Annotated in this window: 60 protein-coding genes and 1 pseudogene (1 of these 61 only partly in view); 36 read left to right on the top strand and 25 right to left on the bottom strand. The window is 58.3% G+C overall.

Features of this window, described 5'->3' with window-relative positions:
* Positions 1 to 129 carry the 5' portion of a zinc-binding alcohol dehydrogenase family protein gene (locus tag EKM86_RS06180; RefSeq protein ID WP_125756131.1) on the bottom strand. 897 nt of this gene lie to the left of the window's left edge, so 129 of the gene's 1,026 nt are visible here — the first part of the coding sequence; its start codon is at positions 127 to 129; its stop codon lies beyond the left edge, outside the window.
* A gap of 83 nt (positions 130 to 212) precedes the next feature.
* Here EKM86_RS06180 and EKM86_RS06175 point away from each other — a divergent pair, with 83 nt between their 5' ends.
* Positions 213 to 653 carry a hypothetical protein gene (locus EKM86_RS06175; protein WP_125756129.1) on the top strand — a complete coding sequence of 147 codons (441 nt, stop codon included), beginning with the start codon at positions 213 to 215 and terminating at the stop codon, positions 651 to 653.
* 72 nt (positions 654 to 725) lie between these two features.
* Here EKM86_RS06175 and EKM86_RS06170 read toward each other — a convergent pair whose 3' ends face one another.
* Complete coding sequence (locus tag EKM86_RS06170; protein ID WP_125756127.1) at positions 726 to 1,196, bottom strand: hypothetical protein; 471 nt, start codon at positions 1,194 to 1,196, stop codon at positions 726 to 728.
* A complete protein-coding gene (locus tag EKM86_RS06165; protein ID WP_125756125.1) occupies positions 1,193 to 2,371 on the bottom strand; it encodes an AI-2E family transporter in 1,179 nt (392 codons plus the stop codon). The genes EKM86_RS06170 and EKM86_RS06165 overlap by 4 nt, the downstream gene beginning before the upstream one ends.
* Before the next feature lie 219 nt (positions 2,372 to 2,590).
* Here EKM86_RS06165 and EKM86_RS06160 point away from each other — a divergent pair, with 219 nt between their 5' ends.
* Together EKM86_RS06160 and lexA are read left to right on the top strand one after the other, a co-directional pair.
* A complete protein-coding gene (locus EKM86_RS06160) occupies positions 2,591 to 2,782 on the top strand; it encodes a hypothetical protein (RefSeq protein WP_125756123.1) in 192 nt (63 codons plus the stop codon).
* 123 nt (positions 2,783 to 2,905) lie between these two features.
* Positions 2,906 to 3,532 carry a transcriptional repressor LexA gene (lexA, locus tag EKM86_RS06155; RefSeq protein WP_125756121.1) on the top strand — a complete coding sequence of 209 codons (627 nt, stop codon included), beginning with the start codon at positions 2,906 to 2,908 and terminating at the stop codon, positions 3,530 to 3,532.
* 157 nt (positions 3,533 to 3,689) lie between these two features.
* Here lexA and EKM86_RS06150 read toward each other — a convergent pair whose 3' ends face one another.
* The 4 genes from EKM86_RS06150 to EKM86_RS06135 are packed head-to-tail and all read right to left on the bottom strand — an operon-like array spanning position 3,690 to position 6,071.
* Positions 3,690 to 4,163 (bottom strand): hypothetical protein, encoded by a 474-nt coding sequence (locus EKM86_RS06150; protein ID WP_125756119.1) that lies wholly within the window; start codon positions 4,161 to 4,163, stop codon positions 3,690 to 3,692.
* Positions 4,164 to 4,173: 10 nt separating this feature from the next.
* The gene (locus tag EKM86_RS06145) at positions 4,174 to 5,118 is read right to left on the bottom strand and encodes an AEC family transporter (RefSeq protein ID WP_125756117.1); all 945 of its coding nucleotides are present in this window, start codon (positions 5,116 to 5,118) and stop codon (positions 4,174 to 4,176) included.
* A gap of 54 nt (positions 5,119 to 5,172) precedes the next feature.
* Positions 5,173 to 5,715 carry a 5-formyltetrahydrofolate cyclo-ligase gene (locus EKM86_RS06140; protein WP_125756115.1) on the bottom strand — a complete coding sequence of 181 codons (543 nt, stop codon included), beginning with the start codon at positions 5,713 to 5,715 and terminating at the stop codon, positions 5,173 to 5,175.
* Positions 5,715 to 6,071: a DUF488 domain-containing protein gene (locus EKM86_RS06135; protein WP_125756113.1), complete on the bottom strand. Its 357-nt coding sequence runs from the start codon at positions 6,069 to 6,071 to the stop codon at positions 5,715 to 5,717. The genes EKM86_RS06140 and EKM86_RS06135 overlap by 1 nt, the downstream gene beginning before the upstream one ends.
* Before the next feature lie 123 nt (positions 6,072 to 6,194).
* Between EKM86_RS06135 and EKM86_RS06130 the strand changes: the two genes are divergently transcribed.
* Positions 6,195 to 7,121 (top strand): magnesium transporter CorA family protein, encoded by a 927-nt coding sequence (locus tag EKM86_RS06130; protein ID WP_125756111.1) that lies wholly within the window; start codon positions 6,195 to 6,197, stop codon positions 7,119 to 7,121.
* A gap of 58 nt (positions 7,122 to 7,179) precedes the next feature.
* Complete coding sequence (locus EKM86_RS06125; RefSeq protein WP_125756109.1) at positions 7,180 to 8,121, top strand: magnesium transporter CorA family protein; 942 nt, start codon at positions 7,180 to 7,182, stop codon at positions 8,119 to 8,121.
* Here EKM86_RS06125 and EKM86_RS06120 read toward each other — a convergent pair.
* Complete coding sequence (locus EKM86_RS06120) at positions 8,112 to 9,482, bottom strand: class II fumarate hydratase (protein ID WP_125756107.1); 1,371 nt, start codon at positions 9,480 to 9,482, stop codon at positions 8,112 to 8,114. The two genes, EKM86_RS06125 and EKM86_RS06120, sit on opposite strands and share 10 nt — an antisense overlap.
* Positions 9,482 to 10,366 carry a LysR family transcriptional regulator gene (locus EKM86_RS06115; RefSeq protein WP_125756105.1) on the bottom strand — a complete coding sequence of 295 codons (885 nt, stop codon included), beginning with the start codon at positions 10,364 to 10,366 and terminating at the stop codon, positions 9,482 to 9,484. The genes EKM86_RS06120 and EKM86_RS06115 overlap by 1 nt, the downstream gene beginning before the upstream one ends.
* A 274-nt stretch (positions 10,367 to 10,640) precedes the next feature.
* Between EKM86_RS06115 and EKM86_RS06110 the strand changes: the two are divergent.
* From EKM86_RS06110 to EKM86_RS06100, 3 genes and pseudogenes are all read left to right on the top strand, one after another.
* Positions 10,641 to 12,302, top strand: a pseudogene (locus EKM86_RS06110) (malolactic enzyme); the annotation flags it as partial.
* 2 nt (positions 12,303 to 12,304) lie between these two features.
* Positions 12,305 to 13,291, top strand: a complete 987-nt coding sequence (locus EKM86_RS06105; RefSeq protein ID WP_125756102.1) for an AEC family transporter — start codon at positions 12,305 to 12,307, stop codon at positions 13,289 to 13,291.
* A gap of 202 nt (positions 13,292 to 13,493) precedes the next feature.
* On the top strand, positions 13,494 to 14,987 hold the full coding sequence (locus EKM86_RS06100; RefSeq protein WP_125756100.1) for a metallophosphoesterase family protein: 1,494 nt from the start codon (positions 13,494 to 13,496) through the stop codon (positions 14,985 to 14,987).
* Positions 14,988 to 15,032: 45 nt separating this feature from the next.
* Here EKM86_RS06100 and EKM86_RS06095 read toward each other — a convergent pair whose 3' ends face one another.
* Positions 15,033 to 15,533 carry a thiol peroxidase gene (locus EKM86_RS06095; RefSeq protein WP_125756098.1) on the bottom strand — a complete coding sequence of 167 codons (501 nt, stop codon included), beginning with the start codon at positions 15,531 to 15,533 and terminating at the stop codon, positions 15,033 to 15,035.
* Between the two features lie 138 nt (positions 15,534 to 15,671).
* Between EKM86_RS06095 and EKM86_RS06090 the strand changes: the two genes are divergently transcribed.
* The 3 genes from EKM86_RS06090 to EKM86_RS06080 all read left to right on the top strand — a co-directional run bounded on the left by EKM86_RS06090 (position 15,672) and on the right by EKM86_RS06080 (position 17,184).
* The gene (locus tag EKM86_RS06090; protein WP_125756096.1) at positions 15,672 to 16,166 is read left to right on the top strand and encodes a flavodoxin domain-containing protein; all 495 of its coding nucleotides are present in this window, start codon (positions 15,672 to 15,674) and stop codon (positions 16,164 to 16,166) included.
* Between the two features lie 94 nt (positions 16,167 to 16,260).
* Positions 16,261 to 16,608 (top strand): hypothetical protein, encoded by a 348-nt coding sequence (locus EKM86_RS06085; RefSeq protein WP_125756094.1) that lies wholly within the window; start codon positions 16,261 to 16,263, stop codon positions 16,606 to 16,608.
* 126 nt (positions 16,609 to 16,734) lie between these two features.
* Positions 16,735 to 17,184, top strand: coding sequence for a universal stress protein (locus EKM86_RS06080; protein WP_125756092.1), 450 nt, complete (start codon positions 16,735 to 16,737; stop codon positions 17,182 to 17,184).
* Between the two features lie 43 nt (positions 17,185 to 17,227).
* Here EKM86_RS06080 and EKM86_RS06075 read toward each other — a convergent pair whose 3' ends face one another.
* Positions 17,228 to 19,573: a cation-translocating P-type ATPase gene (locus EKM86_RS06075; RefSeq protein ID WP_125756090.1), complete on the bottom strand. Its 2,346-nt coding sequence runs from the start codon at positions 19,571 to 19,573 to the stop codon at positions 17,228 to 17,230.
* Positions 19,574 to 19,701: 128 nt separating this feature from the next.
* Between EKM86_RS06075 and EKM86_RS06070 the strand changes: the two genes are divergently transcribed.
* The 6 genes from EKM86_RS06070 to apf all read left to right on the top strand — a co-directional run bounded on the left by EKM86_RS06070 (position 19,702) and on the right by apf (position 24,440).
* Complete coding sequence (locus EKM86_RS06070) at positions 19,702 to 20,601, top strand: proline iminopeptidase-family hydrolase (protein ID WP_125756088.1); 900 nt, start codon at positions 19,702 to 19,704, stop codon at positions 20,599 to 20,601.
* 80 nt (positions 20,602 to 20,681) lie between these two features.
* On the top strand, positions 20,682 to 21,005 hold the full coding sequence (locus tag EKM86_RS06065) for a hypothetical protein (protein WP_125756086.1): 324 nt from the start codon (positions 20,682 to 20,684) through the stop codon (positions 21,003 to 21,005).
* Between the two features lie 120 nt (positions 21,006 to 21,125).
* The gene (locus EKM86_RS06060) at positions 21,126 to 21,644 is read left to right on the top strand and encodes a GNAT family N-acetyltransferase (RefSeq protein WP_125756084.1); all 519 of its coding nucleotides are present in this window, start codon (positions 21,126 to 21,128) and stop codon (positions 21,642 to 21,644) included.
* Positions 21,645 to 21,653: 9 nt separating this feature from the next.
* A complete protein-coding gene (locus EKM86_RS06055) occupies positions 21,654 to 22,820 on the top strand; it encodes a cation:proton antiporter (RefSeq protein ID WP_125756082.1) in 1,167 nt (388 codons plus the stop codon).
* A complete protein-coding gene (locus tag EKM86_RS06050) occupies positions 22,817 to 23,470 on the top strand; it encodes an HAD hydrolase-like protein (RefSeq protein WP_125756080.1) in 654 nt (217 codons plus the stop codon). The genes EKM86_RS06055 and EKM86_RS06050 overlap by 4 nt, the downstream gene beginning before the upstream one ends.
* A 268-nt stretch (positions 23,471 to 23,738) precedes the next feature.
* Positions 23,739 to 24,440, top strand: a complete 702-nt coding sequence (gene apf, locus EKM86_RS06045) for an aggregation-promoting factor (protein ID WP_225419362.1) — start codon at positions 23,739 to 23,741, stop codon at positions 24,438 to 24,440.
* A gap of 109 nt (positions 24,441 to 24,549) precedes the next feature.
* On the opposite strand, the gene EKM86_RS06040 is transcribed toward apf, so the two are convergent.
* Positions 24,550 to 24,996 carry a MarR family winged helix-turn-helix transcriptional regulator gene (locus EKM86_RS06040; protein ID WP_164506187.1) on the bottom strand — a complete coding sequence of 149 codons (447 nt, stop codon included), beginning with the start codon at positions 24,994 to 24,996 and terminating at the stop codon, positions 24,550 to 24,552.
* Between the two features lie 98 nt (positions 24,997 to 25,094).
* Here EKM86_RS06040 and EKM86_RS06035 point away from each other — a divergent pair, with 98 nt between their 5' ends.
* Positions 25,095 to 26,018 (top strand): alpha/beta hydrolase, encoded by a 924-nt coding sequence (locus EKM86_RS06035; RefSeq protein WP_125756076.1) that lies wholly within the window; start codon positions 25,095 to 25,097, stop codon positions 26,016 to 26,018.
* Here EKM86_RS06035 and nrdI read toward each other — a convergent pair.
* Positions 26,015 to 26,467, bottom strand: coding sequence for a class Ib ribonucleoside-diphosphate reductase assembly flavoprotein NrdI (gene nrdI, locus EKM86_RS06030; protein ID WP_191988014.1), 453 nt, complete (start codon positions 26,465 to 26,467; stop codon positions 26,015 to 26,017). The two genes, EKM86_RS06035 and nrdI, sit on opposite strands and share 4 nt — an antisense overlap.
* Before the next feature lie 144 nt (positions 26,468 to 26,611).
* On the opposite strand from nrdI, the gene EKM86_RS06025 reads away from it, so the two are divergent.
* The 6 genes from EKM86_RS06025 to EKM86_RS06005 all read left to right on the top strand — a co-directional run bounded on the left by EKM86_RS06025 (position 26,612) and on the right by EKM86_RS06005 (position 31,782).
* Positions 26,612 to 27,562 (top strand): hypothetical protein, encoded by a 951-nt coding sequence (locus EKM86_RS06025; protein WP_125756072.1) that lies wholly within the window; start codon positions 26,612 to 26,614, stop codon positions 27,560 to 27,562.
* Between the two features lie 369 nt (positions 27,563 to 27,931).
* Positions 27,932 to 28,405: an S-ribosylhomocysteine lyase gene (locus EKM86_RS06020; RefSeq protein ID WP_125756070.1), complete on the top strand. Its 474-nt coding sequence runs from the start codon at positions 27,932 to 27,934 to the stop codon at positions 28,403 to 28,405.
* Between the two features lie 163 nt (positions 28,406 to 28,568).
* Positions 28,569 to 28,820, top strand: coding sequence for a hypothetical protein (locus EKM86_RS06015; RefSeq protein ID WP_125756068.1), 252 nt, complete (start codon positions 28,569 to 28,571; stop codon positions 28,818 to 28,820).
* Positions 28,817 to 29,941 (top strand): hypothetical protein, encoded by a 1,125-nt coding sequence (locus EKM86_RS06010; protein WP_125756066.1) that lies wholly within the window; start codon positions 28,817 to 28,819, stop codon positions 29,939 to 29,941. The genes EKM86_RS06015 and EKM86_RS06010 overlap by 4 nt, the downstream gene beginning before the upstream one ends.
* Positions 29,942 to 29,953: 12 nt before the next feature.
* Complete coding sequence (locus tag EKM86_RS12365) at positions 29,954 to 31,069, top strand: hypothetical protein (protein WP_164506186.1); 1,116 nt, start codon at positions 29,954 to 29,956, stop codon at positions 31,067 to 31,069.
* A gap of 23 nt (positions 31,070 to 31,092) precedes the next feature.
* Positions 31,093 to 31,782 carry an ABC transporter ATP-binding protein gene (locus tag EKM86_RS06005; RefSeq protein WP_225419363.1) on the top strand — a complete coding sequence of 230 codons (690 nt, stop codon included), beginning with the start codon at positions 31,093 to 31,095 and terminating at the stop codon, positions 31,780 to 31,782.
* Between the two features lie 47 nt (positions 31,783 to 31,829).
* Here EKM86_RS06005 and EKM86_RS06000 read toward each other — a convergent pair whose 3' ends face one another.
* Both EKM86_RS06000 and EKM86_RS05995 read right to left on the bottom strand, forming a co-directional pair.
* Positions 31,830 to 32,651 (bottom strand): Cof-type HAD-IIB family hydrolase, encoded by an 822-nt coding sequence (locus EKM86_RS06000; protein WP_164506184.1) that lies wholly within the window; start codon positions 32,649 to 32,651, stop codon positions 31,830 to 31,832.
* 153 nt (positions 32,652 to 32,804) lie between these two features.
* Entirely contained in the window at positions 32,805 to 34,226 is a 1,422-nt protein-coding gene (locus tag EKM86_RS05995) for a DHA2 family efflux MFS transporter permease subunit (RefSeq protein WP_125756060.1), read from the bottom strand.
* Between the two features lie 458 nt (positions 34,227 to 34,684).
* On the opposite strand from EKM86_RS05995, the gene EKM86_RS05990 reads away from it, so the two are divergent.
* The 5 genes from EKM86_RS05990 to EKM86_RS05970 are packed head-to-tail and all read left to right on the top strand — an operon-like array spanning position 34,685 to position 40,380.
* The gene (locus EKM86_RS05990) at positions 34,685 to 35,668 is read left to right on the top strand and encodes a LacI family DNA-binding transcriptional regulator (protein ID WP_125756058.1); all 984 of its coding nucleotides are present in this window, start codon (positions 34,685 to 34,687) and stop codon (positions 35,666 to 35,668) included.
* 31 nt (positions 35,669 to 35,699) lie between these two features.
* On the top strand, positions 35,700 to 36,866 hold the full coding sequence (locus EKM86_RS05985; RefSeq protein WP_125756056.1) for a galactokinase: 1,167 nt from the start codon (positions 35,700 to 35,702) through the stop codon (positions 36,864 to 36,866).
* Between the two features lie 45 nt (positions 36,867 to 36,911).
* Entirely contained in the window at positions 36,912 to 37,907 is a 996-nt protein-coding gene (gene galE, locus EKM86_RS05980; RefSeq protein WP_125756054.1) for a UDP-glucose 4-epimerase GalE, read from the top strand.
* Positions 37,904 to 39,367, top strand: a complete 1,464-nt coding sequence (locus EKM86_RS05975; RefSeq protein ID WP_125756052.1) for a UDP-glucose--hexose-1-phosphate uridylyltransferase — start codon at positions 37,904 to 37,906, stop codon at positions 39,365 to 39,367. The genes galE and EKM86_RS05975 overlap by 4 nt, the downstream gene beginning before the upstream one ends.
* Positions 39,368 to 39,378: 11 nt before the next feature.
* Positions 39,379 to 40,380, top strand: a complete 1,002-nt coding sequence (locus tag EKM86_RS05970) for an aldose epimerase family protein (RefSeq protein ID WP_125756050.1) — start codon at positions 39,379 to 39,381, stop codon at positions 40,378 to 40,380.
* A gap of 74 nt (positions 40,381 to 40,454) precedes the next feature.
* Here the strand turns inward: EKM86_RS05970 and EKM86_RS05965 are convergent, their stop codons facing one another.
* The 3 genes from EKM86_RS05965 to EKM86_RS05955 all read right to left on the bottom strand — a co-directional run bounded on the left by EKM86_RS05965 (position 40,455) and on the right by EKM86_RS05955 (position 43,969).
* On the bottom strand, positions 40,455 to 40,958 hold the full coding sequence (locus EKM86_RS05965; protein ID WP_125756048.1) for a DUF4811 domain-containing protein: 504 nt from the start codon (positions 40,956 to 40,958) through the stop codon (positions 40,455 to 40,457).
* On the bottom strand, positions 40,955 to 42,415 hold the full coding sequence (locus EKM86_RS05960) for an MDR family MFS transporter (protein ID WP_125756046.1): 1,461 nt from the start codon (positions 42,413 to 42,415) through the stop codon (positions 40,955 to 40,957). The genes EKM86_RS05965 and EKM86_RS05960 overlap by 4 nt, the downstream gene beginning before the upstream one ends.
* A gap of 168 nt (positions 42,416 to 42,583) precedes the next feature.
* On the bottom strand, positions 42,584 to 43,969 hold the full coding sequence (locus EKM86_RS05955; RefSeq protein ID WP_125756044.1) for a hemolysin family protein: 1,386 nt from the start codon (positions 43,967 to 43,969) through the stop codon (positions 42,584 to 42,586).
* 96 nt (positions 43,970 to 44,065) lie between these two features.
* On the opposite strand from EKM86_RS05955, the gene EKM86_RS05950 reads away from it, so the two are divergent.
* A complete protein-coding gene (locus EKM86_RS05950) occupies positions 44,066 to 44,812 on the top strand; it encodes a TIGR02452 family protein (RefSeq protein WP_125756042.1) in 747 nt (248 codons plus the stop codon).
* A gap of 43 nt (positions 44,813 to 44,855) precedes the next feature.
* Here EKM86_RS05950 and EKM86_RS05945 read toward each other — a convergent pair whose 3' ends face one another.
* Both EKM86_RS05945 and lysA read right to left on the bottom strand, forming a co-directional pair.
* Entirely contained in the window at positions 44,856 to 45,431 is a 576-nt protein-coding gene (locus tag EKM86_RS05945; RefSeq protein WP_125756040.1) for a class I SAM-dependent methyltransferase, read from the bottom strand.
* 60 nt (positions 45,432 to 45,491) lie between these two features.
* Positions 45,492 to 46,781: a diaminopimelate decarboxylase gene (lysA, locus tag EKM86_RS05940; RefSeq protein ID WP_125756038.1), complete on the bottom strand. Its 1,290-nt coding sequence runs from the start codon at positions 46,779 to 46,781 to the stop codon at positions 45,492 to 45,494.
* 124 nt (positions 46,782 to 46,905) lie between these two features.
* Here lysA and dapF point away from each other — a divergent pair, with 124 nt between their 5' ends.
* Positions 46,906 to 47,901 (top strand): diaminopimelate epimerase, encoded by a 996-nt coding sequence (dapF, locus tag EKM86_RS05935; protein ID WP_125756036.1) that lies wholly within the window; start codon positions 46,906 to 46,908, stop codon positions 47,899 to 47,901.
* Between the two features lie 63 nt (positions 47,902 to 47,964).
* Here the strand turns inward: dapF and EKM86_RS05930 are convergent, their stop codons facing one another.
* From EKM86_RS05930 to EKM86_RS05920, 3 genes are all read right to left on the bottom strand, one after another.
* Positions 47,965 to 48,330, bottom strand: a complete 366-nt coding sequence (locus EKM86_RS05930) for a hypothetical protein (RefSeq protein WP_125756034.1) — start codon at positions 48,328 to 48,330, stop codon at positions 47,965 to 47,967.
* Positions 48,331 to 48,394: 64 nt separating this feature from the next.
* Positions 48,395 to 49,183 (bottom strand): tyrosine-protein phosphatase, encoded by a 789-nt coding sequence (locus tag EKM86_RS05925; protein ID WP_125756032.1) that lies wholly within the window; start codon positions 49,181 to 49,183, stop codon positions 48,395 to 48,397.
* An 88-nt stretch (positions 49,184 to 49,271) separates the two neighbouring features.
* On the bottom strand, positions 49,272 to 49,664 hold the full coding sequence (locus tag EKM86_RS05920; protein WP_125756030.1) for a helix-turn-helix domain-containing protein: 393 nt from the start codon (positions 49,662 to 49,664) through the stop codon (positions 49,272 to 49,274).
* 290 nt (positions 49,665 to 49,954) lie between these two features.
* Here EKM86_RS05920 and EKM86_RS05915 point away from each other — a divergent pair, with 290 nt between their 5' ends.
* From EKM86_RS05915 to EKM86_RS05905, 3 genes are all read left to right on the top strand, one after another.
* A complete protein-coding gene (locus EKM86_RS05915) occupies positions 49,955 to 50,404 on the top strand; it encodes a universal stress protein (protein ID WP_125756028.1) in 450 nt (149 codons plus the stop codon).
* A gap of 266 nt (positions 50,405 to 50,670) precedes the next feature.
* Positions 50,671 to 51,204 carry a DNA-3-methyladenine glycosylase I gene (locus tag EKM86_RS05910; RefSeq protein ID WP_125756026.1) on the top strand — a complete coding sequence of 178 codons (534 nt, stop codon included), beginning with the start codon at positions 50,671 to 50,673 and terminating at the stop codon, positions 51,202 to 51,204.
* 30 nt (positions 51,205 to 51,234) lie between these two features.
* Entirely contained in the window at positions 51,235 to 52,161 is a 927-nt protein-coding gene (locus EKM86_RS05905; protein WP_125756024.1) for a DMT family transporter, read from the top strand.
* Between the two features lie 51 nt (positions 52,162 to 52,212).
* Here the strand turns inward: EKM86_RS05905 and EKM86_RS05900 are convergent, their stop codons facing one another.
* The gene (locus EKM86_RS05900) at positions 52,213 to 52,401 is read right to left on the bottom strand and encodes a hypothetical protein (protein WP_125756022.1); all 189 of its coding nucleotides are present in this window, start codon (positions 52,399 to 52,401) and stop codon (positions 52,213 to 52,215) included.
* Between the two features lie 135 nt (positions 52,402 to 52,536).
* Here EKM86_RS05900 and EKM86_RS05895 point away from each other — a divergent pair, with 135 nt between their 5' ends.
* Positions 52,537 to 53,031, top strand: a complete 495-nt coding sequence (locus EKM86_RS05895; RefSeq protein WP_125756020.1) for a hypothetical protein — start codon at positions 52,537 to 52,539, stop codon at positions 53,029 to 53,031.
* A 3-nt stretch (positions 53,032 to 53,034) separates the two neighbouring features.
* Here the strand turns inward: EKM86_RS05895 and EKM86_RS05890 are convergent, their stop codons facing one another.
* Entirely contained in the window at positions 53,035 to 53,274 is a 240-nt protein-coding gene (locus EKM86_RS05890; RefSeq protein WP_125756018.1) for a hypothetical protein, read from the bottom strand.
* 154 nt (positions 53,275 to 53,428) lie between these two features.
* Between EKM86_RS05890 and EKM86_RS05885 the strand changes: the two genes are divergently transcribed.
* Positions 53,429 to 54,595, top strand: a complete 1,167-nt coding sequence (locus EKM86_RS05885; RefSeq protein WP_125756016.1) for a GNAT family N-acetyltransferase — start codon at positions 53,429 to 53,431, stop codon at positions 54,593 to 54,595.
* The last annotated feature ends 143 nt before the right edge of the window (positions 54,596 to 54,738 follow it).

Raw genomic sequence — 54,738 nt, 5'->3', positions numbered from 1 at the left:
GATGGCTCGGACCTGGACGACCACATCATTTGCCCCGGCACTGGGCCGCTTCAGGTCGACCGGGACCAGGCTGGCAGGATCATCGAGGGCCAGGCCGTCATAGGCGGCAAAGCCAAGGTTTTCGAACATAGAATACGACTCCCTTCGAATGTGCTATATTAATTGTAGCCGTTTTTGACTCGTCTGATGAACTTACTGAAAGAAGGCCGCGTATGCGCAGCAATAAAAAGGGGTCGCGGACCCAACTTTGGATCAACCTGCTCTTATTTGTGTTTGGCTGCTTGTTCAGCTGGTTTGCGTGGTACGTGACGCAGCCGCAGACGCCAATCGCGATGACCGCCGCGCTCAGCTTCGGCTTCGGCACGGTGATTCTCCTGGGGCTGTTGGCCTACTTTGATTCTGCCGCCCACACGCGCGTGACCCGGTTCTTCATCGACTTCCTGTTCGGTCTGGCCATCGTGGCGCTGCTGTACGTGTACTTGATCGGGCTGCTGCTGATGTGGCAGGTGATCGGAGCGACCGTGCTGCTGGTGGCGGCACTAGCCGGGCTGTTTGCCTTTCGCCAGCCGAATCGCCCAATCGACCGCGGCCCGATGCCGCCGGACTACTTCGGGGAGCAGGCGCACGACCATGACCCGGATGCCGGCAAGTAAGCCGGCTGGGCAAATTAAAACCGCTTGACCTGTCTGTGACGGGCCAAGCGGTTTTGCATTTCAATGAAAAAATTACTGGACCTGCTGCACGCGGATCTCGACGTTTTGCGGCACCCGCGGGCGCAGCACTTGGATCAGCGACTGCAGATCGCTGCGGAAGGTCAGGCGCACGAAGCGGCGGGCGGACAGGCCAAACACAGCCACGACCATGGCCTGGCCATTGGGCAGCTGCAGTGGGGTCAAGGTGACACCGACCAGGCGCGTGTAAGGGATGACCCGTGAGAACAGGCCCACGTTGATCAGGCGCGTTGGCGTCAGGCCGGTGCTGCCTGTCATCACGGTCAGAGTCAGGAAGGCCGCCATGAAGACGACATAGTACATGTTGCCGACGCCGGTGCTGACGAACCAGAAGCCAAAGAAGACGGCCATGACCAACTGAAAGGTCGAATACGCGCCGCGCACGTCGATTTTACTCTGCCAGAACAGGTAATACGCGCCCAGTCCGATCAGTGCGGCATCTAAAAGTATCAGAAAAGTGTTCATTTTGAGTTATCTGCTTTCTCCTGCGAGGTGAGTTGCAGGGTCTTGTCGGGAACATCGCTGGGGTAGAGCCCGGAGACTTGCTGGTACCATCTGAACAGGCGCACCACCACGATCTTGATCACCGCAAAGCCGGGGATCCCCAAGATCACACCCACCAGTCCGAACATGGACCCTGCTGTCAGCAGGACCACGACAATGGTGATCGGGTGCATTTCTAGTTTACTCCCCATGACAAACGGGGAGATCAATTGCGTCTCGAGCAGCCACTCGATGAAGAAGACGACGATTACCGCGATGAACATCTTCGGCCCCTGAATGGCGCCCATGATCAGCGCTGGCACCATCGCGAGCGCGGAACCAAAGTAGGGGATCAGGTTCAACGGTGCTGCCAGCATCCCAAAGATCAGGCCGTAGCGCAGGCCGATGATCGAATAGCCGACCATGAAAATGATCCCGACGGCGATGGCGACGGTCAGCTGGCCTTGCACGTACGAGCCGACCTTGACGTTCATCTCGTGCAGCATGTCGCCAAAGCTCTTGCGCTGCTTGGTTGGGACCAGGTGCAGGATCATTGGCGTGAACTTGTTGCCCTCTTTGAGCATGAAGAACAAAATGATCGGCGCGGTCGCCACGGTGACCACCACGGTGCCGACAGTGGAGATGATCGAAGACAAGGACGACAGCGTCCCCGACAAGATGGTCGAGCCGCGCTTGGAGACCCAAGTTTGGATCTCGCCGGCGAACTGACTCAGCTGCTTGTCGCTGAAAATGTTCTGCTGGTTATTCAGGTCGGTGATCCACCGGACGAACTCGTCCCAGTAAGTCGGAGTCGCATTAATGAAGCTGCGCAGCTGGCTTTCGATGGGCGGCACAACGCGAGTGATGGCTAGGACGATCAGCCCAATCACGAGGAGGAAGACCAACGCGATGGCCAGCAGTCGGTTGAGGCCGCGCTGATGCAACCAGTTGACGACGGGGGTGAGCATGTAGAACAGGATTCCGGCGAGGATGAACGGCGGGGCGACGATGCTCAGAAAACTGACCACAGGCTGAAACACCCAGGCAATTTTGGTGAAAATAAAAATCGCGAGCAACGCGAGCACCAGATCGACCAGGATCACGGCAAACTTGTTGTTTAAAAACCGCTGGTAAAACTGTGAGCGTTTCGTTTGCATGCGCGCACCCCTTTGAGTTTGTTGACTACTTCTATGATACCTAAATGAGGGGGTGAAAGCGAATCCGGCGCAAGGCTGATTTGTTTGTGAATTGTAAAGAATAAATGCCAAGTGCCGGCCGAATTGCCCCGAATGTAAATTGATTATATACAGAACCTTTACAAAAGCAAGAATTCGGGTATAATCATAACTATCAAAATTACGAGAGGGGGGCGTCCAATGAGTATGAAAGTCATGAAGTGGAGTCTGCGCGCATTGATTGCAGTGACCGTGGTCCTGCTAGTTGTCAATACCGTGCTCGGAATCGGGCTGATCGCAGTCGACATGTTGTTCGGCGGCGTCTACCTGATGCAGCGCAATAAGTGCGACCGCCGGCAGCTGCACCGGCTGGACCTGATGCATCGCTTCTAGGGTTCACATGAGACCGCTTGGGCGGCCTTTTTTGATGCTTACCGTAAGCCACAGTGCTTTTACTTGCAAACAAGCGTTCCCTCTGGTATGATAAAGAAAACTAGAGAGCGGAGGCGGACGGCCATGCCATCCCAAGCAAGTCAGAAACGTTGGAAGCAGATCCTACACACGATTCATGATTCAATTCAAACCAATGGGTTTCCACCAACCGTGCGGGAAATCGGCAAAAACGTGGGTCTGAGTTCCAGCTCCACGGTCGCTGCGTACCTCGACCGGCTCCTGGCGGAAGGCTACATTGCCAAGGACCCGGCCAAGCCGCGCACGCTGATGCTGACTAAGGCCGGCCTGTCATACATCGGCATTGCCGAAGAAGGTATCCCGATCGTCGGCACAGTTGCCGCCGGGGTGCCAATCACCGCGATTGAGAACATCGATGGCTACTTCCCGATTCCCGATGACCTGGAGTACATTGCGGATGACCTGTTCATCCTGGAAGTTTCCGGTTCGTCCATGATCAAGATCGGCATCCTGGATGGCGATAAGCTGATCATCAAAAAGCAGGAAACTGCCGAGAACGGTCAGATCGTGGTCGCCATGACCCAGGACGACGAGGCAACGGTCAAGCGCTTCTATCGCGAAAGTGGCGGTGTGCGGCTGCACCCGGAAAATGATTCCATGTCGGACATGTACTTCGATGACGTCTCCATTCTGGGTGTGGTCGTTGGCCTGTACCGCAGCGAAGTTAAATAAGCACAAACGTCAAAAGGCCGAGCCATCAAGCGGGTTTAGCTCAAAGCACAAGCGCCCCTGCGCCACGATTTGTTTTTAAAATCGCGGTGCAGGGGCGTTTGTGCGCTTGGACGTTGCTTTATGGAACGCGACTAAGCCATTTTGTCTTACTTTCTCTTTAATGTTTAATGGTGCTGAGGTCATCGTTTTTGACCTGCCGAAACAGGGGCCCGTCCGGCAGTTGTTTGATCTTGGTCGCACTGAGCTTCTGGAAGACCCATGTGCTGCTTTGCGCATTCGGCTGCGTGCGGCCGGTGAAGGTGTAGGTGTGCTTGCCCAAGGCGAGCTTGGCGGCAAACACCCCGGCGCTGGCGGTGGCATACCCGGCCTGAGCCTGCGAATAGCGCTGGACGTCCACAAAGTAGCCATCAGTTGAGGCGGTGATCTGCAGGACTTCACTCGCATCCGCAGTGTTGACCCAGTAGTGGCCGATCAGATCATCCATGCCGGCCTTGGTGTTGGGCCGTTTTTTCGGTGCCGCCTGTTTGCTGATTTTGACGCTGCTGCTCGAGCTGGTTTGCGGCGCTTTTTTTTGACTGCCACAGCCGGCGAGGACCAGCACCAGCGCAGCGCTAAGCAGAATTTTCTTCAATGTATTTACCTCACAGATGTTGCACTAAGGTCATGACGATTGGGATCACCACGATGGCAAACAGGGTGGTTGCGGAGACGGTGATCGCGGCGTTTTTCGAATCGGCGCCGTACAGCTTGGCGACGACCGGGGCGTTAGTCATGACCGGCATGCAGGACTGCAGGATGAAGACTTGCTTCATGAGCAGCGGGACCGGGGCGAAGGCGACCAGCGCGTACATCACCAGCGGCGCAAAGACGAAGCGCCCAGAGAACACGCCGAGCAGTTCGCGGTCGAAGCGGATGTTTTTGATGCCGGCCTGGTACATCGCGATGCCGATGAAGAACATGGAGCCCGGGATGGTCAGGTCACCAACGTAGCCTAAAGTGGCCGAGAGAAAGCTCGGCAGCTGCACATGCAGCAGGACGAGCACGACGCCGACCATGAAGCCCAAAAGCGGCGGCGAGAAAATTTTCCCCAGCGTCTGCTTGAGGTCAAAGTGGGCGGCGTGCGGGCCGTCGCGCTGGATCAAGTAAACCCCGATCGTCCAGAAAATGGTGGTGTTGGCCATGTAGTAAACCAGCACATACGGCACGCTTTTCGGCCCAAACAGCGCCAGGTTGACCGGCAGGCCGATAAACACCGTGTTGGAGTTAAAAAACATGGACTTGAACAGGCCGCGGCGCTTGGGGTCAACGCGAATCACGCGCGCCACCACAAAGGACAGGGCAAACAGGATGGCCATCGACAGCACTGGAAAGCGCAGGTCCGGCAGCAGTGCCGCCAGCTCCCTTGCGGAAAAGCGCGAGCAGATGGTTTCGATCATGTAGGCGGGCAGGGCGACCTGGGTGACGACCTTGGCGATCACACGGCTGGAGCGGTCGTTGAACCACCCCAGGGCGGTCAGCCCGTAGCCGATGGCGACCAGGATCAAGATCTCGGAGACCCCGCCTAAACTTGAGAGAAAACTAGTCAAAAAATTACTCCTCACATGCGGCAAACACCTTGCCGCTGGTTTTTCGCTGCGAGATTAAACGGTCAGCAGCGTTTGGATCAGGACGTCGAAAGCTTCGACCGGCCACGCCGGCGCGGCAAAATTCATGACGCTGGGGACTAAAGCGACGGTGGGGCCATCGTACTTCGCCAAGAAGCGGTCGTAGTAGCCGGCGCCAAAGCCGATGCGGGCGCCGGTGGCCGGTACGAAGGCGACCCCGGGCACGATCACCAGGTCGGGGTGCTGATCGACTGCGGCCTCAACGTAAGGGGGCTCGGGGATGCCGAACTTGCTGGTGACGCGATTGGCGCTGCCAGGGTCTTTCAAAAAGGCCATTTGGCGGTGCGGCATCACGCGCGGCAGCAGCACCGTTTTGCCGGCCTGCTGCGCCGCTTCGATAATGCCGCCGGTGGTCACTTCGATCGGGCCGCTGACGGTGGTGGCGATGGTGCGAGCGCTGTGCCATTGCGGCAGCGCCAGCAGCTGTGCGACCAGACCGGCACTTTCGGCCTGCGTTTGCTTGGCGGCATCATTGAGCCGCTTGAGCTGCGCCTTGCGGAATTCGGGTTTGGTTTGCACTAGCCGATCTTCTCCTTCAGATAGTCTGCGAGCACCGTGGCATTGTTGTCGGCTTCGTCCTTGGCCCCGAAAAGCAGGAGCACTTTGTCGGTGTCGAGCTTGCGAATTTTTTGCAGAAAATCCGGGGTTTCCGGATTGGCGTCGAGCTCGGCAATGTAGCGGCGGTTGAACTCTTCGGCTTTTGCCGGGTCGTGGCCGTACCACTTGCGCAGCTCGGTTGACGGGGCAATTTGCTTGGCCCAGTCGTCGAGCCGGGCGTTGACCTTGCTGACGCCGCGCGGCCAAACGCGGTCGACGAGCAGCCGGTACCCCTCAGGCTGTTCATGGGCGTAAATCCTAACGGGAATGAACTCCATCGTGAAGACTCCTTTCTGAAACGACCAATAACCAAATTAAAGGCTTATTCAAGCCGCGGGTCAAGGCAGTTGGGCCTGCCTTGAAGTGCTAAACTTAAAACCATCAAGTTCAGGAGGCGTGAGATGCATCTATTAACCACACTTGGCGTGAAAGGGAACAGTCCAGCCGCCGCCCCGCAGTGGCTGTCCGTTCAGGAGGCCACCCAGGAAGAATGCCACGACCTGGCCGCGCAGTATCACATCCCCATCGACTACATGACCCCGGTGTTCAACGCCCACGAAAATCCGCGCGTGGAAGGGATGGACGATAAAAGCGGGGCCGGTCTGATTCTGGTGCGCTGTCCGTACCAGACCATCAGCAAAAATGGGGAGCGGACCTACGCGACCAGTCCGCTGGCCATTATCATTCAGGCAGACCTGGTGACCACGGTCAGCCCGCGCAAGCTGACCATTCACAACCGCTGCCTGCAAGCCAGTGCGACCACGGCAGACCCAATCGTCTATTCGCTGAGTGTGCTGAATCTGGTGTTTGCCCAATTTCTCAATGACACGGACCAGCTGGCGTCGCAGACCCAAAGCATGGAAATTCGGGTCGGCAACGCCTCGCACAACACGCTGCTGTATGAAATCATGGCCGTGGAAAAAAGCCTGGTCTTTTTCACCTCGGCCTTAACGGATTCCCAGAATATCTGGCCGCAGCTGCAGGCGTCAGCTTATTTTGCCACCGACCCGGCTCACCGCCGCAAGCTGGTGATCGCTGAGCGCACCGCGCACCAGGCCTACACGCTGGCGCAATCCAACTCGGCGATCCTAGACCAGTATAATGCCACGGTGTCCTCAGTGGTGTCGAATAACCTTAACCTGATCATGAAGGTGCTGACCTCAGTGTCCATCATCATGACGATTCCGAGCATCGTCGGCAGTCTGTGGGGGATGAACACCCGCGTGCCGTGGCAGCAAAGCATCTGGGGTTTTTGGACGCTGATTTTTGCCACCGTTGTGCTGTGTGTGGCCACAGCATACTGGCTGCACAAGAAGGACTACTTCTAAAGCGTCGGACGTGCAAAGCGCAAGGGCACCTCTCTACAATTAAAGGTGGAGGTGCCGTATGCAAAAAGACTACGCGATCAAACAGTCGCAAACCACCAGCGCCACGGAGACCAGCGGGGCGTGCTGGCACTGTATCTTTGACCCAAGCGAGGCTGAGCTGCAGGCGCTGAAAACGCGCTACGATTTGCCGGACGGCTACGTGGAAGCGGCGCTTGACGACCACGAGGACGCGCGCGGTGAAGCGTTGCGCGAAGGCGCTGACGCCCCTGGCTTCATCCTGGTGCGCGAACCTTATGCCTACCAGGGCGATACGGGCTATCGCACGTACGAAACCATGCCGATCGCCTTGATTTTGCTCGCCGATGAGCTGGTCACAATCAGCCGCGACAAGCCGCGCCTCATGGATGCCTACTTGCAGGCGCTGGACCAGGTCGAAACCGCCGACAGCTTGGCCTTGCGCATCGTCGACCGGGTGCTGGAGTGCTACACCAAGGACATTGACGATATGGCCGAGAGCACGCACAAGATGGAAAAGCAGGTCAAGAATTCGGCCAAGAACACACTGATTTATGAAGTGATGAGTCTGGAAAAAGGGCTGGTGTACTTCAACGCTGCGCTGACTCGCACCAAGACCCTGGTGGCGGACATCCGCGATAGCGACCGTTATTTTCTGGCGGCCAGTGATGCCCGTGTCTTGTTTCTGCTGGACGTGAAGGTGCGCCAGATCCTGACGACGGTGGCAAGCACTGAGGAAATTTTGGATCAGTACAACAGCGCGATTTCCTCGGTGGTCGGCAACAACTTGAACCTGATCATGAAAATGCTGACGTCGGTGTCGATCCTGCTGGCGATTCCGCCCATCATTTCCGGCATTTTTGGCCAAAACACCTGGATCCCCTGGAAGGGTCAGCCGGTGTATGGGTTCTGGCTGACGCTGGCGCTGGCGGCGGGCATCAGCGGCGCCGTGGCCTGGTGGCTGCACCGCAAAGATTACTTCTGAGCGGCGTTGGTCATTTTCAGCGGGTCGACCCACGCGTCAAACTGTTCGGCTGTCACTGCACCTGAGGCGAGCGCTGCCTCGCGCAGCGACTGGCCGTTTTTTTGTGCCGTTTGAGCTAGCTTAGCCGCTTGCGCGTAGCCGATGTGCGGCGAAAGAGCCGTGACCAGCATCAGGGAGCGGTCGACCAATTCTTGCATGCGGGCCTGATTGACGCTGAGGCCTTGCAGTAGCAGCTGGTCGAACTGAGTCATGCCGCCGGCTAGCAGCGTGCAGCTTTCCAGCACGGTAGCGCCGATCACCGGCTTGTACACGTTCAGCTCAAAATTGCCCTGACTTTCGGCGATGGCGATGGTCGTGTCATTACCCATGACTTTCGCGGCGATCATGGTCAACGCTTCCGCCTGCGTCGGATTGACCTTGCCCGGCATGATCGAGCTGCCGGGTTCGTTGGCTGGGATGGTCAGCTCACCGTAGCCGCCGCGTGGGCCGGATGCCAAAAAGCGGATGTCGTTGGCGATTTTCATGAGGTCGGCGGCCAGCGTCTTCAAGGCGCCGTGAACGGCAGTCAGTTCGCTGTGAAAGGCCAGCCCGTGGAACTTGTTGGGCATTTCGGTGAAGGGCAGGCCAGTTAGCGTCGCAATTTGGGCAACCATGGCGGCCGTCTGCTCTGGGGTGGTGTTCAGGCCGGTGCCGACGGCGGTGCCCCCTAAAGCGAGCGTCAACAGCGGTGCCTGCAGCGCTTGCAAGGTGGCCGCGTCTTGTTCAAGGGTGGTACGCCAGCCGGAGACCTCCTGGCCGAAGGTGAGTGGGGTGGCGTCTTGCAAGTGGGTGCGGCCCAGCTTCACGACCTGGGCGTAAGCGGCCTCCTTTGCCTGCAGGGTCTGGATCATGGCCGCGGCCGCCTCAGCAACTTTGGTCACGGCCGGGTAAACGGCCATGTGAAGTGCAGTGGGGAAGGTGTCGTTGGAACTTTGACCGCGGTTGACGTCGTCGTTGGGCAGCACCGGCCGGCCCAGCGCGACGCTGGTCAGGTGAGCCAGCACCTCATTGACGTTCATGTTGGTTTGCGTGCCGCTGCCGGTTTGGTAGACGTGCAGCGGAAAGTCGGCCATCAGCTGGTCATCTGGCAAGGCCTGCAGCTGAGCGGCGGCGTCAATGATGGCCTGCCCGACCGCCTGGTTCATGCCTGCCTTCATGTTCACCGCAGCGGCAGCGGACTTAATGGTCAGCAGCGCCCGGATGATTGCCGCCGGCATCAGCGGGCCGGTTTTAAAGTTGTGGCGGGAGCGCTCGGTTTGCGGGCCCCAGGCCGCACCATCCGGAATTTCAACTTTGCCCAAGGCGTCTTTTTCAATGCGCATTATTGCTCTCCTTCTTTTAATAATAATTGCAGCAGTTGATCGGTGGCCGGCGTTTGCCGCAGTGTGCGGCTGGTGACCAGCGCGATGTCAAAGGTCGGCTGGCCGGGATCGGTCAGGGGGATGGTCACCAGGTGATCGGCCGGTTGGACCGCAATTTGCGCCAGCAAGGCGATGCCGACGTTGGCCTGCACCATGTGTTTGAGCAGCGCCACGTCTTGCGTGCGGTACACCACGCTGGGCTGAATGCCGGCGGTGTGGGTGAACCATTCGAAGGCTTTGGTGTGGACAAAGCCTTCGGCCAGGGTCACGAATGGTTCGTTTTTGAGTGCCGCAAATGCCAACTGCTTGCGCGCAGCCAGCGGATGCTCTGGCGATACCACCACCGTGAACGGCACGCGCCGCAGCGGCTGCACGGTCAGAGCTGGCGCGTTCAAGGGGCCGGTCGACCCCAGCAAGGCGCCGTCGAGGTGGCCCGCGCGCAGGTCGGCCAGCAGATTCTGCGAGCCGGCTTCAACGGTTTGCAGCTGGTCGATCAGTCCCGCCTGCATCAGTGCCGGTGCGAGCGTCGGAAAGTAGAAGTTGCCGATGATTGGCGGCAGGCCGAAGCGAATTTTACCGCTGCGAGCGCGCGCCAGCTCGGCCTCAGCAGCGGTCAGCTCCGCGGTGATCACACGGACGTGGCCAGCCAGCGTTTCGCCGGCCGGCGTGACGGTGATGCGGGCGTGGCTTTGGTCGCGGTCGATCAGCTGGATGCCGAAGTGCGTCTCGAGGCGTTTCAGCGCCATCGTGATGGTCGGCTGGGTAACACCAAACTGGGCTGCCACCTGAGAGAAGTTTTTGATTTTGGTCAACGCCTCAAAGTATTCCAAGTCGCGCGTGTTCATGTTTTTCCCCCTTGCTCATATAAAGAAAGATTAACACAAAAGCCCCTGAACGGGATGAAAATTCAGTGAAAAGAGGATGACATGGTGCCGTGCGTACGTAAGCGGCAATTAATTATTAAATTAATTTTGCGGCGTGAAAATGACGCGCACTCCGACCGCTAGCAAATCGGCAGTCCGCCCGTTCATATAAATGAATCGTATTAAACTGGCCGCGTTTGACTATATTTTTGTCCGCCGCGTAAAGTGACTCCTGTAATCAAATAGGAGGACACATCACATGAAATACACACCAGAGCAATTACTTCACGATCCATTTTTAAACAAGGGCACCGCTTTTACCGCTGAGGAGCGCGCCAAGTACGGTCTGAACGGGCTGCTGCCAAGTGCTATCCAAACCTTGGATCAGCAGGTGACCCAGGCCTATGCCCAGCTTCAAAGCAAGCCGACCGATTTCGCCAAGCGCCAGTTTTTGATGCAGCTGTTCAACGTCAACCATGTGCTGTTCTACAAGCTGTTCTCCGAGCACATTGTGGAATTCATGCCGATCGTTTACGACCCAACCATCGCCGACTTCATTGAAAACTACTCCGCAATTTTCGTTGAGCCGCAGAACGCGACCTACCTGAGCATTGACGCGCAGGATGACATGGAAGCCGCGTTGCGCCACAGCGCCAACGGCCGCGACATTCGCCTGATCGTCGTGACTGACGGCGAAGGCATCCTGGGCATCGGCGACTGGGGCACGCAGGGCGTCGACATCGCGGTCGGCAAGCTGATGGTGTACACCGGCGCTGCTGGCATCGACCCAAGTCAGGTGCTGCCGGTTGTCCTGGACGCCGGGACTACCCGCAAAGAACTGCTGGATGACGACCTTTACGTCGGCGTACGGCACGAGCGTGTTTACGGCGAACACTATCACGCCTTCGTTGACAAGTTCGTGGCGACGGCCGAGAAGCTGTTCCCACACCTGTACCTGCACTTTGAAGACTTCGGCCGCGCTAACGCCGCCGACATTCTCAATCAGTACAAGGACCAAATCACGACCTTTAACGACGACATTCAAGGTACCGGGATCATCGTGCTGGCCGGGCTGTTTGGGGCCATGAACATCTCCAAGCAAAAGCTGACCGACCAGGTGTACATGAGCTTTGGGGCCGGCACTGCCGGCGCCGGCATCACTCAGCGCGTGTACGACGAGTTCCTGCAGCAGGGCATGGCGCCGGCCGAGGCCAAGAAGCACTTCTACTTGGTCGACAAGCAGGGTCTGCTCTTTGACGATGACGAGACGCTGACCCCGGCGCAGAAGCCATTTGCTCGCAGCCGCAGTGAATTTGCGAACGCTGATGACCTGACGACGCTGGAAGCTGCCGTTAAGGCCGTGCACCCGACCGTTTTGGTCGGCACCTCCACGCAGCCTGGCAGCTTCACCCAGCCAATCGTTGCCGAAATGGCCGCGCACACCGACCGGCCGATCATCTTCCCACTGTCCAACCCGACCAAGCTGGCCGAGGCCAAAGCCGAGGATCTGATCAAGTGGACCGACGGCCGCGCCTTAGTTGCCACCGGGATCCCGGCTGCTGACGTCGTGTACAACGGCGTCACTTATGCCATCGGCCAGGCCAACAACGCCCTGGTATACCCAGGCCTTGGTCTGGGCACGATCGCCGCAACCAGCAAGCTGCTGTCTGACGCGATGATCTCTGCCGCTGCCCACAGCCTGGGTGGTCTGGTCGACCCTGACAAGGCCGGCGCTGCCGTGCTGCCGCCAGTTTCCAAGCTGGATCAGTTCAGCAAGACGGTCGCAATCGCAGTGGCGACTCAGGCGGTCAAAGATGGCTTGAACGAAGAACCAATCCCTGACGTCAAACAGGCGGTCGCTGACATGCAGTGGACCCCTGAATACCGCGACCTCACCGATGTAGAAGTGGAGGACTAATTGTGACTGCCTTATACACGAGTATCGAAAGTGTTTTAACCATTGTTTTGATGATCGCGCTGGGCTACATTCTCCAGCACAACGGCTGGTTTGATGAAAAATTCGGCCAGACCATCTCTAACCTGCTGATGAAGGTCGCGCTGCCGGCGTCTATCTTCATCCAGGTCCTGCAGCGGCTGACCCGCAGCAAGCTTATCAGCCTGTCCTCAGGGCTGGTGTACGGCTTTGGCGCCGTCGCGCTGGGCTACATCGTGGCCTTCATTCTGGTCAAGCTGCTCAAGGTGCGCCCGGGCCGGCGCGGGACGTTCATCAACATGTTCGTCAACGCCAACACCATTTTCATCGGTCTGCCGCTCAACATGGCGCTGTTCGGTGACAAGGCGACTGCGTACTTCCTGATGTACTACGTGGTCAACACGGTGTCCACCTGGACGCTTGGCGCGTTTTTGATGAGCTGGGACGACCCGACCAAGATCAACGGCGAGGTCGGCACCAAGGCCAGCTTCAACTGGAAAAAGCTGCTGCCAGCACCTTTGGTTGGCTTCCTGGTCGCGCTGGTCTTCCTGCTGCTCAACATTCCGTTCGTGAATGTGGGCTGGCTGAGCTTCGTCGTCAACGCGATGACGTATGTCGGCAGCCTCGTGACCCCGCTGTCTCTGATTTACATCGGGATCATCCTGGCCAAGGCTGGGTTCAAGACCATCAAGTTCGACCGCGACTCGGTCGTTGCACTGCTCGGCCGCTTCGTGGTCGCACCGCTGCTGATTTTCGCGCTGATCACCATTGGGCTGAGGGCCGGCTTCCATGTACCAAGCCTTGAAGCGAAGACGCTGATTGTTCAGGCTTCCGCACCTGGCCTTGCCGTGCTGCCAATTTTGGCCACGGAAGGGCACGGCGACGTCGAATACGCGACCAACGTGGTCACACTGTCGACGGTGCTGTTCGTCATCGTGGTGCCGATCATCATGCTGCTGATCCAGGGGATGTAAGTGGCACATTCAACTAAATCGTTCAACGAAGGCGCACTCAGGCAACTGAGGGCGTCTTTTTTATCCGGTGATCGTCAGTTGCCTCTTGAATGGGCTTTCACAATGCCGGCCTTGGGTGTACCCTAGACATTAACAAACTTATGTGGCCAGTTGGCGATTCGTCAACAATTGCCAGTGAACACGAGAAAGGAGTGTTGCGCCGATGGATCTGGGCAGTCTGCATCTTTTCATCTTATCTGATCTGCATCTGGGGAGTACTCGCCACACCACGGCGGCCTTCCACCATGCGCTGGTCAACATGCACCGCCTCGACCCGCACGCGGCCGTGGTGATCGCGGGCGATGTCACGGACTGGGGCGACCCAGCGCAGTTTCAGGACGCCTGGTCCTCTTTGGAAAAGGTGCCGGCCGACCAGCTGATCGTCTGCCTGGGCAATCACGATGTGCGCGGGCCGCATGAGCTGGACTTCGACAACGATCAGGAAAGCGATCCGCAATACTTTCGCACGGTCACGATGCCCGAGTATCAGGCCCACTACCTGAGCCGCGTGCCTGGCGCAACGCCCTGGCAGCCTTACTTCACGGTGGACCTGGGCGATTACCACTTCATCGTCATGAACTCGGAAAAAGGGCTGAAGGACGGCGCCTACATCTCGGCCCAGCAGGTGGCCTGGCTTGATGCGGAGCTGCAGGCCGGCGAGGACGGTGGCCAAAAGAATCTGGTGCTGGTTCATCAGCCGCTGCGCGATACGCACTGGCGCAGTAATTTTGGCGGCGGCTTTGGCATTCAGGACGCCGTCGTTAAGGATGTGCTGCGCCGGCACCCGAACACCTTCATTTTATCCGGGCACATTCACAACGGCTTTGGCGTGGCCGAGGCCATCCCGCGCGATTTTGGCACGTGCATCGACTTGCCGGCCTTTGCCCTCAGCGAGAACGGCTACGATGGCGCGGGGCTGGCGTATTACTGCACCTTCAGCGCCCGGACGATGAAGTTTGCGGCCTGGGACCTGGCCATTAATCGGCCGCTGCCGCAGTACGACCTGAACCTGAACACCACGACGCTGGCGGCGGCGTTGCCCAGCATTGAAAAACGCGACCCAATGGCGGCCGCACGGGCGCTGCAGCTGCTTCACCGCAATTATGCGACGGCCACCTTTGATGATCCGCGCACCGATGCGACGCCTGACGCGCCGGCGGCACAACTCTTTGGCCCGCAGGTGCAGGCCCAGGTGGCCGAGCTGATCGGCAGCGCCCGGCCGCGACGGGCACTTTGCCCGCCACTTGATCTCAAGCCTTACCACGCCTACTTTGCGCGGCGCGATGACGCCATCGAGACGCTGAGCCGGCTGAGTGACAACCTGCTTCATGGACAGGCGGCGGACGCGGCGGTTGAGGCCCGGCTGACCCGCCAGTTTGTCCAGGCACGCGTGGCGGCGGTGATGCCGCAGATGATCCGGTTCAGTGATGCGGCGCTCGCCGCCTTAGTCGACGAGGCGCAGCGGCTGTTGGTCGGCGTGTTTCCGCGCGTTGACCGCAGCAATCTGGAAGCGGCCATCGCGGCCCACAGCCAGGATGAGGCGCCGGCAAGTCGTTTGCTCGTGGCCCAGGCGCGCTACCTGTTGAAGGACCGAGCGGCCACTCAGCCGGCGGTTGATCGCATGGTCGCGCAGTTGAGCGCGTTACAGGGGATATAAAAAGCTGCTGTGCAAAACATTTGCACAGCAGCTTTTTTGGATGGTTTAGTGCTTGGCGTGAGTTTCCAGGTAAGCCAAAGCACTGTCGTAATCGGGTTCATTGGTTTGTTCGGTGATCAGCTCACGGTAGACGATTTTGCCCTCCGGATCGGTGATCCAGACGCTACGGGCGTCCGTGTTGTTGGCCGCCAGGTAAAGCCCCATCGCCTTGCCGAAGCTGGCATCGGCGTCGGACAACAGGTGCATATTTTTCACACCTTCATTGGCGCACCAGTGTTTTTGCTGGTCCAAGGTGTTGGTGGAGATGGTGTAAAAGTTGATCCCGTCGAACCGGTCGGCGGCTTGGTTAAAGTTTTTGGTGGAAATGCTGCAGACGCGCGTGTCAATGTCTGGCACCACCGAGATCAGGCTGTAGCGACCCTTTAGGTGGGACTGGTCAAACGGCGTCTGGTCGGCAGTGGTCACGTTAAATGCAGGCAGTTCGTGGCCAATCAATGGCGGCTGGCCGTTAGTCTCTTGCGCTTCGCCATGACGAGTGATTTGCATGATGTAGCCTCCTTTTGCAATCTACGTTCAGTGTAGCATATCCCTCGCGGTTTGGCAGGCCTTGCCACTGGCCGCTGGGCAAGGCGTCTTGCTACAATTATCCTGTACCAGTGGGTAATCTGATAAGGAGGGGGCATCATGGGCCAAACTGTCGTTATCTATTCATCGCAGACAGGATTCACACAGGGTTACGCGCTGTGGATCGCGCGGGTGCTGCATTGTGAAGTGTTAGATGTGGCGTTTGTCACGCCAGACGACTTGATCCACACGCGCCTGGTGATTTATGGCGCGCACGCCACCAAGCGCGGCGGCGTGACCGGCTTTCGGCCCTTCTATCAGCAGTACCAGTTGGCGCTGCCGCATCAGCTGATCGTGTTTGGGACGGGTCTGCTGCCGCCTGAGCAAATCGATTTGCAGGCGCTGCGCCAGCACACGTTTCGCAGCTGCCGCACGCAGCCGCAGCTCTTTTACTTTGACGGCGAAATGGATCCGGCCAGCATGCCGCTGCGGATCAAGCTGCCGTACTACTCGCAAAAACGCAAGCTCAAGGCCAAGCCGCCAGCCGGGGGCATGGGCGTGGTTCGACCGCTGCTGGACGAGGTGGCCAGACTGGAAGCAAGCGGTGTGATTTGAGGCAGCTCACGAATTGGTGGGGGCAGGCCGGAAGAATCCGGCAGACCCGGAAAAAGTTTGGTACACTTAAACAAACAATATCCGGAGGCAATTCATGACAATTGATAACAACCAACTAGTGACTCGTTACTACAACCTGAAGGCAAAAAACGCCGATTTGTTCAAGGCCGTCACCGATTATGTGGACGCGCAGGTCGCAGCCCTTTACGCTCAGTTGAATGACCATTTCGTCGACACCATCACCATCGACTTGGACGAGCTGATGACCATCGCGGCCAAAACCGCGCCGCACCTGGATCCCGCAGAGCTGGAGACCGCGGTGACCAACAACGTGCACAAGCACCTGGACGCCTTGGGCCTGTTCGTGGTGCCGCAGCCGTACACCGACGCCAACACCGTCGTCGCCAAGCTCAACTTTTTCAACCACAGCCGCTACTTTTAAACGGCGCGCCGCTGCCTGGACTCCAGGCGGCGGCTTTTTGCGGCCAAAATTAATGTGACGCCGGCCCCTATTGTTCCCGCCATTTCGCCTGGATATGGTACAAATAAGGGGAAGGGAGTGGTCGAGATGACAAAAGACCGGATCTTAGTGGCGTTTGATGGCTCTGCCGCCGGCGTTGCGGCGCTGGAAAAGGCGGTGGCGATCACCGAGATGGACGACGCCAGCATCGACCTGCTGTACGTGATCGATACCCGCAGCTATCAGGTCGGCTTTGCCCAGCAACCGGACGTGGACGGCACGATTTTGTACAACGCCGAAACGCGGGCGGAAATCGAGCTGGAAGAGCAGGCCAAGCCGCTGCGGGCGCGGGGCATTGAAGTGCGCACCCACCTGCGCTTCGGCAATCCGCGCACCGTGGTCGCACTTGACGCGCCCAAGGATTATGACAGCAGTTTGATCATCCTCGGCCGCTCCAGCAAGCGGCTGACGTCGCGCATGTTTATCGGGTCGGTGGCCAGCTTCGTCACTGAAAATGCGCCGTGCGACGTGCTGATTGTGGCAAATCCCAACGCTTAGATACACTAAAGGCCGGTGCAATTTTGCACCGGCCTTTCGCGTGCTAGAAGCGCCAGTTGATTTTGGACAGGATGCGCCGCCCCAGAAATTCTTGAAGCAGCAGGTAGACCGGCACGCTGGACGCCAGCAGTGGCAGGTAAAACAGCGCCCGGCCCCAGTCCCACAGGTTCGCCAGCGCGAATACGCGATTGACCACAAAGAAGGTCAGGAAGAACATGATGGCCACCAGCAGGACCATGGCGGCCTTGTACCGGTTGAACGGCCGTGCGACCAGCAGCACCACGTGGTATTCGATGACGCCGATCATGAAGACGACCAGTGTCGAGGTCAGGGCAAACGACCAGTTGAACACATACTCGAACCGCGTCAGCAGCAGCGTGTAAATCACGATGGCCAAGGCGGCGGGGGCAGCGATGGTCATGACCTTTTGCAGGAAGCGGCCGGTAACGCGGGTGAAGTTGGGCTCAAGCGTCAGGAAGAACGACGGAATGGCCACGCAGATCGCTGACACCGGCGTCAGATTGATCGGCGTGATGGGGTAATCCAGCGGCAGGAAGACAAAAATCGCGGTGAGGATGACCGAAAAAATCGTTTTAATCAGGTACATCGACGCCACACGCTCAATGTTGTTGATGACGCGGCGGCCTTCATTCAGTACCCCAGTCATCGCGTCAAAGTTCGAATCCAGCAGCGTGAAGTCGGCAATCGACTTGGCGGCCTCGGCGCCGCTCGCCATCGCAATCGCACAGTCGGACTGGCGCAGCGCCGGGACGTCATTGACGCCGTCGCCGGTCATCGCGACCGTGTGGCCATTTTGTTGAAGTGCCGCAATCAGTTGCTTCTTCTGTGGCGGGGTGACGCGGCCAAAGACGGTGTAGCGCTCGGCCAAGGCGTTAAAGTCGGCGTCATCGGCCACGGTGCTCATGTCGATGGCCTGGTCGGCATGCGGCAGCGCTGCCTGCTGGGCGACATTGGCCACAGTCAGTGGATTATCGCCTGAGATCACCTTCAGGGTCACATCCTGCGTCCCAAAAAAGGCCAGGGTTTCGGCAGCTGCAGGGCGGACCTCATCGGCGATGGTGATAAAGCCCAGCAGCTGCACCGCTTGCAGTGGCGCGGTCAGGCCGTGGTCGGTACTGGCCACGGCCAGGACTCGAAAGCCCGCTTGGGTCGCGCGTTTGATCCGGTCTCGGCTGGCCTGGGGCAAGCTGGCGCCAAAAATAAATTCTGGCGCGCCCATCAGCAGGCTGCGCCCATCAGCAAAAGTGGCCCCGGACCATTTACGCGACGAGGAAAACGGCACCGTGCTGACGGTGGTCACGCTGGGTGTTTGCGGCCAGGCTTGTTTAATGGCCAGCGCCGTTTCGTTGTCGTCGTTCAGCGCGTAAGTCACGGCCGTGCCCGCCTGAGTGACGGTGTCCTCGGTTTCACCCCGCTCGGGGTAAACTCCAGCCACGCGCAACTGGCCGGACGTGATGGTACCGGTTTTGTCCAGACACAAGACGTCGACGCGGGCCAGCGCCTCAATGGCGGGCAGGGCACTGACCAGCACGCGCTTGCGGCCCAGGTTCATCGCCGAAACCGCTAGTGCCACATTCGTCAGCAGCACCAGGCCCTCGGGAATCATGCCGATCATCGCCGCGGCGGTGGACAGGATCGCCCGGTTGTAATTGCCGCGGCGGATCATAGCGACGGTGAAATACACGGCGCCCAGCGGAATCAGCACGTAGGTCAGAATCTGGATGATGCGGTTGATGGTGGCGAGCAGCTGGCTTTGGGGATGGCGCGCGGCCTTGGCCGAATCGGTGATCTTAGCGGCAAAAGTATCGGCGCCGACTGCAGTGGCCTGCATCAATAGCTGGCCGGCAACGATGAAGCTGCCGGACATCAAGGCGTCGCCGGGATGTTTATCGATTGCGTTGGCCTCGCCGGTCAAGGGACTTTCATCGACCTCGGCGCCGGCGGTTTGCCGCACGACGCCGTCGACGGGGATCTGGTCGCCGCGGTGCAGCTGAATCAGGTCGCCCAGGACAATTTTCTCTTGCGGCACCGCGGTCAGTTGCCCATCGCGCATGACCTGTGCCGGGGTTTCAGCCAGAATCGTCATTTTGTCGAGCTGCCGCTTGGCGCGCAGCTCCTGGAAGGTGCCGATGGCGGTGTTGATGATCGCCACAAACAAAAAGAGCAGGTTGGCGTAGCTGCCAGTGGTGGCAATCAGCACACCCAGGGCCAAGTTGACGAAGTTGAACAGCGTCAGCGTGTTGCTTTTGATAATGGCGCTGGGCGAGCGAGTCAAGCTGACGGGTTTCGTGTTGTGCTCGCCGGCGGCCATTTTTTTGTTCACTTGCTGGCTGGTCAACCCGGTGAGGGGTGTTTGCTCAAAAGCCATTGCGCCACTTCCTTCCTTTTTCTCTATTTTAACGAATTGGCACGCGGCGGACGCGCAATGACCCTTGCTTAAGATATTTTTATCGCGCGGCAAAAGGTGCATAATTGATGCAATAGGAGTTGATAACGATGAAAACAGCACCAAATGGGACCCATTTTGTCACCCTGGCTAACGGCTATCACCTGTGGACTCAGACCCGTGGACAAGGGAAGATTCAGTTGATGACGCTGCACGGCGGCCCCGGCGGCACCAACGAAGTGTTTGAAAACTTCGCCGAGCAACTTGCTCCGTACGGCGTACAGGTCACGCGCTACGACCAGCTGGGCTCGTGGTACTCGGATCAGCCGGACTGGGACGACCCGGCCATTCGCGCAAAGTTCTTGAACATTTCGTATTACGTGGATGAGGTCGAGGAAGTCCGTCAGCAGCTGGGCCTGGACCAGTTTTACCTGCTGGGCCAAAGCTGGGGCGGGGTGCTGGCCATCGAATACGCGCTGAAGTACGGCGCGCACTTGAAAGGCCTGATCCTCAGCTCGATGATCGACAACCTTGACGAGTACATCGATAACATCAACGCGATTCGCGAGAAAATGTTTTCGCCGGCACAGGTGGCCTACATGAAGCACATTGAAGCCGAGCACGCCTTTGATGACCCGAAGTACCAGCAGCTGGTCGCCGAGCTGGGGGAGCACTACCTGCACCACGCCGCGGATCCGCAGCCGCGCCACCTGATCTCGACCATGGCCACACCGGTTTACAACTACTTCCAAGGCGACAACGAGTTCGTGATGGTAGGCGCTCTGAAGGATTGGGACCGGCGCGCGGACATCGGCAAAATCACCGTGCCGACGTACCTGACCTTTGGCGGCCATGAGACCATGCCGCTGGCCGCCGCGCAGCGCATGCAAAAGTCCATTCCGCACGCGACGCTGCACATCACGCCCAACGCCGGCCACGGCCAGATGCTCGACAACCCGGTCGATTACTTCCAGCACCTGGGTGAGTGGCTGGCAGCGCAGAATCGCTAACTCGGCTGGGTGAAATAGTCAGCCGTTAGCGGTTACATTTGCCGGCGAGATTGGTATGATGGACTCAGGAGGCGATGCACATGTTCAAGGACACGAAGGCACTCGTGAAACAAATTGCAGATACCGCGTCAGAACCGTTGCACACGTTTGATAACACGATCAAAGAGAATCCTGATCTGGTGATCCCGCTGGCCGTTATTCATGTGGTGCCGATCGCACTGATGATCATCGGCACCACCCAAGTGATCCTAGGGCATCAGAAGCTGAAGGCGGAAAAAGAGCGCACGAAGCAGGCCAAGCTGCGGGCAACGATGCCGCATCACGGCCCGCACTGCGGCCGCCATCACGGCCCGAAACCGCCGATGAAATTGATGGCGGCGCACCATGAGCTGCCAACCGAATAGTGATTCAAAGCCGTCAATTTGGCGGCTTTTTTGTGGCGTCAAGCAACGCAGGCAAATTGCCAAGCCGGCCATTTTGCGCGACAATAAATCTACTATTACAATTTTGGGCGGAGGTACATCATGGCAACAATATACGTACGCAAAGGCACAGCAGCAGGCATTCCGGCAATCATGGGCATTATTGAGGACGCACGCGCATTCCTGCACGCCCAGCACATCAACCAGTGGCAGGGGACTTATCCGGATAAGCCAGCAGTTGAAGCTGACATCGAAAAAGAGACCAACCGCCTGCTGATCGTCGATGGGGCGGTGGCCGGCAACGCCAGCTTGCTGGAAGGGCCGGACCCCTTCTACGGTAAAATCGATGGTGACGGTTGGCAGGGGAACGCGCCGTACATGATGATCCACCGCTTCGCTGTCTCCGCGAAAATTCGCGGCCAGCACCTGAGCAAGCTCTTCATGTCGAACCTGATCACCGAAGCATACGGCCGCGGGTTCCGCGACCTGCGTATTGACACGCACGCCCAGAATCAGATCATGCAGCACGTCATCTTGGGCAACGGCTTCACGTACCGGGGCATCGTGTATCTGGATGAGCCGGTCCCGGAGCGCAACGCCTACCAGCTGCTGCTGCAGTAAGGAGGACATATGGCCTATTTGGGCACTTTGGCGCTGATTTTGCTCGCCACTCTGGTGCTGAGTCATTTTAGTTTACAGATCGGGATTCCCGCGGTGATCGGCGAACTGCTGGCCGGCATCCTTTTTGGTCCCGCGGTGCTCGACTGGCTCCATCCCAGCACCATGATCACCGAGTTTTCGGAGATCGGGGTGGTGCTTTTGATGTTCATCGCCGGGCTGGAAAGCGACCTGACGCTGCTGAAAAAGTATTTTCGGCCAGGGGTGCTGGTCGCGGTGATTGGCGTCATCGTGCCGGTGGTGACGATTTTTGCCTTTGCCGAGCTGTGGGGCTTTTCGTTTGTTGCCGCCGCGTTTCTGGGCATTACCTACGCCGCGACGTCGGTATCGATTTCCGTAGAGGTGCTCAAGGAGCTTAACGCCTTGGATAGCAAAAGCGGCGCGACCATCTTGGGCGCCGCAGTGGTCGATGACATTTTGACGGTGATCATCCTGAGCGTGGCCGTCAGCGTGTTCGGCACCGGCAGTGCAACGAGCACGGCGCCGCTGTGGCTGACCCTGCTGGAAGAGGTCGCGTACTTTGGCCTGATTTTCCTGGTGGTTAAGTGGCTCGCGCCGTTTGTCATGCACATGGCCGAGCGGCTGCTGCCAAGTTCCTCGGTGACGATCGGGTCACTGCTGCTGTGCCTGGGGATGGCGTACTTGGCCGACCTGTTCGGCCTGTCAGCGGTGATCGGCGCGTTCTTTGCTGGAGTGGCCGTCAGCGAAACCAAGTACCGCGCAGAGGTGGACAAGGCGCTTGAGTCAATTGGCTACGCGGTGTTCATTCCTGTGTTCTTTGTCTCGATCGGCATGAACATGCGCCTGGACAGTATCGGCCGCGACTTCTGGTTCATCGTCATCATGACGGTGCTGGCGCTGCTCACCAAGTGGATCGGCTGCGGTGCCGGGGCTAAGCTGTCGGGAATGTCTTGGCACGAGGCCAACATCATCGGCGCCGGCATGGTCAGCCGCGGCGAAATGGCACTGATCGTCGCCCAGATCGGGTTTGATGCGAACCTGCTGCACCGTGATTTTTATTCCAGCGTCATCATTGTGATTATTTTGACCACGCTGATCGCTCCGTTCATGTTGAAGGACGCCCTGAACCGCCACCGCGCACTGGAGGAGAAAGCTTGAAGACTCTGTTTTTTGACCTAGATGGCACCATCGCCGATTCCCAAGAGGGAATCATCAACAGCATTCACTACATGATCCAAAAGCAGCACCTGCCGCTGCTCGATGATGACACCTACCGGCAGTTCATCGGTCCGTCGCTTGGCAGCAGCCTTAACAAGTATTACCCGGCGCTGTCCGAGGCCGAGGTCGACCAAACCATTCAGTACTACCACGAGTTCTACCTGGCCACGGGAATCTTCCAGCAGAGCCTGTATCCCGGCATTCTAGAGGCCCTGGACCGGCTGATGCGGGCGGGGTATTCGCTGAACATCGCCTCAGCCAAGCCCGAACCGATGGTGGTTCAAATTGCCGAGCGCTTCGGGCTGAACCGCTACTTCACCGGGCTCTACGGCGCCACCATGGACGAGCGGGTGCGCTCGTCGAAAACGGCGGTGCTGGAATACGCGCTGAAAGAAAGCGGCGCCGACCCGCAGCAGGCGCTGATGATCGGCGACCGCGACACCGACATGATCGGCGGGGCGAACAACCACGTCAAGACCCTCGGGGTTACGTACGGCTTCGGCGATGCGGCCGAGCTGGCCAAGGCGCACGCCACGGCCGTCATCGACGCGCCGGGAGAGTTGCCGCGCGGCGTCGCGTCATTGTTGTAAAAAGTGAGTAACCGCGCCTGGTGAGCGATCGCCAGGCGCGGTTTTATGCCTAAAAAGTGAATTTTGCCTCAGTTATGCGACATTTTCATGACAATAATACAAATTTTCCATGATTCGTAACGTGGCTGTGGTATCCCTGTGACCTTCAATCGTTAACATGGTGAGTGTTGAATTGATACTGGACAAAACTTAGGAGTGAATAATTATCAAAAACTCACATTTAGCATGGCTCTTCACAACGGCAGCAGCCTTAAGCACGGCAGTGGTCATGGGTCACACCACCACCACGACCGATGCTGCTACCACAGACGAGTACGTGGTTAAAGCGGGTGATACTCTGTCTGCGATTGCCGCAGCTATCAACACGAACGCCGACAAGCTGGCCGTTGCCAACAACTTGGCCAATAAGAATCTCATCCACGTCGGGCAGATTCTGAAGGTGACTGAAGCAGCTGCTAAGCCTGCCGCCCCGACGACTTACACCGTCAAAGCTGGCGATACGCTTTCAGACATTGCCAAGACCACCGGCGTCAGCCAGGCGACCCTGGCTTCTCTGAACAACATTACTAACCCTAACCTGATCGCGGTTGGCCAGGTCCTGAAGCTCACCGGCTCCGCCGCACCGGCCACCACGCCTACCCAAACCGCAGCGCAGACTAGCGCTCAGCCGCAGGCCCGCAGCTACACGGCGCCGAAGAGTTACAGCGCGCCGCGGACCACGACCAGCTACACCAGCAGCGCCTCTGGCAGTGAGGCCGCCGCGAAGGCTGCCATCGCCCAGCGCGAATCAGGCGGTTCCTACAGCGCCCGCAACGGCCAGTACATCGGCAAGTACCAACTGACCAATTCCTATCTGCACGGCGATTACTCCGCCGCCAACCAGGAACGCGTCGCCGATCAGTACGTCTCCAGCCGCTACGGCAGCTGGTCCAAGGCCCTGGCGCACTCGAACGCATACGGCTGGTACTAAACTTAAACACGCATCCGCTTTGACACCGCCACCGCATTTTGGCCGCGGTGTTTTTTTATGCCCTTGCGCAAAAAGGCCCCGCCGGTGAGCGGGGCCGCAGGCAGGGCAATCAGCGCGGGGTTTGTGCCTGGTGAAGTTGATCTTCAGCGTCTTGCAACATATTTAGCAGGGCCAGCAGCTTATCCTTGCCAAGGATCTGAACCCATTGGTCAAAGGCGGCGTTCGAGGCTTTGGTGGCCTCAGCCTCGACGCGCTTACCGAGCGGGGTGAGCTGCAGCAAGCGGCGCCGGCGGTCGTCCTTGGCCGTCGTCTGGGACACGTAACCCAAGTCGCGCAGCACACGCAGCTGGCGGGCAATCGCGGGTTTAGTGACCTTGCGGCGCTTGACGATGTCAGTCAGCGTGGTGGCCTCATTACTGGCGAGGTCGGTCATTATCTGGTATTGTTCAAACGATAGCTTAAAGTCTTCCAGCGGGCGGGAAAGATCTGCTTCAACGTGTTTGATCAGGCTGAAATAGATATCGATAAAGCCAGCGCGTAACGCTTTTTCGTTCATGGGTCGGTGCCTCCTCCGTATCATTACCATAAGTCTAACCTATATTGCATTGCGCGCCAACCATTAACGCCTGAAAATTTAATTGATTGGAGAACCTCATGAAACGCAAATGGACAATTCTGTTGAGCGGCCTCGGGATGGTCATCGTGGCGGCCATCGCCGGCGCGTCCTTGTACTTCTACAATTATGCTTTTGTGCCGAGCCACAAGACCTTCCTCAGCAGCACGACCGAGCCGGCGGTCCGCAAAGCGCAGGCCTGGCTGAAAACAGTGCCCAAGGAGACCTGGCACGAGCAGGCGGCCGGGGCCAACTTGCGGCTGGTCGCCGACTGGGTGCCGGCTTCGCATGACACCCCCAAAACGATCGTGGTCGCGCATGGCTACATGAACACCAAAGAAGACATGGCCCGGCAAATCAAATTTTTCCACGAGGCCGGCTTTAACGTCCTAGCCCCGGATGACCGCGGCCACGGCCAGTCCCAAGGCAACTACATTGGCTACGGCTACGCGGACCGGTTGGATTACCTCAAGTGGCTTCAACAAGTGATCCGGCGCGTCGGGCCCACCAGTCAGATTGGGTTGTATGGCGTCTCGATGGGCGGGGCCACAGTGATGTACCTGAGCGGCGAAAAACTGCCCAAGCAGGTGGTTTCGATTGTTGAGGACTGCGGCTACACCAGCATCATGGATGAACTGGCCGCCCAGGGCCAGGCGTTGTTTTCATTGCCGCGTTACCCGCTGATCCCGGCGGTGGCCCTGACGGCCAGCCTCAAGGCCCACTACAACGTGTTTGCCGCGTCGACGATTCTTGCGCTGAATCACAACACCAGACCGCTCCTGTTCATCCACGGGGCCAAGGACGCCTTTGTGCCAACCAGCATGGTGCACCGCGAGTACGCCGCAGACCACAGCGAAAAAAAGCTCTGGATTGTGCCCAAAGCCGGGCATGCCCAGAGTCTTAAGCTGCAGCCAAACCGTTACCAACACCGCGTGGTAGGCTGGTTCAACGCCCACTGGCGTTAGGCCTGGTTGACTTTCACCAAAATGTCGTAAATGCGGCTGGCGTCTTTGGCTGTGCCGCGCAGCTCGTAGTCAGCCAAAAATGGCACATTGAATTCCTTGCAGTATTCCTTGGCCGTCAGGCAGTACTGCTCGTTGAAGTTGCGGTTGCCGGAGCCGATGATGCCGCGGCACCATTCGGCGTTGCCGGGTTCGCGCAGGTAGTCGCCCATCGCGGTGGTCATCAGCTCGTGAAAGCCGTTGTCGATGCCGTTGCCGCCGTCCAGGTAAGTGGGGATCATGACGAAATACGGCGCAGTCTCGCCTTCGTTTTGGGTGGCATCCGACACCTCTTCCAGATGAATCAGCGGCTGCTCGACGTTTGCCTGGTGCTGGGCCTTGGCGTATTCAGCGAGGTGCTCGGCGAACGCGCGGGTGTTGCCTGAGATGGATATGTATAACAAATTGATCACGGTGAGGGCTCCTTTTCTGACAGGTTCTGGGTCTAATGTAACACGAACCACCCGCAACCGGTAGTAGCGTTTTTGCGATGAGCCACTACATATGGTCCGACATTGGTCGGCGAACTTCGGTATAATAGCCGTGGAGGAAAACTTATGGCAAGGACTCGATACACGGCGGTCAGCCGCGGCTGGCTGATGGTTTTTGGCTTAATCTACTGCGTGATCCTGGTCATTTTTGGCGTGGGCTTCGGGTTCGCAATCACGTTTGGCAACACGGATCAAATGATCCAGACGGTCACCAACCCGCAGAGTTTGACCAACCTGCAGCAAACGTTGAACAACAGCGCCTTGCGCCAGACAGCCAAGGCCGGTGTGACGCTGCCGCCAACGACTGAGCTCATTGACCCGCAGGCGCTCAGACGTGGGGTGGCGACCGGCATTGCCATCAGCGCCAATTTTGGCGACGTGCCGCAGCGAAGCAAGTGGGTCGACCAAGCTTACATCAGCAAAACCGACCCCAGCCACATGACGTTGAAGCCGCTGCTGAAGCCGCTGAATTCGCGGCTGGCGGCTGCCGCCAAGGCCATTGACCCCAATTACTCCGGTGAGGTGCGCGTGTCGGTCGAAAAGGCCATCGCGGCACACTACAACGAGGTGATCCTGGACACCATGATGCTGCACGGCATCGGCATCGCCTACCCGATGATGGTGCTGATCTGCCAGACGGCCGCGATCGTCGGCGCCATCCTTGGTGTCATCGTGCTGGCCGTGATGCGCGTTTGCGCGCACTCCTGGGAGCGGTGGCTGCGCGTGACCGGCCGGCTCACTTACAGCATCGCGATTCTCGCCGGCCTGGGCGCGCTGGTCGTGTCGATTCCAGCGCTGGCGCAGTACATCAGGCTCGGCGGGGTCAGCCAGATCGTGGTTGAGCAGATCCAGGCCGCCGTCACGCCCACCTGGCGCATTGTGGCCGGGGTGATTTTGCTGATTGGCATCGGCATGTCGGTCGCGGCCGCCGTGATGCGGATGCAGGCCCGCAAGCAGGCGGAGAAAGTGGCGGCGCAGCTGGAAAATGCCGTTGACACGATGAAGAAAAGAAATTAGGATAGCCACATAGTTGATTTTCATTCACGTGCTTTGCGGAGAAGAGTAACCGAAATCAAGCGCTAAAGAGAACCCGGCTGGTGAGAAAGGGCGCGCAACGAGTCGGTGAAGATGAGCTCCAAATAGCTGTTCAGCGGTTCACGCCGCTGGACCGGGCGCAACCGTTACCTTGCCGGGTATCAACTGGTACTCAAGAGGCGGAGCATTCCGCAAACAAGGGTGGCACCGCGCGCAAACGCCCCTTGGCTTAGGTTAACGGCTAAGCCAAGGGGCGTTTTTTTCTCGCAATGTGTGAAGATCAACTCACCGGCGCTGCGTCGGCATCAGTTTCGGCAGTTTGGCATTTAAATTTTTTAGGAGGCACTAGCTATGGCTAAAGTTGAAAGTTTCACATTGGATCACACGAAAGTTAAGGCACCATACGTCCGGTTGATCACTGAGGAACACGGGCAAAAAGGGGACACCATTTCCAATTACGATCTGCGCCTGGTGCAGCCAAACACGGCCGCGATTGACACCGCGGGTCTGCACACCATCGAGCACTTGCTGGCCAGCCTGCTGCGCGACCGCATGGATGGCGTCATCGACTGCTCACCGTTCGGCTGCCGCACCGGGTTCCATTTGATCACCTGGGGCGAGCACAGCACGACCGAAGTGGCCAAGGCGCTGAAGTCGAGTCTTGAAGCCATCGCCAATGACATCACCTGGGATGACGTGCCAGGCACGACCATCAAGTCCTGCGGCAACTACAAGGACCACAGCCTCTTTTCCGCCAAGGAATGGGCGAAGCTGATTCTCAGCCGCGGCATCTCCGATGATCCGTTCGAGCGTCACGAGGTTTAACCGTTAGCTGCTTCATTCAGGCGTCACCGTTCGCGGTGGCGTTTTTTTGTGCGCAGGAACGAAAGCGCTTAATTATTTGACAAAAATGAGCAAAAGATTAGTTATCCGTTGTATAATGAGAAAAATTCTTATTATTGGGTGCCGGGTCAACGGGGGACGCGCGATGGCAAACAACGTGGGGCTGGAATGGAAAAGACAACCTTGGCAGCTGGGGCTGGTCGGCCTGTTGCTGGGCTTTTTGGTGTTGATCGTGCCGCTGATTCACTGGCAGCCGGCGCCGCTCTTGCTTCGCGACGCGAGCTGGCCTCAGCTTTCAGTTGGCGGCGGGATCGCTATGCTATTGGGATGGACAGCCGGACTGTTAGGACTGTGCTGGCTGCGGTTAAAGTGGCATCCAAGGGGGCAGGACCAGTGAAACGACAAATTCGCTTCGAGTGGCTGCGCGTGGTGCGCGACTGGGGCTGGCTGGGCTTCGCGCTCGTGTTCGCCTTGCTTCTCATGTGGCCTAACACCGCGCGCCTGGCGCCAAGCAGCGGTTACGACGCGGAAGTGCCGGCACTCCAAGAACTGATGAAGGCGGATGCCAAGCTGCAGAAGAAGGCTCCAGACAAAGCCGATGCAAAAGGGACCCGACCGAATCAGGAGGACCTGCGCCAGGAACAAGACCAGCTATACGATCTGACCTCGGCCATTGAGAATCAGGCGTCGCCATGGCGCCTCACCCAGCTGATGTACCGCCTGCGCCGTTCGATGGTGGCGCAGATCAACGCCGGCCGCGTCTATGTCGATAGTGGCGGCACCCCAATCGATGTCCTCCCGGCCCAAGAAGACGATGCGGTACTAAAAATCTTGATCAAACGCCATCAAGTTTTTATGCCGGCGGCCGCGACTAATCTGCCGGCTAGCCTGGCCCTTGCGCGCACGCTACAGCGCGGGGTGCCAGCACTTTGGCTTCTGCTGTTTATCGCGGTGTGGAGCAGCTATTACCTGATCTGGGATAAGCGCAGCCGCGTCGGCGAGTTCACAGCGCTGGTGCCGGTGCGGCAGGGGACAATCCTTTTGGCCAAGCAACTCGTGTTTTGGGTCATCGCCGCCGCAACCACGATTGCCGTGTTCGCACTGGCGCTGGTGATTCCTGTGCTCACCAGTGGCTTTGGGGATGCGCGCTATCCGCTGGCCTTTGCGCCGGCGGGCCAAGCTGTCCAAGTCATGACGACCGGTCGCTTCGTGCTGCTGTTTTTGCTCAGCATCCTGGCGCTGCTGGCCTTCATGGCTGCCGTTAACAGTTTGCTGCAGCAGTTTATCCGCAATTACTTCGTGGTGTTACTGCTGCTCGCGGCGCTGTGCGTGTTTGGTCCAACACTTCAGCTTGGTCCGTGGGCACCGTTTCCGTACCTGGACCCTGCAGCGACTCTGCTGCCCCAAGGGACCTTAGGGATTCTTGCGCCGGGCTGGGGACCGGTGATACTGGCCGGCTGGGCCGCAGCGCTAGGCAGTTTAAGCCTGATCATTGCGGCGTGCCGGCAACGACTATAAAAGGAGAACGCGATGAAACAACAAAAATGGGAGTGGCTGCTCGCCCTTAAGCGGCCGGTGATCTGGCTGATTCCGCTGGTGATCACAACGCTGTTCATACTGCCGATGCTGCGTGGGCGGATGGTGGCCCGGGGCACTACCGCCGCCGTCCTGCGGGACGATGCCAGCACTGTCATGGAATCGCGTGATTTAGCAACGATCCGGCGCGTGATCAAAGCCGGCCCCAAGGCCCAACCCACGGTCATGACCTACCAGCAGGCCAAGAAGCTCTTGCCGCTGGCAAAAAAAGTGACCGCGGCGGTCAACGCGGGTGATCGAGTCGCGTATCCCAAGGCGGTGACCGCCTTTTTTGCCGCTACTGACATGCGCGCCCCCAAGTACGAGTACCTCGCGGCGCATCACGTGCCGTTCTATGATTTTGTTGATACGCAGACGCCGTTCACCAATTATCTGCTGAACCAAGTGATGTATTTTGGGAACACCACGTACGTCGTGCTGGCGCTTGCGGTGCTGGTCGCTTTCTTGACCACCATGGGACGCGGCAAACGTGATGAGTTTGCCGCTCTCCTGCCAATGCGGGCGAATCAGGTACTGCTCAATCAGCAGGTGGTCATCGGCCTGACCACGTTTGGCATGGTGCTGTTGGCATTGATACTGATGGCGGTGCCTGTCATCGTACGCGGCGGAATGGGCTCGTGGCAGACCGCATTCTTCTCGGGCTCTGGGGTCGACTTTAAAGCTGATACGCGTGCCATCATCGTGCCAGTGCTCAAGGCGCTGGCCTTCTACCTGCTGGGGCTGCTTGCAGTGAGCTTGATGCTGACGGGGCTGGCGCTGCTGCTCAAGCAGTGGCACGCCAATTTGATCACCACAGCGCTTGCCTTGGCCGCCGTGGTCATGCTGCCGAGCCGGGCCGTCTTGCAGTGGCTGCCGTCGCTTGCAGGAGTCTTGCAGGTCTTGCCTGGCAGTCACACGGACATCAGTATGATGCTGATGATGAGTCAGGAGACCTATCCTGCCGGGCCATTCGGCGGCCAGGGTTTGCTCGGACTAACGGTGTTATTTGCCTGGGCGGCGGTCTTCCTGATTGCCGGCCACGTTGTCGTCCACCGGCGCCAGGCCGCGTGAAAGGAGTGAGTCTCTTGCTTGAAGTGAAAAACCTTTCCTTTAATTATGGTAAGCAGCCGATTCTTGATGACCTGAGTTTTACGATCGAGGCAGGCACCATCGTCGGGCTCGTGGCCCCAAACGGTACCGGCAAAAGTACGCTGCTGCGCAATGTGACCGGGTTGCTGCGCGCCAAGCACGGCACCGTGAGCCTGTTGGGCCATGATTCCTGGCACGACCGGCAAGCATTTTTAAAGCATCTCTTTTTCATCGAGGATTCTGCGCGGCTGTATGAGGGCCTCAATCCCAACGAGCTGTTCGGTTACGTGAAGGACATGTGGGGCGGGCCGCTGTCAGTCGACCGCGTCGTGAAGGTGCTGCGCATGGAGAAGTACCGCAAGAAGCGCGTTGCCAGCATGTCGCTGGGGATGAAGCAGCACGTGCTGCTGGGGATGTACCTGATTTCGGGCGCGGACCTGCTCTTGTTCGACGAGCCTCTGAACGGGCTTGACCCGACCAGCATTGAGCTGTTCACGCGGATTTTTTCGCAGCTGAAGGACCAGGGCAAAAGCATTTTGATGTCGTCGCATCAGCTGGGCAACGTCACGACCATGGCTGATTCCGTCATGTTCTTGAAGGAGGGGCACCTGCAGATTTATCAGACAGCTGCCATCGACCTGCAGCAGAAGTACGATGAACTGTATGCCGTGGATGAGACGCTGCTAGAACCTTAGGCCATACGAAAAGCCCGGCAGAATGCCGGGCTTTTATGATGCGGCGATTAATTTTCTTCAGCGCCACCGAGGAATTTGTCGAGCGCCTCCGGGACACCGTCGTGGTCCAAGTCAGCGGTGTGGAACTTGGTGGTGGCCTTCACCTGGTCGTTGGCGTTGCCCATCGCGATGCCGTAGTGAACAGTTTGCAGCATTTCGAGGTCATTTGAGCCGTCGCCGAATGCCATGGTGCGTGCCAGCGGCTGGTTAAGCTCGCGGCACACCCGCAGGATTGCCGTCGCCTTGTTGACGCCATGGGCCGTGATCTCAATGTTGTTGATGTAAGAACTAGAGGCGTCAACATCGGCAAGCTGGTTCATTTCGACCCGGGCCCGGGCGACTTTTTCCAGGTCCGGGTCGATGGCGATGGCATTGATGATCTTGCCGCTGTTGGCCCGCAACTGCTCAAGCGTGTCGATGGCGACATACTTGCTCGGGTCCTCGCCGGCGATACGGTTCTTGCCGTCACCCGACACCTCATCAGGCAGCGGCGTGAGGTAGAGCACCTTGTCCAAGGTGAAAAAGTACTGCGGAAGCTGATACTTTTTGGCGACGCGCCAAATGCCTTCCAGCGCGTTGGTGGAGAGGTGCTGCGCCGCGATTTTGCCGCCGATGCGGGTGACCGTGCCGTTGGAGCAGATAATGTCCAGGTCCGGGCCGATGCGGTCGGCCATCATGCTGGCGGAAAACAGCGGCCGGCCCGAGGCGATGAAGAAGCGGTGGCCCTGTGCGCGGTACTTGGCGATCGTCTCAACGACGCGCTTGGTGGGATACTGGCTTTCGCCGACCAGGGTGCCGTCGATATCCATAAAGACAGTGTATGGTGACATGAGTGACCTTCCTTTAGCAGTTGTTGTGGGAACAAATCTAAGCGGTTTCATTATACCAAATTCCGTCTCTAATTGATGAGGCCAGACACAAAAACAGTCTCACACAACCGTGAGTTTCACGATCGCATGAGGCTGTTTTATAACGTAAACTGACTAATTCAGCGGCACGTCTTCACTCTTGACCTTGCCCTTGACGCCCAGTGAAATGACGAAGGCGACGATGGCGATAATCAGAACGAAACCGAAGCCGAGGTGAGCGCCTGTGGTCAAACCGGCAACGCCAGCCTGGCTGGCAGTCCCCAAAGCGAGCATCGAAGTGGCAATGGCAGTTGCCACGGCGCCAACGATTTGCTGCAGGGTGTTCAAGATGGCGCTGCCATCAGCACTCTGTGAGCCAGGCAGCGAATTGAGCCCGTAAGTCTGAGCAGGTGACATCGCCAGTGGCGCACCAATCATTAAGATGATGTGGCCAGCGATGACTTGTGCCAGGCTGCTGTGGGCGTTCGTCGACATCAAGATTACGACGCCGATTGCGGCCACGATGAAGCCTGCGCGGGTGAGCCACTTGGCCCCGAAGCGATCGTACAAGCGACCGGCAACGGCAGACACTGCGGCGTTGACAATCCCGCCTGGCAACATGGCCAGCCCGGTCATGGCAACCGGCAGACCCATCACGTTTTGCAGATATTGTGGCAGTAAGTACATTGAAGCGAGAATGACGCCGAAGTCAAGCATGACCAGCAAGGTACCGGTGGTGAAGGCGCGGTTTTTGAACGCTTTCAGGTTCAGCATTGGCGCGCTTTGGCTCAGCTGACGGCCGGCGTACAAAGCCAAGGCCGCGATGCCGACGACCAGTGCGAGAATCACGCGCACTGAAAGCCAGCCGGCGTCACTGGCCATCGAGGTGCCGATGACGATACCGCCAAAGCCGATGGTGGAAAGGGCAATCGATGCCCAGTCGATTGGGATACTTTTCTGTTCAAACGCGTTGTCCAGCGCGATGGCAGTGAGAATGAACGCGACTGCCAAAAATGGCACGAGCAGCCAGAAAATGGCGTGCCAGGAAGCAACCCCCAGCAGGATCCCGGTGATGGTCGGGCCGATGGCAGGGGCGAACATGATGACCAAAGCGGCCAGCCCCATCACCGTGCCCAGACGGTAAGGTGGGAAGATCTGCATGGCGACCGCGAACATCAGCGGCAGGACCAGCCCGGTGCCGATTCCCTGCAGCATCCGGCCGAACAGCAGGACGGGGAAGGCCGGCGCCATGGCGGCGATCACAGCGCCAATTAGGAAGGCACCGAGGCCGAACAGGACGATTTTCTTGGTGTCAAACCGCTTGGTCAGCATACTGGACAGCGGCATGCAGATGCCGATTACCAGCATGTAGCCGGTGACAAGCCATTGCACGGTGCCCTGGGTGACGTGCAGTGACGCCATCAAAGACGGCAGTGCGATATTCAGCGCAGTTTCTGAGAACATGCCGACGAACGCACCGATCATGAGGCCCAGCATCGCAATTGCGGGATGGGCGATTTGCACACGAGCTTTTGGCATACTTTGTGACATTTCCATAAAATAAAAACTCCTTACCAATTAGATTGCCCTTACCAAACCGAAAAAAATCCCCACAGCGAAGGCCATGGGGACTTGGCAACACCATAATAGGCGGAATAGTGCTGCGATTTGTTCTGTTTTGAGGCCGAAGCCCAACGTCTGGTTATATTACTCGCTTACCCTGGCCAAAGTCAACCGTTTTCTGAAAATGGGGCTGACTAACCGTTGTTACGATGACCCTGACCTCCAGCCAGCAACTGATGCTGCTAAAACATTTTTCAAATGTTTTAGTAAATGTTTTAGCCACTTCCCGTTTTACCAGAACACCATTAGAATGCTGATATAACAGCTATTATGTTCGGGACTGGTGACTAGGAATATTTTTTGACCGACCTAGAAATATCTACGAAAACGCTGAATGCGCTTTACTTTTTACTGGCATTCAGTAAAATTGGAGAAAGAGAGGAGGCGTGTGCATGGCAACACTTAAAGATGTGGCCGCAGCGGCCCAAGTATCGATCACGACCGCCAGTCGCGTGCTGAACCGCGATGAAAGCTTTTCCGTCACGGATCAGACCCGGCAAAATGTTCTGAAGGCCGCGGCCACGTTGGGCTACGCTAGGCCCACGGTCCGCCATAAGAATAGCGGGACGGTCGTGCTGTATCAGTGGTACCCAGACGCCAAGGGCATGAGTACTGATTACTACAGCACGATTCGCCAGGCCGTGGAGCAGGAGCTTAGCGCCGTCGATCTCGGGGTCGTGCGCTTTTTCCCAGGCGACACGATGCCGTCCTTGGCCCGGTATGATGGCGTATTGGCCCTTGGCAAGTTTAGCCCCAGTCAGCTGGCCAAGCTCACCTCGCGCGACCAGCCGCTGATTGTCATCGACCAGGACGTGCTTTCGCGGCAACTGTCCTGCGTTGTCCCAGATTTTGAAGGGGGCGTGGCGCAGGTGGTCGCCCACATGAAGCAAACCGGGGTCAAGCACCCGCTGTTTTTGGCGGGTCAGGAACACGCCAGCGACGGCTTTGCCTTGGCGGACCCGCGCACCCGCTTCTTCCCGCAACTGGCGGCAGAGGCCGGGCTGAGCCTTGCGACCACGCTGACCTCAGATTTCACCATGAACGACGCGTACAAGGTCATGGCCCAGTTTCTGGATCAGTCCAAGGCGTGCGACTTTGACGCCATTTTTTCCGCCAACGACGAAATGGGCATTGGCGCGCTCAAGGCCTTGCAGGAGCGCGGCATCAAGGTGCCCGAGCAGGTCGCCGTGTACGGCTTCAACGACCTGAACATGGGCCGGTTCGTCAGCCCGGCGCTGACGTCGGTGCGTGTGCGCAGCCAAGAGCTCGGTGCCGCGGCGGTGCAGCTGCTGCAGGCCAAGCTCGATGGGACCTTGGCGTTCCCGCTGCGCATCACGCCGGAAAGCGAACTGATCCTGCGGGGCAGCACCAATTAATTAGTTAATTAACTTTAAGGAGGATACAACGATGAATGTAGAGGAATTGAAGACAAAATTTGCGGCAGCGTTCGGCGAGCCGGCTGCAGCGACGTACTTTGCGCCCGGCCGGATCAACTTGATCGGCGAGCACACTGACTACAACGGCGGCCATGTTTTCCCTTGCGCGATCAGCCTGGGGACGTACGCGGCGGTCGCCCCAAACGACGCGAAGGCGCTGCGGCTGTACTCGGGCAACTTCGACGAGGTGGGGATCGTTGAGGTGCCACTGAGCGACCTGGCCACGCCTGCAGACAAAAAGTGGACCGACTACTTCAAGGGCATGGCCCAGCTACTGCAAAAGGACTACCCTGCCTTCACCCAAGGCCTGGACGTCTACATCTTCGGCAATCTGCCAAACGGCGCCGGCCTGTCGAGTTCGGCTTCTTTGGAGCTGCTCGCCGGGACGATTCTCAAGGACCAGTACGGCCTGAAGGCGTCCATGCTGGATTTGATCAAGCTGGGCCAGAAAGTCGAAAATGGTTACATCGGCGTCAACTCTGGCATCATGGACCAGTTCGCGATCGGCATGGGCAAGGCCAACCACGCGACCCTGCTGGACACGAACACGCTGGAGTACGAATCCGTGCCGCTGGATCTGCAAGACAACGTGATTCTGATCATGAACACCAACAAGCGCCGCGAGCTAGCGGACTCCAAGTACAATGAGCGCCGCAGCGAATGCGAAGAGGCGCTGCGCCGCTTGCAAACCAAGCTGGATATCAAGACGCTCGGCGATTTGAACGAGGATCAGTTCGACCAGGCCAGTTATCTGATTTACGACGGCACGCTGATTCGCCGCGCCCGTCACGCCGTGTTTGAAAACCAGCGCACCATCAAGGCCGCGGCCCAGCTCAAGGCCGGCGACCTGGTCGGCTTTGGCCACCTGGTTTCGGCTTCCGGTGTCAGCTTGGCGTATGATTATGAAGTGACTGGCCCAGAGCTCGATACGCTGGTTAAAGAAGCGGTCAAGCAGCCCGGCGTCTTGGGGGCCCGCATGACCGGCGCCGGTTTTGGCGGGTGCGCAATCGCGCTGGTGGCCAAGGACCACGTCGAGGCGGTCAAGGCCGCAGTCGGCGCAAAATATGAAGAAACCATCGGCTATGCACCATCGTTTTACGTCGCAGAAATTGCCGATGGGCCAAAGCGGCTCGATTAGTTTTCAGGGTCACACAGTGCGGATATCAGAAAGGAAGTTTTGTTGATGACAATTGCAGTTTTAGGTGGGGCCGGGTACATCGGCTCGCACACCGTGGCACAGCTGGTCAGGGCCGGCGAGGACGTCGTGGTGCTGGACAACTTGATTACGGGCCACCGTCAGGCTGTGGACCCGAAGGCGCGCTTCTACCAAGGCGACATTCGTGACTACAAGTTCCTGAGCAGCGTGTTTTCGCAGGAAAAAATCGAGGGAATCATTCACTTTGCGGCGTTTTCCATCGTGCCAGAATCGATGAAGGATCCGCTCAAGTACTTCGATAACAACACGGGTGGCCTGATTACGCTGCTGGAAGCTATGCACCAATTTGGCATCAACAAGATCGTCTTTTCCTCGACCGCCGCCACTTACGGCGAGCCCAAGTCGATTCCAATCAAGGAAACCGACCCGCAGGTGCCAACCAACCCGTATGGCGAGTCCAAGCTGGCCATGGAAAAAATCATGCACTGGAGCGACGTCGCGTACGGCATCAAGTTCGTCGCGCTGCGCTACTTCAACGTCGCCGGTGCGATGCCGGATGGCAGCATCGGTGAGGACCACCACCCGGAGACTCACCTGATCCCGATCATTTTGCAGGTCGCCGCGGGAACGCGCACCGGGCTGCAGATCTTCGGCGACGATTACCCGACCAAGGATGGCACCAACGTCCGCGATTACGTCCACGTGGTCGACTTGGCTGATGCGCACATTCTCGCGCTCAAGTATCTGCGTGAAGGCCACGACTCCAACGCCTTCAACCTGGGCTCCGCGACTGGTTTCTCGAACCTGGAAATCCTGAACGCGGCCCGCAAGGTCACCGGCAAGGAGATTCCGGCCAAAATTGGGCCACGCCGCGCCGGCGACCCGAGCACACTGATCGCCGCTTCGGACAAGGCTCGCGAGATTTTGGGCTGGCAGCCAAAGTACGACGACGTGGAGAAGGTCATCGAAACCGCCTGGAACTGGCACGAAAGTCACCCGAAAGGTTACGGTGACCGGGCATGACAGCAGTCGAGCGGCAGGTTGATTACATTCTGGAGCTGAACGCTGGTTACTCCGAGATGGATCGGGGGTATCTGGTCAATCGCATCCTGAACCTGGTCGGGGATGCCGCGCGGGGCTTACCTGAACAGGCGGCGCCGCTGGCCAACCTCGATCAATTGGTCGAAGCTGCGGTGCAAAATGGCAAGATTGAAGACCGCCTGAGCGCCCGGCAGATCCTTGAGGCTGAGTTGATGACTCTGGCGACACCGACGCCGAGTCAGGCCAACGCCGTCTTTTGGCAGAAGTACCAGGCCTCGCCGAAAGCGGCGACGGACTGGTTCTATGACTTGTCCCGGGCTAACAACTACATTCAAACTCGCGCGATTGCCAAGAACATCGGCTTCACCACCAAGACCGACTACGGCGACCTGGAGATCACCATCAACTTGTCTAAGCCGGAAAAAGATCCCAAGGACATTGCCGCGGCTGCGCATGCCGGCGCTGATGCGACGTATCCGGCCTGCCAGCTCTGCATGGAAAACGAGGGGTACGCCGGCCGCAGCGACTATCCGGCGCGCGGCAACCATCGAATCATCCGCTTCAGCCTGGGCGGCCGCACCTGGGGCTTCCAGTATTCGCCGTACGCGTATTTTGGCGAACACGCGATCTTCCTGGACAGCGTGCATGAACCGATGAAAATCACCCGCACCACGTTCACGAACCTGCTGGAGATCTTGACGCTATTCCCGGATTATTTTGTCGGCAGCAACGCCGACCTGCCGATCGTCGGCGGCTCGATGCTGGCTCACGAGCACTACCAAGGCGGCAAGCACGTCTTTGCGATGAACAAGGCTGAAGTCGAAACGGCATTTCAGCTGCCGCAGTGGCCGACCGTTTCCGCCGGCATCGTGAAGTGGCCGATGAGCGTGATTCGCCTCGAGTCGGCCGACAAAGAGGTGCTGGTCGCAGCGGCCGAGCACGTGCGCGCAGCGTGGGCCGAATACACCGATGAATCAGTTGATGTGCGGGCGCACGCGGATGGGGTGCGTCACCACACCGTGACGCCGATCGCCACCCGCGATGGTGAGACGTTCAGGTTGGATCTGGTGCTGCGGGACAATCAGACGTCTGCCGCATTTCCCGACGGCATTTACCACCCACACCAGGACGTGCAGCACATCAAACGCGAAAATATTGGCCTGATCGAAGTCATGGGTCTGGCCATTTTGCCGGCGCGGCTCAAAACCGAGCTGGTCGAAGTCAAAAAGTACCTGTTGGGGCAACCCAACCAGATCGCGGCCAGTCATAAGCCGTGGGCGGATCAGCTCAAGCAGCAGGAGACCTGGACGCTGGCCAACGCCGATGCCCAGCTGAACGATGCGGTGGGCCACGTGTTCGCCCGCGTGCTCGAAGACGCCGGCGTGTTCAAGCGCGATGACAACGGGCGCGCCGCGTTTGGTCGGTTCATCGCCAGCCTTTAAGGAGGAATCTCATGACCATTAAGTTGCAAAAGTATGGCACCTTGCGCGGCGAGCCCTTGTACGAGTTCACGCTGACCAATCAGGCGGGGATGGCCGTGCACCTGCTCAATTACGGCGCGACCTTGGCCCGCGTGGTCGTGCCGACCGCCCGCGGCCCGCTGGATCAGATCCTGACGCTGCCGAGCGTTGCCGACTACGCCAAGGAACGCAACTTTTTAGGCGGCACGGTCGGCCGCGTGGTCGGTCGGCTGCCGGGTCATGTCTGGCACCGCGAAGGCCGCGACGTGACGCTGCTGCCTGGTGAAGGCGATAACGCGATTCACGGCGGCTCGGAAGGCTCGGACACGCAGGTGTTTACCGCCACTTACCGGGAAGGCGACACGGAAGATCAGGTGACCTTCACCTTCGTCGATCCGGCCGGCCACAACCGCTTCCCGGGTAGCGTCAAAACGACCGTGACCTACACGCTGCACGCGAGCAATACGCTGACCTATGCGCTGCATGCCGTGACCGACGAGGAGACGCTGTACAACCCGACGAATCATGTTTACTTCGCGCCGGATGGGCTGGAAGCCGGCATTGCCGACACCACCGTGACCCTTGCGGCCGATTACTACGCGCCGCTCGATGAGCACCACCTGCCAAGCGGCGGCTGGGCGAGCGTGGCCGGCACGCCGTTTGATTTCCGCAGCGGCGCCAAGCTCGGCGACCGGATGCCGCAGGTGCTGGACGGGCAAGGCTTCGACCACCCGTTTTTGATCAAAAAGGCGCAGGCGGTGCTGCTCACCGGCAAGTCTGGCCGCAAAATGGCCTTGACCACCACGGCGCCTTCGGTGGTGATGTACACCGCCAACCACTTCGACCACACCGGCATCCCACATAACATTGGGGTGCACAGCGGCGTGGCCTTGGAGGCGCAAATCGCGCCGCCAAGCGGAGTGGACTGGTCAAGCATCACGCTGCTGCCAGGCGAGCCGTACAATCTGGAAACGGGCTGGCGCTTTTTTGAATGAGCCCAGTGCTTCGCCAATGTCAAAAAAACTCAGCCTGTGAAGGCTGAGTTTTTTTGTAGTGGCATAATATCAGCTTACTTGCGCTCGCTGACCCGCCAAGATTGCGGAATGGCAAAGTCGTAGGTTGTGTTCAGTGTCTGGCCATTTTGGCCGGACCCGGCGAAGAGGAAGGCGGCAAAGGTGTCCTTGTAGCGCAGTTCGGTGCGCTTGATGGTCACCTGCCCCAGACGTGAGTCGGTGCGGTGCAGCTTGACGACAGTGTTGATGTCAGGCTTAGCCACTGAGACCTTTTTGCTGAGCGGGTTCTGGCGGTAGACCACCGCGAGGTTTTGCTTGTCAGTGCCAATGGGGGAGGTCAGGATCGTGTGATCAGCCGCACCAACAATTTCAGTGGTTTGGGTGATCACCTTGGTCGTCATGCCAAAGCGCGAGGCGTCGTTGGCCGCAATGGCGAAGGCGCTGGCGATCAGCAAGACCCCGAGCACGGCGATCCAGACCCGGCGGCGCAAGGATTGTTGCCCCAGCACGGCGACGAGAAACAGCGCAAACGCGGCTATCACTAAGATGACGAGAATCATGAGCGGTCGCCTCCTTGATCAATGGGGTCGTTGGTTAGGCGCAAGCTAAGCAGGAACCCGATGGCGGCAAAAATCAGCGACACCACGAAGGCGGCACGGTAGCCGGCCACGGTCGCGGTTTGCATTTGGCGCGCAAAGGCAATCGGATTGCTTTTGGCCAAGCCGGCATTCGGCGTATGGCCCTTGGTGACCGAGGCCAGCACGGAAACCAGGATCGCGGTGCCAATTGACGCGGCAATCTGGCGCACCGTATTGTTGACGGCGGTGCCGTGATTGATCAGCGTGTCCGGCAGGGCGTTCATGCCGCTCGTGGTGACGGGCATAGTGACCATGGTGATGCCAAACATCCGCACCGTGTACAGCACAGTGACAAACAGGATCGGGGTGTCAGGCGTTAAAGTGATCAGCGGGAAGGTGCCGACCAGCAACAGGAACAGGCCGGTTGTCGCCAGGCGCTTGGCCCCTATTCGGTCAAAAATGCGGCCGGTGATTGGGGACATGATACCCATCATGATGGCGCCCGGCAGCAGGATCAGCCCGGAGTGGAAGGCGCTTTGGCCGCGGATGGTCTGGATGTACATGGGCAGGACCATTTCCACGCCAACCATCGACATGAAGGCGACGGCCGTCAAGATCACGGACAGGGTGTAGGTTTTGCTGGTGAACACGCGCAGCTCGAGCAGCGGTTTATCTAGGTGCAGCTGTCGATAAACAAAGGCTGCGACAACCACAACGCCGAGGGCTAAACTGCCAATGACGATTGGTGAGCCCCAGCCGGCATCGCCGACGCTGGAGAAGCCGTAAAGCAGCGAGCCAAACCCGATGGTGGACTCAACGACGGACAGCACGTCGATTTTGGGATTCGTCGTGGTCAGCACCTTGCGCATCGAATACGATGACAAAATGAGCACCAGCGCGGCGATTGGCAGGATGACGGAAAACAGTGACCGCCAGGAGTGGTTAAGCAGGATCCAGCCGGACAAGGTCGGCCCGACCGCCGGCGCAAGGCCGATGACGATCCCGGCCAGGCCCATCGCGGAGCCGCGTTTGTTTGGCGGGAAGACTGAGTACATGACGGTTTGGAAGGTCGGCGCAGACATGCCGACGCCCATCGCCTCGATCAGCCGGCCTGCCAGCAGCATGGGAAAACTAGTGGCAAAGCGCGCGATCAACGTCCCGATGAAGAAGATCGAAATGGCCGTCATGTAAAGGTATTTGACGTTGAATTTACTGAGCAACCACGCGGAGACGGGGATCATGATCCCCATGACCAGCATGAAGCCCGTGGTCAGCCATTGAACTGCCGAGGCGTTGATGTGAAAAGTCTTCATCAGCGTCGGAAAGGCCGTGGTCAGGATCGTTTGCGTTAAGAACGTGGTGAACGTCCCAATCAGCATTGTGACCACGAGCAAGTTGCGGTTGTACGGCTTGCCGTTGACATCTGTGGGCTGTGTCATGAAATTTTCATTCCCTTCAATAATTAAAATTGCAAATAATAATTTTATCACTAATTTATGGTAAGTGCCACTGCGTTTGACGGCCGAAGTCAAGCCCGTGCTTACGGGCCGCGACACTGCGGGGCAAAAAAATAGGCCTGCAAGCAGGTCTATGCCATTTTCTGAAAGTTAGGCAGGCACTTCTTCATCCTCGCCGTCACCGTCAACGTCCATGGCTTTCGGAATCTCCGGGCCCACAGTAACGTTGAACCAGTTGGCAAAGCCGCGGCTGTAATCCGTGACGGTCAGATTGAAGCGGTCGAGCACCACCGAATCGTTGAGCTTGAGGTCAGGGTAATCCTCCATTAAAAAGCCGGCGATGGTAACGATGTTGGCATTTTCGAACTGCTTGAGGTCAACGTGGAAGAACCGCTCAAAGTCGTACAGGGTGGTTTTCCCAGAGACCTTAAAGACGTTCGGCCGGTCGGTTTTGATGATGTACTCGTCGGACACGTCGTCGATTTCGTCCTTAACGGTCCCGAAGAGCTCCTCGTAAATGTCCTTGTCGGTGACGATGCCGCTGGTGCCGCCATACTCGTCGACGACCACGACAATAGGTGTCTGTTTTTTGATCATCTGTTGCAGGATCGAGTTGATTGGCGTGGCTTCAGGCACCGTGACCATGGCCCGCAGAAGCTTGGACACGTGCACCGAATCGTCGACCTGGGCTTGCTTGACCAGGTCGTATATGTAGACGTAGCCCAGCACCTTGTCCTTATCACCATCGGCCACGACGGGGAAGCGGGAGTAGCCTTCCTGCAGATAGTCGCGAATGACTTCGTGCACTGTGGCGTTGATATCGATCACCACCAGGCTCGTGCGGTCGACCATAATGTCGTGCGCGGTTTTGTCGTTCAGGTCAAAGGCCCGCTGCATGTAGGTGACATCGTTTTGCTCCATGTCGCCGTTATCGATAGCGGCCTTGGACAGGTTCAAGATCTCGGCCTGACTGAAGGCTTCGTTGCTTTCGTCAGCTGGTTTCATGCCCATCAACTTGACTAGGCCGTTAGCGCTGGCGTTCAGCAACCAGACAAACGGGTAGAAAATGGTGTGAAAATAATGCAGCGGGGTGACGACGACCATCAACACCTTAACGGGGATGTCAATGGCGATGTTTTTCGGCACGATTTCCGTGATCACGACTTCCAGGTAGGTCAAGACGATGACCCCAAGGACGGCGCCGATGGCGTGCAAACTGCCATTCGGCAGCTGCAGGTGCGTCATCTGCATGACGTCAACCAGCAGGAAGGTGACAAAATCCTCGCCGATCCAGCCCAGGATGATCCCGCAGACGGATGTGCCGACCTGCGTCGTGGACAGATACTCGTTCAACCGCTGGACCATGCGCAGCGCGCGCTGAAGCTTCTTGCGGTTGCCTTGGCCCTTATCAATCATGTCTTCCAGCGCACTGGGACGGCTTTGCACCAAGGCAAATTCCGCCGCCACAAAAAAGATGGCGAAAATGAACGTAATGACTAACACAACTAGACTAGAGGCAACTTGGCCACTATCCATTGATTCGATTCCTCATTTCTTGGTATTCTATGAGACTATTGTAGCATTATACACGTACCAGTGAGTTATGCTAGAAAAAGAGGGGAGTGATTCATCATGGACCAGATCGAAATGCTGCGCCAAAGCCTGGCTGCCTATCAACAAGACCCGCGAAAGCCGCACAGCGAGCTGATCAGTACCCGCCTGCCGGAGACCCCGGCTAAAGGCAGTGCGCCGGCGCAATGGACCGTCGTTAACGAGGACGTGGTCAAGACCATGGCACGCTTGACCGGCCGCATTGGCGTAATGAATTTCGCCAGCCCCACGACCCCTGGCGGCGGGGTAGAGTACGGCGCCCAAGCGCAGGAGGAAAGCATCGCCAAGTGCACCTATCTGCTGCCGGCGCTGCGGGCGTTTGAGGCGACGTACTATCAGCCTAACCGGCGTAACGCCAATTCCGGCCTGTTCAGCAGCGCGCTGATTTATTCGGCCAGCGTGCGGCAGGTGTTTGATGAGCGCGGCCGCGAGCTGCCGGACCATTTTGTGGACGTCGTAACTGTAGCCGCGCCCAACCGCAGCGCTTACCCGGCACTGACCGAGGCGGCAACTGGCCCCGACATCGCCCTGAAAATCAGTCAGACACTGCGGGCGTTCAAGCAGCACGGCACGGATCACCTGATTCTGGGTGCGTTTGGCGGCGGCGTGTTCGGTAATCCACTGAAGCAGGTCGCGCTGATTTTTCGCCAGCAGTTGTTGCGGCCGGAATTTAACGGCGCCTTTCCTGTGATTGTGTTTTCGATTTACGATCCAGATGGCGGCCGGGTGCAGACCTTTGAGGACGCGTTAAGCGGGCGCTCAAACTAAAAAAGTTTCCTGCAACAGCTTGCAGGAAACTTTTTTAGTTGGTTTACAGACCGCGATTGCGCCGCCGCTTGGGCGCCGGTGGGGTGATTTTCGCCCGGTGCGCCACCACGACGAACAGTTTGGTGCCAGCGGGCTGCTGGCTAGGGGCAAAGCATTCGCTGACGGCAATCAGACTGGACAGATTGGCCTTCACCTGACTGGCATCCGCCGCGCCGGTGACAGCCAGCACCATTTCGCCGCTTGGTCGCAGCAGTTTGGCCAGCTGATGCGTGTCTTGGCGCAGGTCCTCTGCCGGGTAGGCAAACGGCCCGATGACCAGGTCGTAAGGACCGGTCAACAGGTCGAAGCGGCGATCCGGCATGATGCGATAGCGCAACCGGTCCGAACTGGCGACATCACGCGCGGCGCTGATCGCGTAACGGTCACGGTCAACCCCCAGCACGGCGATTGCGCCGGCGTTGATCGCGCCGCGGCAGAAGGCGCCGTCGCCGGAATGAATGGCCAAAACGCGCTTGCCGGAAAGCTCTGGCGCCTTTTTTGTCAGCACTTGCCACAAGGGCTGGTTGCTGCTGGTCGGCAGGTCGCCGGCCGCTGGTTTCATCGTGGGATAGGGTTCCATTTTTGCACAACCTTTCGCCATTATTATAGAAGAACTGGCCCTTGGGCGCCAGACCGGCCGCTAGAGATAGCTCAGGTCATTGCGGGTCAAGTCGGCGTAACTTTCGCGCCGCACGACCAGCTTGGCTTGGCCATTTTCGGCGAACACCACAGCGGGGCGGGGATTGCGATTGTAGTTGGACGCCATTGAGTAGCCGTAAGCGCCGGTGGCGAGCACCGCGACCACCGCGCCGGCCTCAAGGTGCGGCAGCTTGGCTTGGTCAATCAAAATGTCGCCAGACTCGCAGTACTTGCCGACCAGGCGGACCGTTTCGGTGCTTGCCGCGTGCGGGTCAGCCGCCGCGACCGCCTCGTAGTCGGCCTGGTACAGCGCGGGCCGAATGTTGTCGCCCATGCCGCCATCCACGGCGACAAACGGGGCAAGCCCAGGCACGTCCTTGCGACTGCCGACGGTGTAAAGCTGGTAGCCGGCAGGGCCGACAATCGAGCGGCCGGGTTCGATCCAAATGGCCGGGGTGTCAAATGGCAGGTCGGCGGCTGCAATCGTATCGAGGATCGCGGCAACGAACGCTTCCGCCGGCAGCGGATCGTCTGCGTTGGTATAGGCAATGCCAAAACCGCCGCCGAGGTTGAGGACCGTCGGGGTGAAGGCCAGGCTGTCATGCCAGTCCGTCAAAATGGCGAGCAGGCGCTGCGCTGCGGCCACGAAACCTTTGACTTCAAAAATCTGGCTGCCGATGTGGGCGTGAATGCCCAGCAGGTGCAGCTGCGGGTTGGCCAGTGCGCGGGTCGCTGCGGCCTTGGCCTGGCCGGAATCAACGTCAAAGCCAAATTTGCTGTCGGTTTGACCGGTTTGGTCATACGCGTGGGTGTGGGCGGAAATCCCTGGCGTCACCCGCAGCAGGATATTCTGAACGCGGCCTTCCTGCAGCTTGAGCAGACCTTCAAGCAGGTCCAACTCGTGAAAATTATCCACGATGATGGTGCCGACATGGGCTTCAAGCGCCTGGGCCAGTTCCGCTTTGCTTTTGTTATTGCCGTGAAAAGAGACATGGGCCATCGGAAACTGCGCGGCCTGAGCCGTGTACAGCTCACCGCCGGACACAACGTCGACATGGGCGTTTTCCTGGGCCGCCACCTGGTACATGGCAACCGTCGCAAAAGCCTTGCTCGCGTAGCTGACTGCGTACTTGGCGCCATGGGCCTCAAACACCTTCGCAAATGAACGAAACTGCGCCCGGATCTGCCCGACGTCGTACACATAGGCCGGTGTGCCGAACTGCTGCGCCAGCGTCAGCGCATCACAGCCGCCAATCGTTAAATGGCCTGCCGCATTGGTTTCAATCTTCATGGTGATGCCTCCCGAGGTGAGTTTAAGCAAAGTCTAGCCTTTGCCGGCCGACCGGTCAATCATCGATGGCGAGCGGCGGCCGCTTGTGCTACAATTTAGCCACTATTTATTGGGAGGCTTTTGGATGGCTGAATTAAGACGCGTGCACGGCTCGGAGAACACTTTTTTCCTGCTGGATCAAACCACGCTTGATCACAAACTGTCTCATCAGGAGCTGGTGACGCTGACCAAGCGGCTGAGCAGCCGGGACAGTGGGCTGCTCGGCGGGGCCGACGGTATGCTGATCGTCGACGACGCGGCAGGCGCTGTCGGCCGCATGACCGTCGTCAACGCCGATGGCAGTCTGGCTAAGATGTGCGGCAACGGCCTGCGCACCGTGGCTCGCTACCTGAGCGAGAAAACCGGGCAGCAGCAGTTCACCGTCCAAACCGAGGAGGCGCCGCTGCGCGTGCGCCACGTGTCCGATTTTGCTGTCGGGGTGCCAGGCTTTTCCGTTGAGATTTCACCGGTCAGTTTTGATGCGGCTGCCTTGCCATTTGCGGCGCTGGACACGGCAAAAATCGTCGATCAAGGGTTGCCTGCGCTGGATTCGACGCTGCGCTTCACGGCGGTTGCAGTCCCGAACCCGCATCTGATCGCCTTTGTTTCAGAAGCCGAGCTGAACGGCGAGAAGATTGGCGCATTGGGCCGTAAGCTAAACGCGGCCAACCCTTACTTCCCAGAAGGGGTCAACGTCACGTTTGCCGCCATTGAAGGGCCTCACACGCTGTTTGCCCGCACCTACGAGCGCGGCGTCGGCTTTACCAACGCCTGCGGCACGGGGATGGCGGCCACGAGTCTCGCGTTTGTGCTGACGCATCCGGAAGCGGCAGCGCTTGACCAGCTCAACACGGTTTACAATCCGGGCGGTGTGGTTCAAACCAACTTGCACGGCAGCGGCGGCGACTACTGGATCGAGCTGATTGGGAACGCCACGACGACGCACCTGATCGACGTGCCAGAAGCCCAGCTGCACGAAGGTCAATTTACCGGTGCGCAAATCGCCGACACCGGTGAGGAGGCGGCCTACCAGCAGTTTGTGGGCACCTTGCCGTACCGCGACGTAATTGCCGCCATTTAATCCGCAGTCGAAAAAACGACCCGGTTCAGGTGTTCACGCCTGAACCGGGTCGTTTGTATTTGGTTAGTCCACAAAGACGAGCTGAAATTCGTTGTTCTTAGTGTCAATGTTAACGGCAACGTGGCGGTTGAGGTCCTGCACCATGTTGCGGGCAAAGTTCATTTTATCTTCGAAGTCCTTGTAGGCTTTGGTTTCCGGAATACTACTGTAATCGAAGTTTTCGCCGATAAAGGCGGGGTCGGTGACGAAGCGCAGATTGTTCTGGTCGTGCCGGCTGCCTGGCTTCAACACGCTGTCAATGTAGTGGAAAAGCGTCGTCGGCGCAAAATTGAGCGGCTTGTCGAGCTCCGTTTGAATGGTGAAGTTCGGCGCATCGTCAACCAGTGAGTCGTTCACCTGCACCTGGGTTAATCCTTGGTATAGTTTCATAAGCGCACACTCCTTTCCGCTTTGACTTTATTATAACGCAGATGCGCTAGGGAGGGTCTGCCCATCACTTGAGATAAAGCGCGCGTAAATCGCGCCGCTGCGCATCGCTGAGTTGCAGTTCAGTTTTGAGGTAATGAGGCAGGCTCCCGTACTCGCGGTCAATGGTGTAAATCGCCGAGTCCAGGTACTCGTTGGCCACGCCGCCCAGCGACCGGTAGGAGGCCTGAAGGGCCGGCGAGCCGCCGGCCTCGATCACTTCATCGACCATGCGTTGGCCTTCTGCCACCAGATAGAGGTTTGAGGCCAGGTAGTCCTGGCGAATGGTGATCGAATCTACGCCCAGCGCCGTCAGCAGGTACACCGCGCCCATGCCGGTGCGGTCCTTGCCGGCGCTGCAGTGAAACAACGTGGCCCCGTCATCACCCGCGGCCAGCAGGACGTCGAAAAACTGGCGGTACGCCTTTTTTGCGCTGGGCTGGACGACGAGACTGGCGTAGGTGCTGACCATGCTGCGAAAACCGGCCAGCGGATCCTTGGCCAGTTCGGTGTGCCGCTCTTGTTCGGCGTCGGCCGTGACCTTGGTCTCATCGGTGGGAAACACAGGGTCAAACACGTCCTGGGTCGCAGTCGGGACCCGGTCCGGGGCGTCAGCACGTTCCTGCGGCGAACGGAAGTCAACGACGGTTTGAAGCCCGTAATCGGCCAGGTACTGCAGGTCGGCGGCGGACAGCTCGTTCAGCCGGCCCGACCGAAGCAGCCGGTGGGCGCGGACGGTTTGACCGGCTTTGGTGTGATAGCCGCCCAGGTCGCGAAAGTTGAAACCGTGGTGGATGGGAAGAACAATGGGTGTCACGATAATACCTCCTCAGTGGATTCGGTTTCAGTATACCGGAGGCGGGCAAAAGAAAAAAGCCGCCTCTAAGGCGACTCTTTCAGCGAAGCTAGTCCTGTTCTGCGGCACTGCCGATAATTAAACCAGCGGTGAAGGACGCAACGAGGTCTTTTTTGGTCTGCGGCAAGCGGGAGCCGTTGTAGGTCAGAATCGTGTTGTCTGCGAGCAGATCTTCAACACGGATCACATTGTACTCATCAAGGTCGATCGCATCCCGATCGGTCGCATACTTGTCCGGGTAGGCAAGCGCGAGAATGTTGTTCGGGTCGGTGTTGTAGTATTCCGCAAGCTTGCGGATACTGCGTTCACTGGGGATTGTTTGATCGTTTTCCCACTTGGTAAAGCTGGCCGGGGAGGTGTGCGTGGCCTTAGCGACTTCAACGATGGACTCGCCGCGGCCCTTGCGAATCTGACGCAAGGCACTGCCAACTGTTTCTGTCATGTTTTCACCACATTCCTATAAATTAGAATAACTAAACCAATTGAAATCGGTTCACCGTTTAATTTAGCTTTTTTGCTTGGTAAATGCAATTATTAGTGGGCAATTTTATCGATATTTTTATTGTCAACATTCAATAGAAACCCTTTGAAAATCTGAACTGGCGCGTTAGACGTTTTTTTATTCCCAAAAAAGCTTATTCGGGCTGTGACGGGAGCGGCCCGATCATGATGCTTCTGCTTGTTTTTGGCCGGCTGATGATTTACGCTTGAGAAAAGAGAGGGTGTGATCACATGGATCAAGAATATACCACGATACTGGTTCCAGTTGATGGCTCCGATGAGGCTGAGCTGGCATTCAGCAAGGCGGTCAAGGTCGCACAGACCAACCACGCCCACCTGGACATCTTGAACGTCCTGGATACAAAGCAATTTATTGGTGGCTATGGCGGCATGATCTCTGGCGATGCGATTTACCAGCTGACCCAAGATGCCGAGAAGTATTTGGATGGCTTGCAGACCCGCGCTGAACAGGCTGGTTTGACCGACGTCGCGATTCACGTGCGCTTCGGCAACCCGAAGAATGTCATCGCGACCGACTTTCCGCACGACCACAAGACGGACCTGATCATGATCGGGGCCACCGGGCTTAACGCGGTTGAGCGCGTGCTGGTCGGTTCGGTCACCGAGTATGTCAACCGCACCGCACCTTGCGATGTGCTGATTGTCAAAACTGAAGCTTAAGCATTTTCCAAGAGGCTGAGACATAAAGCGGGTTTAGCCCAAAGCACAAGCGCCCCTGCGCCACGATTTGTTTTTAAAATCGCGGTGCAGGGGCGTTTGTGCGCTTGGGCGTTGCTTTATGGAACGCGACTAGGCAATTTTGTCTTATTTTCTTTTTTTGTGCCAAAGAGCACAAGCCGCTGCCTTGACGACAGGCCGCGTCCTTTTTAAAGTAGGGGCAAGAAAACTGAACTTTGGCGGCGTAATCTATCCGCGGAGGTGCTAAGATGGAAGAATCAGTTTGGTGGGCCAAAAGCCCGGTGTTAAAAGAATATCACGATCATGAATGGGGCGTGCCCAAGCACGATGATCGCCAGCTGTTCGAGCTGCTGAGCCTGGAAAGTCTGCAAATCGGACTGAACTGGGAGCTGGTGCTGAACAAGCGGGCAGCGTTCAACGAGGTATTTCATGATTTTGAGATTGACGCTGTTGCGCGGATGACAGATGCGGACATTGAGCCGCTCATGGCAGACGCGCGGCTCATCCGCAATCGGCGCAAGCTCGCGTCAATCCCGCACAACGCTCGCGCGGTTCAGCAGATCCAGCAAGCCTTCGGCAGCTTTGCGGCGTACGTGTGGCATTTTACCGCGGGCGAGCAGCTGGTCAACAAGCCGCGCCGCTGGGCCGACGTGCCGGCGTACTCGGACCTGTCGACAGCGGTGGCCAAGGACATGAAAAAGCGCGGCATCACCATGATCGGGCCGACCACGGCATACAGCTTCCTGCAGGGGGCCGGGGTGATCGACGACCATTTGGCCTGACTGAAAAACTTTATTGCTGGTAGGACAATCATGCACAATAAACGGTTACTTGGGTTAGGACTGGCGATTTTCGGCTCGTGCCTGTGGGGCGTGTCGGGGCCGGCCAGTGAAGTGCTATTTCAACAGGGAACAGACGTGGCCTGGCTGATTTCGGCCAAGATGCTGATCGCCGGTATTTTGACGATGGCATTTGCCTGGCTGCGTGAGGGCAAGCAAATTTTTGCCCCGTGGCACAATAAACATGACGCCTGGCAAATGACGATTTTTATCCTGTTTGGGATGATCACGATGCAATTCATTTACTTTAAGGCTGTGGAGGTCGCTAACGCCCCGACCGCGACGACGCTGCAGTACCTGTCGCCAGTGGTGATTTTGCTGATCTTGGCGATTCAAACGCGACAGCTGCCGCGGCGGATCGATGTGCTGGTGATTGCCTTAGCGATGTTTGGCACGCTGCTGGTGGTCACCAAAGGGCACCTGACCACGCTGGCGATCTCGCCAAGCGCGCTTCTTTGGGGGCTTGGCGCGGCACTGGCCGCCGCACTGTACACACTGCTGCCAGCGGGACTGCTTGCGCATTATTCCCCGCTGGTCGTGGTTGGTTGGGCGCAGCTGATTGGCGGGCTGCTCATGACCGTGTATCGGCCGCTGTGGGTCGGTGTGCCGCACCTCAACTCGCTGGGCTGGGGCGCGTTCGGGTTCGTTGTGATTTTCGGCACGCTGATCGCCTACCTGTCGTACTTGGCCAGCCTGCGTTATATTTCGGCGACGGCGGCTGGGCTGCTGGACGCCTTTGAGCCGATTGGCGCCACGGTCACCTCGGTCCTGTTTTTACACCTGCACCTGGGGCCCGCCGAGCTGCTTGGCACTGCGGTGATCATCGGGACAGTATTTTTGATGGCGGCCACTGGTCCCAAAGCGCCCAAAACCGCGAAGACGCGGCGCACGCCGGCCTGACCAGATGAGTTAATAAAAAATCACGCAGCCAGGCCGCGTGATCATCACCCCTTATTTGGTGTGGGGACTGTGTTCATGTAATTTGACGAGATTCGGTAAGCGGGTTTGATGCTGGTTGGATGTCAGCGCCAAGATGTAGCCATTTTTCACGCGCAGTTTGTACGTGATCCGGGGCTTTAGACGCAAGGGCCGGCCTTCCGCATCAAACACCGGCAGTGGCCGTTTTTTGATGTCAGGCATAATCATCCCTCCTTAGTTCTATTATAGCAGGGGTGGCAAGTCACCTAACCTTGGGCTGAAGCTTTGACCATGGTACAATGTTTTTGATGTTTTGACTCTGCCGGAAATTATCGGCACAAACACGTGGAGGTCATAATGGATCAATTTGGAATCAGTGAACTGGCGGACTGGCTGGAGGCCAATAACGATAAGCTGCTGGACAAGGCAGAGTTGATGCCCACGGACAAAGTGTTGGCCGCTGTGGACTACCTCAAGGTGCTTGCCCAGCCGGCCGCGGCTTACTTGCCGATGAAGCAGGGAACGTTTGACCGGGAAGAATCCGATCACAAGCTGAACCTGATGGCCGACGACCAGCCGCTGTCGCAGGTGGAAGACCGGATCATGGTCAACCACGTCGATGGTTCCATTACCAAAGATGAGCTCAACTTCACCTACAACCATGAGCCGGTGTTTGAAGACGGCTACCAGGCCAAAAAGGATCTGAACATTGTGAAGTTTGGTCTTGAGGTCATCGGCGCCGTGGCCACCTCTGGCCACCTGGAAACCGTGACTGCTGCCCTGTCCAAGGATGCGGCCGTGACGCTGATCGTCGCTTCAGCCCGCTTCCGGCAGTGGCAGGAAGCCAAGTAGTCTTTAGGCAGGATTGGGCATCAACCAGTCGGAATCCATCAGTTGATGCAGGCGCGTCGACACCGGCACCCACAAATGAGCTTTGAGAATAGCGCTGATGGCCTGCCAAAATGCCGGGTCGTCGCGCTGTTTTTCGTTGGTCTCGACTGTCAGTGCCTTCCCAGTTTCAGTGCGGGCGATGATCTGCGGATAGTTGATGGTTTCGAGCTGAGCGGCAACAACGTGGGTTTGATTCAGTTCCATGATGATCTCCCTTTCTTGATGCGATAAGTTCAGGATAGCGGGGAGATTTGCACTTTTCTCAGCGAGATTGTGAAGATTGTGCGCTTTTACACATAAAAAAAAGGTGACGGTGATACGGTATACTGAAGGCACTAAGATTCTAGGGAGGACAATTATGGTCGCAGTTGCTCGGTTGACCGCTTCAGATGAGGCCGCGTACTACGCGCTGGCCCGTTACGCCTTTAATTTACCGCAAAGTGAAAGCCGCGATCGCGCTTTTGCCAGCCTGTACGCGCATTCCAGTGCCTGGGGCGTTGGTGAGCCCCTGGAAAGTGGTGTTTTGGGAACGCATTTTGAAGTCGACTTTGCCGGGACCACGTACAAAATGAGTGGTATCGGCTACGTGGCCTCGTACCCCGAAACCGCCGGCAATGGCGGGATCAGTGCCATCATGAAGGAAGCCTTCAAGGACATGCGCGTTGCCGGCGAGACCTTATCCTACCTGGCGCCGTTTGCCAGCACGTTTTATCGCCGGTTTGGCTATGAAGGGGCCTTCGACCAGGTCGAACATGTGCTGCCGGCTGCCGCGTTTCCCAAGGTGCCGCAGCGCAGCAATGAGGTCACCGTGCACCGCGTGCCGTTTCGCGCGGCGATCGCGGCTATGCGGGAGGTTTACGAGCGCAGTTCGGACGCAACACGCGGCGGGCTGCGGCGGGCGGACTGGTGGTGGCAAAACCTGGCCGACCATTATCCGGACCGCGAAGTCGCCGTGGCCACGCTGGGGGAGCGGCCGACCGGCTATGTGATTTACCAGCGCGAGGCGGCCACATTCCGCATCATCGAGCAGTTCCATGACGACTTGGACACGCTGCTGGCACTGGCCCGCTTCATCGGCGGCCATCGCACCGCGTACCAGCAGTTTGTCTACACCACCGGCAACCCGGAGTCGCTGCACGACTTGCTGCCGGATCCCAGCGTGCTGAGCACCTCGGTGCACGCCTACATGATGGCGCGCATCGTCGACGTCGCGGACTTCATGCGCCGCTACCCGTACCAGGTGACCGACCTCGCGCCGGTCCTGATTGGCATCACAGACGATTACATTCCGGAAAATGCCGGGGTTTGGCGTCTGGCTTTGGACGACGGCCAGGCGACCTTTGAAAAAGCGACGGGCAAGCCGCAGATCGCCTTGTCGATCCAGCAGCTGGTCAAGGCAACCTTCGGGGTGCGGCCGCTTCAGGACGCTTATAACCTGGGCCTGATCGACGGTGATCCGTTCACTATCACCAGCGTGGGGGCGGCGTTCATCAGTCGCCAAGCCCAGCTATACGATTACTTCTAAATCAGTGCGTGACCGTTGGTGCAGCCGACGGTTTTTTTGGTGCGCCCGGCATGGGCGCCAACTTGGTGGTGAAAGTCCACTGCGGGCCGTAGTAGTCGGAACCGCTAGCCAAGGGCAAGGGTGTCCATCGCGAGGTGGAATCT

The organism is Lacticaseibacillus hegangensis, from assembly GCF_003946465.1.
Taxonomy (GTDB): domain Bacteria; phylum Bacillota; class Bacilli; order Lactobacillales; family Lactobacillaceae; genus Lacticaseibacillus; species Lacticaseibacillus hegangensis.
The sequence above is the reverse complement of the archived record's forward strand: the minus strand, read 5'-3'. Positions and strand labels throughout refer to the sequence as shown.

Bases quoted from the DNA above. Each gene is read 5' to 3' on its own strand.
- EKM86_RS06175 (WP_125756129.1), top strand. From the start codon at position 213: ATGCGCAGCAATAAAAAGGGGTCGCGGACCCAACTTTGGATCAACCTG.
- EKM86_RS06170 (WP_125756127.1), bottom strand. From the start codon at position 1,196: ATGAACACTTTTCTGATACTTTTAGATGCCGCACTGATCGGACTGGGC.
- EKM86_RS06165 (WP_125756125.1), bottom strand. From the start codon at position 2,371: ATGCAAACGAAACGCTCACAGTTTTACCAGCGGTTTTTAAACAACAAG.
- EKM86_RS06160 (WP_125756123.1), top strand. From the start codon at position 2,591: ATGAGTATGAAAGTCATGAAGTGGAGTCTGCGCGCATTGATTGCAGTG.
- lexA (WP_125756121.1), top strand. From the start codon at position 2,906: ATGCCATCCCAAGCAAGTCAGAAACGTTGGAAGCAGATCCTACACACG.
- EKM86_RS06135 (WP_125756113.1), bottom strand. From the start codon at position 6,071: ATGGAGTTCATTCCCGTTAGGATTTACGCCCATGAACAGCCTGAGGGG.
- EKM86_RS06130 (WP_125756111.1), top strand. From the start codon at position 6,195: ATGCATCTATTAACCACACTTGGCGTGAAAGGGAACAGTCCAGCCGCC.
- EKM86_RS06125 (WP_125756109.1), top strand. From the start codon at position 7,180: ATGCAAAAAGACTACGCGATCAAACAGTCGCAAACCACCAGCGCCACG.
- EKM86_RS06120 (WP_125756107.1), bottom strand. From the start codon at position 9,482: ATGCGCATTGAAAAAGACGCCTTGGGCAAAGTTGAAATTCCGGATGGT.
- EKM86_RS06115 (WP_125756105.1), bottom strand. From the start codon at position 10,366: ATGAACACGCGCGACTTGGAATACTTTGAGGCGTTGACCAAAATCAAA.
- EKM86_RS06100 (WP_125756100.1), top strand. From the start codon at position 13,494: ATGGATCTGGGCAGTCTGCATCTTTTCATCTTATCTGATCTGCATCTG.
- EKM86_RS06095 (WP_125756098.1), bottom strand. From the start codon at position 15,533: ATGCAAATCACTCGTCATGGCGAAGCGCAAGAGACTAACGGCCAGCCG.
- EKM86_RS06090 (WP_125756096.1), top strand. From the start codon at position 15,672: ATGGGCCAAACTGTCGTTATCTATTCATCGCAGACAGGATTCACACAG.
- EKM86_RS06085 (WP_125756094.1), top strand. From the start codon at position 16,261: ATGACAATTGATAACAACCAACTAGTGACTCGTTACTACAACCTGAAG.
- EKM86_RS06080 (WP_125756092.1), top strand. From the start codon at position 16,735: ATGACAAAAGACCGGATCTTAGTGGCGTTTGATGGCTCTGCCGCCGGC.
- EKM86_RS06075 (WP_125756090.1), bottom strand. From the start codon at position 19,573: ATGGCTTTTGAGCAAACACCCCTCACCGGGTTGACCAGCCAGCAAGTG.
- EKM86_RS06070 (WP_125756088.1), top strand. From the start codon at position 19,702: ATGAAAACAGCACCAAATGGGACCCATTTTGTCACCCTGGCTAACGGC.
- EKM86_RS06065 (WP_125756086.1), top strand. From the start codon at position 20,682: ATGTTCAAGGACACGAAGGCACTCGTGAAACAAATTGCAGATACCGCG.
- EKM86_RS06060 (WP_125756084.1), top strand. From the start codon at position 21,126: ATGGCAACAATATACGTACGCAAAGGCACAGCAGCAGGCATTCCGGCA.
- EKM86_RS06055 (WP_125756082.1), top strand. From the start codon at position 21,654: ATGGCCTATTTGGGCACTTTGGCGCTGATTTTGCTCGCCACTCTGGTG.
- apf (WP_225419362.1), top strand. From the start codon at position 23,739: ATGGGTCACACCACCACCACGACCGATGCTGCTACCACAGACGAGTAC.
- EKM86_RS06040 (WP_164506187.1), bottom strand. From the start codon at position 24,996: ATGAACGAAAAAGCGTTACGCGCTGGCTTTATCGATATCTATTTCAGC.
- EKM86_RS06035 (WP_125756076.1), top strand. From the start codon at position 25,095: ATGAAACGCAAATGGACAATTCTGTTGAGCGGCCTCGGGATGGTCATC.
- EKM86_RS06025 (WP_125756072.1), top strand. From the start codon at position 26,612: ATGGCAAGGACTCGATACACGGCGGTCAGCCGCGGCTGGCTGATGGTT.
- EKM86_RS06020 (WP_125756070.1), top strand. From the start codon at position 27,932: ATGGCTAAAGTTGAAAGTTTCACATTGGATCACACGAAAGTTAAGGCA.
- EKM86_RS06015 (WP_125756068.1), top strand. From the start codon at position 28,569: ATGGCAAACAACGTGGGGCTGGAATGGAAAAGACAACCTTGGCAGCTG.
- EKM86_RS12365 (WP_164506186.1), top strand. From the start codon at position 29,954: ATGAAACAACAAAAATGGGAGTGGCTGCTCGCCCTTAAGCGGCCGGTG.
- EKM86_RS06000 (WP_164506184.1), bottom strand. From the start codon at position 32,651: ATGTCACCATACACTGTCTTTATGGATATCGACGGCACCCTGGTCGGC.
- EKM86_RS05995 (WP_125756060.1), bottom strand. From the start codon at position 34,226: ATGGAAATGTCACAAAGTATGCCAAAAGCTCGTGTGCAAATCGCCCAT.
- EKM86_RS05990 (WP_125756058.1), top strand. From the start codon at position 34,685: ATGGCAACACTTAAAGATGTGGCCGCAGCGGCCCAAGTATCGATCACG.
- EKM86_RS05985 (WP_125756056.1), top strand. From the start codon at position 35,700: ATGAATGTAGAGGAATTGAAGACAAAATTTGCGGCAGCGTTCGGCGAG.
- galE (WP_125756054.1), top strand. From the start codon at position 36,912: ATGACAATTGCAGTTTTAGGTGGGGCCGGGTACATCGGCTCGCACACC.
- EKM86_RS05975 (WP_125756052.1), top strand. From the start codon at position 37,904: ATGACAGCAGTCGAGCGGCAGGTTGATTACATTCTGGAGCTGAACGCT.
- EKM86_RS05970 (WP_125756050.1), top strand. From the start codon at position 39,379: ATGACCATTAAGTTGCAAAAGTATGGCACCTTGCGCGGCGAGCCCTTG.
- EKM86_RS05965 (WP_125756048.1), bottom strand. From the start codon at position 40,958: ATGATTCTCGTCATCTTAGTGATAGCCGCGTTTGCGCTGTTTCTCGTC.
- EKM86_RS05960 (WP_125756046.1), bottom strand. From the start codon at position 42,415: ATGACACAGCCCACAGATGTCAACGGCAAGCCGTACAACCGCAACTTG.
- EKM86_RS05955 (WP_125756044.1), bottom strand. From the start codon at position 43,969: ATGGATAGTGGCCAAGTTGCCTCTAGTCTAGTTGTGTTAGTCATTACG.
- EKM86_RS05950 (WP_125756042.1), top strand. From the start codon at position 44,066: ATGGACCAGATCGAAATGCTGCGCCAAAGCCTGGCTGCCTATCAACAA.
- EKM86_RS05945 (WP_125756040.1), bottom strand. From the start codon at position 45,431: ATGGAACCCTATCCCACGATGAAACCAGCGGCCGGCGACCTGCCGACC.
- lysA (WP_125756038.1), bottom strand. From the start codon at position 46,781: ATGAAGATTGAAACCAATGCGGCAGGCCATTTAACGATTGGCGGCTGT.
- dapF (WP_125756036.1), top strand. From the start codon at position 46,906: ATGGCTGAATTAAGACGCGTGCACGGCTCGGAGAACACTTTTTTCCTG.
- EKM86_RS05930 (WP_125756034.1), bottom strand. From the start codon at position 48,330: ATGAAACTATACCAAGGATTAACCCAGGTGCAGGTGAACGACTCACTG.
- EKM86_RS05920 (WP_125756030.1), bottom strand. From the start codon at position 49,664: ATGACAGAAACAGTTGGCAGTGCCTTGCGTCAGATTCGCAAGGGCCGC.
- EKM86_RS05915 (WP_125756028.1), top strand. From the start codon at position 49,955: ATGGATCAAGAATATACCACGATACTGGTTCCAGTTGATGGCTCCGAT.
- EKM86_RS05910 (WP_125756026.1), top strand. From the start codon at position 50,671: ATGGAAGAATCAGTTTGGTGGGCCAAAAGCCCGGTGTTAAAAGAATAT.
- EKM86_RS05905 (WP_125756024.1), top strand. From the start codon at position 51,235: ATGCACAATAAACGGTTACTTGGGTTAGGACTGGCGATTTTCGGCTCG.
- EKM86_RS05900 (WP_125756022.1), bottom strand. From the start codon at position 52,401: ATGCCTGACATCAAAAAACGGCCACTGCCGGTGTTTGATGCGGAAGGC.
- EKM86_RS05895 (WP_125756020.1), top strand. From the start codon at position 52,537: ATGGATCAATTTGGAATCAGTGAACTGGCGGACTGGCTGGAGGCCAAT.
- EKM86_RS05890 (WP_125756018.1), bottom strand. From the start codon at position 53,274: ATGGAACTGAATCAAACCCACGTTGTTGCCGCTCAGCTCGAAACCATC.
- EKM86_RS05885 (WP_125756016.1), top strand. From the start codon at position 53,429: ATGGTCGCAGTTGCTCGGTTGACCGCTTCAGATGAGGCCGCGTACTAC.